This is a genomic window from Bradyrhizobium iriomotense, from assembly GCF_030160715.1.
Lineage (GTDB): Bacteria > Pseudomonadota > Alphaproteobacteria > Rhizobiales > Xanthobacteraceae > Bradyrhizobium > Bradyrhizobium iriomotense.
Genome location: NZ_BSOW01000039.1, coordinates 1 through 55,792 on the forward strand (window position 1 = coordinate 1; position 55,792 = coordinate 55,792).

58 protein-coding genes and 3 pseudogenes (1 of these 61 cut by a window edge) are annotated in these 55,792 nt (G+C 60.2%); 31 read left to right on the forward strand and 30 right to left on the reverse strand.

From position 1 onward, the window contains the following. Positions 1–235: 235 nt before the first annotated feature. Positions 236–1,153, reverse strand: coding sequence for a hypothetical protein (locus QQL28_RS38095; protein ID WP_284273947.1), 918 nt, complete (start codon positions 1,151–1,153; stop codon positions 236–238). Between the two features lie 593 nt (positions 1,154–1,746). On the opposite strand from QQL28_RS38095, the pseudogene QQL28_RS38100 reads away from it, so the two are divergent. Beyond that, positions 1,747–2,068: pseudogene (locus tag QQL28_RS38100) on the forward strand (hypothetical protein); the annotation flags it as partial. A 364-nt stretch (positions 2,069–2,432) separates the two neighbouring features. On the opposite strand, the gene QQL28_RS38105 reads toward QQL28_RS38100, so the two are convergent. From QQL28_RS38105 to QQL28_RS38115, 3 genes are all read right to left on the reverse strand, one after another. Further along, on the reverse strand, positions 2,433–3,065 hold the full coding sequence (locus QQL28_RS38105; RefSeq protein ID WP_284273948.1) for a helix-turn-helix transcriptional regulator: 633 nt from the start codon (positions 3,063–3,065) through the stop codon (positions 2,433–2,435). A gap of 814 nt (positions 3,066–3,879) precedes the next feature. Further along, entirely contained in the window at positions 3,880–5,130 is a 1,251-nt protein-coding gene (locus tag QQL28_RS38110; protein ID WP_284273949.1) for a phospholipase effector Tle1 domain-containing protein, read from the reverse strand. Positions 5,131–5,142: 12 nt separating this feature from the next. Then, positions 5,143–6,624, reverse strand: coding sequence for a hypothetical protein (locus tag QQL28_RS38115; RefSeq protein WP_284273950.1), 1,482 nt, complete (start codon positions 6,622–6,624; stop codon positions 5,143–5,145). 737 nt (positions 6,625–7,361) lie between these two features. Between QQL28_RS38115 and QQL28_RS38120 the strand changes: the two are divergent. Continuing rightward, positions 7,362–7,648: pseudogene (locus QQL28_RS38120) on the forward strand (DUF3892 domain-containing protein). 23 nt (positions 7,649–7,671) lie between these two features. Here QQL28_RS38120 and QQL28_RS38125 read toward each other — a convergent pair. After that, positions 7,672–7,929 carry a hypothetical protein gene (locus QQL28_RS38125; protein ID WP_284273951.1) on the reverse strand — a complete coding sequence of 86 codons (258 nt, stop codon included), beginning with the start codon at positions 7,927–7,929 and terminating at the stop codon, positions 7,672–7,674. An 8-nt stretch (positions 7,930–7,937) separates the two neighbouring features. After that, on the reverse strand, positions 7,938–8,210 hold the full coding sequence (locus tag QQL28_RS38130) for a DUF3800 domain-containing protein (protein ID WP_284273952.1): 273 nt from the start codon (positions 8,208–8,210) through the stop codon (positions 7,938–7,940). Positions 8,211–8,289: 79 nt separating this feature from the next. On the opposite strand from QQL28_RS38130, the gene QQL28_RS38135 reads away from it, so the two are divergent. The 6 genes from QQL28_RS38135 (at position 8,290) to QQL28_RS38160 (ending at position 11,858) form a co-directional block, all read left to right on the forward strand. Beyond that, positions 8,290–8,979: an AbiU2 domain-containing protein gene (locus tag QQL28_RS38135; RefSeq protein ID WP_284273953.1), complete on the forward strand. Its 690-nt coding sequence runs from the start codon at positions 8,290–8,292 to the stop codon at positions 8,977–8,979. 21 nt (positions 8,980–9,000) lie between these two features. Next, entirely contained in the window at positions 9,001–9,225 is a 225-nt protein-coding gene (locus QQL28_RS38140) for a DUF4411 family protein (protein WP_284273954.1), read from the forward strand. 25 nt (positions 9,226–9,250) lie between these two features. Continuing rightward, positions 9,251–10,324, forward strand: a complete 1,074-nt coding sequence (locus tag QQL28_RS38145; protein WP_284273955.1) for a ComEC/Rec2 family competence protein — start codon at positions 9,251–9,253, stop codon at positions 10,322–10,324. Continuing rightward, positions 10,305–10,649: a hypothetical protein gene (locus QQL28_RS38150; protein ID WP_284273956.1), complete on the forward strand. Its 345-nt coding sequence runs from the start codon at positions 10,305–10,307 to the stop codon at positions 10,647–10,649. The genes QQL28_RS38145 and QQL28_RS38150 overlap by 20 nt, the downstream gene beginning before the upstream one ends. A 183-nt stretch (positions 10,650–10,832) precedes the next feature. Then, positions 10,833–11,081 (forward strand): hypothetical protein, encoded by a 249-nt coding sequence (locus tag QQL28_RS38155; RefSeq protein ID WP_284273957.1) that lies wholly within the window; start codon positions 10,833–10,835, stop codon positions 11,079–11,081. Positions 11,082–11,378: 297 nt separating this feature from the next. Beyond that, positions 11,379–11,858, forward strand: coding sequence for a toll/interleukin-1 receptor domain-containing protein (locus tag QQL28_RS38160; RefSeq protein WP_284273958.1), 480 nt, complete (start codon positions 11,379–11,381; stop codon positions 11,856–11,858). Positions 11,859–12,357: 499 nt separating this feature from the next. Here QQL28_RS38160 and QQL28_RS38165 read toward each other — a convergent pair whose 3' ends face one another. Next, a complete protein-coding gene (locus QQL28_RS38165) occupies positions 12,358–12,495 on the reverse strand; it encodes a recombinase family protein (RefSeq protein WP_284273959.1) in 138 nt (45 codons plus the stop codon). Between the two features lie 277 nt (positions 12,496–12,772). Between QQL28_RS38165 and QQL28_RS38170 the strand changes: the two genes are divergently transcribed. Beyond that, positions 12,773–13,072 (forward strand): hypothetical protein, encoded by a 300-nt coding sequence (locus tag QQL28_RS38170; RefSeq protein ID WP_284273961.1) that lies wholly within the window; start codon positions 12,773–12,775, stop codon positions 13,070–13,072. Positions 13,073–13,263: 191 nt separating this feature from the next. On the opposite strand, the gene QQL28_RS38175 is transcribed toward QQL28_RS38170, so the two are convergent. After that, positions 13,264–13,476 carry a hypothetical protein gene (locus tag QQL28_RS38175; RefSeq protein ID WP_284273962.1) on the reverse strand — a complete coding sequence of 71 codons (213 nt, stop codon included), beginning with the start codon at positions 13,474–13,476 and terminating at the stop codon, positions 13,264–13,266. 537 nt (positions 13,477–14,013) lie between these two features. On the opposite strand from QQL28_RS38175, the gene QQL28_RS38180 reads away from it, so the two are divergent. Further along, positions 14,014–14,619, forward strand: a complete 606-nt coding sequence (locus tag QQL28_RS38180; protein WP_284273963.1) for a hypothetical protein — start codon at positions 14,014–14,016, stop codon at positions 14,617–14,619. Positions 14,620–14,798: 179 nt separating this feature from the next. Here QQL28_RS38180 and QQL28_RS38185 read toward each other — a convergent pair whose 3' ends face one another. The 3 genes from QQL28_RS38185 to QQL28_RS38195 all read right to left on the reverse strand — a co-directional run bounded on the left by QQL28_RS38185 (position 14,799) and on the right by QQL28_RS38195 (position 16,406). Beyond that, complete coding sequence (locus QQL28_RS38185) at positions 14,799–15,671, reverse strand: hypothetical protein (RefSeq protein WP_284273964.1); 873 nt, start codon at positions 15,669–15,671, stop codon at positions 14,799–14,801. Positions 15,672–15,786: 115 nt separating this feature from the next. Next, the gene (locus QQL28_RS38190; RefSeq protein WP_284273965.1) at positions 15,787–16,056 is read right to left on the reverse strand and encodes a hypothetical protein; all 270 of its coding nucleotides are present in this window, start codon (positions 16,054–16,056) and stop codon (positions 15,787–15,789) included. An 11-nt stretch (positions 16,057–16,067) separates the two neighbouring features. Continuing rightward, a complete protein-coding gene (locus QQL28_RS38195; RefSeq protein WP_284273966.1) occupies positions 16,068–16,406 on the reverse strand; it encodes a DUF3768 domain-containing protein in 339 nt (112 codons plus the stop codon). Between the two features lie 400 nt (positions 16,407–16,806). On the opposite strand from QQL28_RS38195, the gene QQL28_RS38200 reads away from it, so the two are divergent. Then, positions 16,807–18,027: a pentapeptide repeat-containing protein gene (locus tag QQL28_RS38200; protein WP_284273967.1), complete on the forward strand. Its 1,221-nt coding sequence runs from the start codon at positions 16,807–16,809 to the stop codon at positions 18,025–18,027. Positions 18,028–18,033: 6 nt separating this feature from the next. On the opposite strand, the gene QQL28_RS38205 is transcribed toward QQL28_RS38200, so the two are convergent. The 5 genes from QQL28_RS38205 to QQL28_RS38225 are packed head-to-tail and all read right to left on the reverse strand — an operon-like array spanning position 18,034 to position 21,601. Continuing rightward, a complete protein-coding gene (locus tag QQL28_RS38205; protein ID WP_284273968.1) occupies positions 18,034–19,413 on the reverse strand; it encodes a metallophosphoesterase family protein in 1,380 nt (459 codons plus the stop codon). Further along, complete coding sequence (locus QQL28_RS38210; RefSeq protein WP_284273969.1) at positions 19,406–19,705, reverse strand: hypothetical protein; 300 nt, start codon at positions 19,703–19,705, stop codon at positions 19,406–19,408. Before QQL28_RS38210 ends, QQL28_RS38205 begins: the two co-directional genes overlap by 8 nt. Before the next feature lie 16 nt (positions 19,706–19,721). Next, positions 19,722–20,717, reverse strand: a complete 996-nt coding sequence (locus QQL28_RS38215; protein WP_284273970.1) for a caspase family protein — start codon at positions 20,715–20,717, stop codon at positions 19,722–19,724. Positions 20,718–20,777: 60 nt separating this feature from the next. Beyond that, on the reverse strand, positions 20,778–21,092 hold the full coding sequence (locus QQL28_RS38220) for a hypothetical protein (RefSeq protein WP_284273971.1): 315 nt from the start codon (positions 21,090–21,092) through the stop codon (positions 20,778–20,780). 26 nt (positions 21,093–21,118) lie between these two features. Further along, positions 21,119–21,601: a toll/interleukin-1 receptor domain-containing protein gene (locus QQL28_RS38225; protein ID WP_284273972.1), complete on the reverse strand. Its 483-nt coding sequence runs from the start codon at positions 21,599–21,601 to the stop codon at positions 21,119–21,121. A 239-nt stretch (positions 21,602–21,840) separates the two neighbouring features. On the opposite strand from QQL28_RS38225, the gene QQL28_RS38230 reads away from it, so the two are divergent. The 4 genes from QQL28_RS38230 to QQL28_RS38245 all read left to right on the forward strand — a co-directional run bounded on the left by QQL28_RS38230 (position 21,841) and on the right by QQL28_RS38245 (position 24,498). Then, positions 21,841–22,995, forward strand: a complete 1,155-nt coding sequence (locus QQL28_RS38230) for a Fic family protein (RefSeq protein WP_284273973.1) — start codon at positions 21,841–21,843, stop codon at positions 22,993–22,995. Between the two features lie 152 nt (positions 22,996–23,147). Beyond that, positions 23,148–23,534, forward strand: coding sequence for a TIR domain-containing protein (locus tag QQL28_RS38235; RefSeq protein ID WP_284273974.1), 387 nt, complete (start codon positions 23,148–23,150; stop codon positions 23,532–23,534). Then, the gene (locus QQL28_RS38240) at positions 23,531–23,992 is read left to right on the forward strand and encodes a caspase family protein (RefSeq protein WP_284273975.1); all 462 of its coding nucleotides are present in this window, start codon (positions 23,531–23,533) and stop codon (positions 23,990–23,992) included. Before QQL28_RS38235 ends, QQL28_RS38240 begins: the two co-directional genes overlap by 4 nt. Then, the gene (locus tag QQL28_RS38245) at positions 23,962–24,498 is read left to right on the forward strand and encodes a hypothetical protein (protein ID WP_284273976.1); all 537 of its coding nucleotides are present in this window, start codon (positions 23,962–23,964) and stop codon (positions 24,496–24,498) included. The genes QQL28_RS38240 and QQL28_RS38245 overlap by 31 nt, the downstream gene beginning before the upstream one ends. Positions 24,499–24,702: 204 nt before the next feature. On the opposite strand, the gene QQL28_RS38250 is transcribed toward QQL28_RS38245, so the two are convergent. From QQL28_RS38250 to QQL28_RS38275, 6 genes are all read right to left on the reverse strand, one after another. Beyond that, positions 24,703–25,368, reverse strand: a complete 666-nt coding sequence (locus QQL28_RS38250; RefSeq protein WP_284273977.1) for a hypothetical protein — start codon at positions 25,366–25,368, stop codon at positions 24,703–24,705. A gap of 249 nt (positions 25,369–25,617) precedes the next feature. Beyond that, complete coding sequence (locus tag QQL28_RS38255) at positions 25,618–26,295, reverse strand: hypothetical protein (protein WP_284273978.1); 678 nt, start codon at positions 26,293–26,295, stop codon at positions 25,618–25,620. 55 nt (positions 26,296–26,350) lie between these two features. Further along, positions 26,351–26,575 (reverse strand): WGR domain-containing protein, encoded by a 225-nt coding sequence (locus QQL28_RS38260; RefSeq protein WP_284273979.1) that lies wholly within the window; start codon positions 26,573–26,575, stop codon positions 26,351–26,353. Continuing rightward, a complete protein-coding gene (locus QQL28_RS38265) occupies positions 26,572–27,225 on the reverse strand; it encodes a recombinase family protein (protein ID WP_431309710.1) in 654 nt (217 codons plus the stop codon). The genes QQL28_RS38260 and QQL28_RS38265 overlap by 4 nt, the downstream gene beginning before the upstream one ends. A 124-nt stretch (positions 27,226–27,349) precedes the next feature. Then, the gene (locus QQL28_RS38270; protein WP_284273981.1) at positions 27,350–28,192 is read right to left on the reverse strand and encodes a hypothetical protein; all 843 of its coding nucleotides are present in this window, start codon (positions 28,190–28,192) and stop codon (positions 27,350–27,352) included. A gap of 123 nt (positions 28,193–28,315) precedes the next feature. Beyond that, positions 28,316–29,689 carry an IS30 family transposase gene (locus QQL28_RS38275; protein WP_284273982.1) on the reverse strand — a complete coding sequence of 458 codons (1,374 nt, stop codon included), beginning with the start codon at positions 29,687–29,689 and terminating at the stop codon, positions 28,316–28,318. Positions 29,690–30,393: 704 nt separating this feature from the next. Here QQL28_RS38275 and QQL28_RS38280 point away from each other — a divergent pair. From QQL28_RS38280 to QQL28_RS38290, 4 genes and pseudogenes are all read left to right on the forward strand, one after another. Beyond that, a complete protein-coding gene (locus QQL28_RS38280; RefSeq protein ID WP_284273983.1) occupies positions 30,394–32,832 on the forward strand; it encodes a DUF4238 domain-containing protein in 2,439 nt (812 codons plus the stop codon). An 11-nt stretch (positions 32,833–32,843) separates the two neighbouring features. After that, entirely contained in the window at positions 32,844–33,014 is a 171-nt protein-coding gene (locus tag QQL28_RS38285; RefSeq protein ID WP_284273984.1) for a hypothetical protein, read from the forward strand. Positions 33,015–33,092: 78 nt separating this feature from the next. Further along, positions 33,093–33,352: pseudogene (locus QQL28_RS46350) on the forward strand (hypothetical protein); the annotation flags it as partial. A gap of 332 nt (positions 33,353–33,684) precedes the next feature. Beyond that, on the forward strand, positions 33,685–34,053 hold the full coding sequence (locus tag QQL28_RS38290; protein ID WP_284273985.1) for a hypothetical protein: 369 nt from the start codon (positions 33,685–33,687) through the stop codon (positions 34,051–34,053). Here the strand turns inward: QQL28_RS38290 and QQL28_RS38295 are convergent. The 5 genes from QQL28_RS38295 to QQL28_RS38315 all read right to left on the reverse strand — a co-directional run bounded on the left by QQL28_RS38295 (position 33,998) and on the right by QQL28_RS38315 (position 39,953). Next, the gene (locus QQL28_RS38295) at positions 33,998–35,329 is read right to left on the reverse strand and encodes a tyrosine-type recombinase/integrase (RefSeq protein ID WP_284273986.1); all 1,332 of its coding nucleotides are present in this window, start codon (positions 35,327–35,329) and stop codon (positions 33,998–34,000) included. The genes QQL28_RS38290 and QQL28_RS38295 overlap by 56 nt on opposite strands. Before the next feature lie 1,244 nt (positions 35,330–36,573). Further along, positions 36,574–37,056, reverse strand: coding sequence for a transcription elongation factor GreA (greA, locus tag QQL28_RS38300; protein ID WP_284273987.1), 483 nt, complete (start codon positions 37,054–37,056; stop codon positions 36,574–36,576). Positions 37,057–37,122: 66 nt separating this feature from the next. After that, positions 37,123–37,476 carry a hypothetical protein gene (locus QQL28_RS38305; protein WP_284273988.1) on the reverse strand — a complete coding sequence of 118 codons (354 nt, stop codon included), beginning with the start codon at positions 37,474–37,476 and terminating at the stop codon, positions 37,123–37,125. A gap of 203 nt (positions 37,477–37,679) precedes the next feature. Then, entirely contained in the window at positions 37,680–38,198 is a 519-nt protein-coding gene (locus QQL28_RS38310; RefSeq protein ID WP_284274052.1) for a hypothetical protein, read from the reverse strand. Positions 38,199–38,405: 207 nt separating this feature from the next. After that, positions 38,406–39,953, reverse strand: coding sequence for an acetolactate synthase large subunit (locus tag QQL28_RS38315; protein WP_284273989.1), 1,548 nt, complete (start codon positions 39,951–39,953; stop codon positions 38,406–38,408). A 264-nt stretch (positions 39,954–40,217) separates the two neighbouring features. Here QQL28_RS38315 and QQL28_RS38320 point away from each other — a divergent pair, with 264 nt between their 5' ends. The 6 genes from QQL28_RS38320 to QQL28_RS38345 all read left to right on the forward strand — a co-directional run bounded on the left by QQL28_RS38320 (position 40,218) and on the right by QQL28_RS38345 (position 45,342). Then, positions 40,218–40,793 carry a L,D-transpeptidase gene (locus tag QQL28_RS38320; RefSeq protein WP_284273990.1) on the forward strand — a complete coding sequence of 192 codons (576 nt, stop codon included), beginning with the start codon at positions 40,218–40,220 and terminating at the stop codon, positions 40,791–40,793. A gap of 83 nt (positions 40,794–40,876) precedes the next feature. Beyond that, entirely contained in the window at positions 40,877–41,698 is an 822-nt protein-coding gene (locus tag QQL28_RS38325; protein ID WP_431309711.1) for a DUF2927 domain-containing protein, read from the forward strand. 53 nt (positions 41,699–41,751) lie between these two features. Continuing rightward, a complete protein-coding gene (locus QQL28_RS38330) occupies positions 41,752–42,123 on the forward strand; it encodes a cupin domain-containing protein (RefSeq protein ID WP_284273992.1) in 372 nt (123 codons plus the stop codon). Between the two features lie 164 nt (positions 42,124–42,287). Then, positions 42,288–44,468 carry an alkaline phosphatase family protein gene (locus tag QQL28_RS38335; RefSeq protein WP_284273994.1) on the forward strand — a complete coding sequence of 727 codons (2,181 nt, stop codon included), beginning with the start codon at positions 42,288–42,290 and terminating at the stop codon, positions 44,466–44,468. A gap of 201 nt (positions 44,469–44,669) precedes the next feature. After that, positions 44,670–44,960 (forward strand): hypothetical protein, encoded by a 291-nt coding sequence (locus QQL28_RS38340; RefSeq protein WP_284273996.1) that lies wholly within the window; start codon positions 44,670–44,672, stop codon positions 44,958–44,960. A 121-nt stretch (positions 44,961–45,081) separates the two neighbouring features. Further along, positions 45,082–45,342: a DUF3551 domain-containing protein gene (locus QQL28_RS38345; RefSeq protein WP_284273998.1), complete on the forward strand. Its 261-nt coding sequence runs from the start codon at positions 45,082–45,084 to the stop codon at positions 45,340–45,342. A 284-nt stretch (positions 45,343–45,626) separates the two neighbouring features. On the opposite strand, the gene QQL28_RS38350 is transcribed toward QQL28_RS38345, so the two are convergent. Together QQL28_RS38350 and QQL28_RS38355 are read right to left on the reverse strand one after the other, a co-directional pair. Further along, entirely contained in the window at positions 45,627–46,745 is a 1,119-nt protein-coding gene (locus tag QQL28_RS38350; RefSeq protein ID WP_284274057.1) for a M48 family metallopeptidase, read from the reverse strand. A gap of 12 nt (positions 46,746–46,757) precedes the next feature. Then, positions 46,758–47,870 (reverse strand): DUF898 family protein, encoded by a 1,113-nt coding sequence (locus tag QQL28_RS38355; protein ID WP_284274058.1) that lies wholly within the window; start codon positions 47,868–47,870, stop codon positions 46,758–46,760. A gap of 301 nt (positions 47,871–48,171) precedes the next feature. On the opposite strand from QQL28_RS38355, the gene QQL28_RS38360 reads away from it, so the two are divergent. Both QQL28_RS38360 and QQL28_RS38365 read left to right on the forward strand, forming a co-directional pair. Then, complete coding sequence (locus tag QQL28_RS38360) at positions 48,172–49,437, forward strand: cytochrome P450 (RefSeq protein ID WP_284274000.1); 1,266 nt, start codon at positions 48,172–48,174, stop codon at positions 49,435–49,437. Between the two features lie 25 nt (positions 49,438–49,462). Then, positions 49,463–50,737 carry a cytochrome P450 gene (locus QQL28_RS38365; protein ID WP_284274002.1) on the forward strand — a complete coding sequence of 425 codons (1,275 nt, stop codon included), beginning with the start codon at positions 49,463–49,465 and terminating at the stop codon, positions 50,735–50,737. A gap of 290 nt (positions 50,738–51,027) precedes the next feature. Here QQL28_RS38365 and QQL28_RS38370 read toward each other — a convergent pair whose 3' ends face one another. Next, on the reverse strand, positions 51,028–51,948 hold the full coding sequence (locus QQL28_RS38370) for a LysR substrate-binding domain-containing protein (protein WP_284274004.1): 921 nt from the start codon (positions 51,946–51,948) through the stop codon (positions 51,028–51,030). 125 nt (positions 51,949–52,073) lie between these two features. Between QQL28_RS38370 and QQL28_RS38375 the strand changes: the two genes are divergently transcribed. The 4 genes from QQL28_RS38375 to mdlC form a co-directional block, all read left to right on the forward strand. Further along, positions 52,074–53,243 carry an acyl-CoA dehydrogenase family protein gene (locus QQL28_RS38375; protein WP_284274005.1) on the forward strand — a complete coding sequence of 390 codons (1,170 nt, stop codon included), beginning with the start codon at positions 52,074–52,076 and terminating at the stop codon, positions 53,241–53,243. 9 nt (positions 53,244–53,252) lie between these two features. Further along, complete coding sequence (locus tag QQL28_RS38380; RefSeq protein ID WP_284274006.1) at positions 53,253–54,356, forward strand: CaiB/BaiF CoA transferase family protein; 1,104 nt, start codon at positions 53,253–53,255, stop codon at positions 54,354–54,356. Positions 54,357–54,371: 15 nt separating this feature from the next. Further along, positions 54,372–55,217 carry an HTD2 family dehydratase gene (locus QQL28_RS38385; protein ID WP_284274007.1) on the forward strand — a complete coding sequence of 282 codons (846 nt, stop codon included), beginning with the start codon at positions 54,372–54,374 and terminating at the stop codon, positions 55,215–55,217. Between the two features lie 140 nt (positions 55,218–55,357). Further along, positions 55,358–55,792 carry the beginning of a benzoylformate decarboxylase gene (mdlC, locus tag QQL28_RS38390; protein ID WP_284274008.1) on the forward strand. 1,188 nt of this gene lie beyond the right edge of the window, so the window shows 435 of its 1,623 coding nt (coding positions 1–435); it begins with the start codon at positions 55,358–55,360; its stop codon lies beyond the right edge, outside the window.

Genomic DNA, 55,792 nt, shown 5'->3' on the forward strand with positions numbered 1-55,792 from the left:
GGCTCTCCTTCGTCCACATCGGCGCCCCTTCAAATCGGACCGCCACCCTTGAATCACAAATGATTCCGATGATTCAAGATGTTCCCGGACAGACACTCAGAGTCTCCAGTTTTCGGGAGTGCTTCAGCTTCAGAATCACAAATTGGGCACGTAACCATCGATTCCTCTCAATCATACCAATCCTTCCGATCGCGCGGCAGCAATCGCCCGCGTCATTGTCCTTCCAAACGTTGTTCTACCGGATTTCAACTAAATCGAGAGAGCCGGGCCGGTGCCGCTCGAATACGAGGATGTCGCGCCCTGCTATTGAAACAATTTTTGCGCCCACACGACTGTCCATATTTCTGACAGCCTTTGGGACACCCGCTCCATCAGCGAGTATTCGCCACTTCCTCCGATATTCTGATGCAATCCATGGGAGGCCGGTTACATCGCAAATCATAACCGGACCATGGATAGGCCATTCACTTCGCAGCAAAGGAACTGGCTTCGATGAAATAACTTGGCTTCGTAGTGCTTGCATGACCAGCGGCGCGCGTTTCAGATCAACATTAATGTGCCGCTCCCGACCGCTTGTCGGGTGCCTAAGGACAAATTGATCGTCGATTTCTTCCCACCTTATTCCAGAGGTCCAATACTTGCCACCGTGACAAACATCGCTTTTACCCCTCAATTCCTGGGCAGGTATCCACTCTCCGATGACATCCTTCTGCTTCAAGAGCAATTCGTACTGGAAGGCTTGACCAAGTGCCATTGAGTACCAGCCACAATGATAAGCTGTTTTGATTATGGCCTCAGCGTGGGCGAACGTGAGTCGAACGTCTCGCGCAGGCACGGTAGGAAGCTCAAACGTATTCAATATACGCATCAGGCGGTAACACTCGGCCTCCTCTCGCTGTAAAATGCCGTGAAAAACTATCGCGCGGAGTTGCGAGATGAATGGCCTACCGGATGTCTCGCCTCCTTCAGACCAGCGCTTGTACCAGTAGTTCAACATGCGCCGCGTTATTCCGCTCACAAGCTGGTTGCCTCGATCCCGTTTGATCCGGGACAGATATCGTCCGCTATCGAGGCGCACTCGATAGCTGAGCGTATGATATTTTGACGTTGGGTCGCTTAAGTAATCTTCGATCAGGGTGGCGATAGTCAGCATTGTCATCGTCCCTACACTCAATTGAAGAAGCGCTGCGCCATACCCGCGCTCGCCAAACGACACAGAACGCACAACACCGCCAGTATCGTGATTACCCCTACAATTCCGATTACTCCTTCGGCACTGATAGAAGCTCCGAGTATCTTCACTTTCAATCTAGGGGATCGACGCACGGCATGGTCCTCCAGTTTAGACTCCTGGACCAGCGGCGAACCGTCACTGTTTGATTTGACCGGCTTGTCAAAAATTAGCAACAAGATATGGGAACGAAGCAATTGTTCGAACAATATCAGATAGTTGTCGCCTCCCTATTCACACTTGCACTTTAGGGAAGAAAGTGCGGATGATCGGTGATGCCTGCTTCATGGTTGTATCCCATTGAAAGGGTGCACGAATCTTGGCGCAATTTTTTCGATTGACCTTCCGTGGTGGTCGGCAGGCTTGACTGACACAACGCGCTCATCAGCATATTTGGCGACGCCGACCTCCTCAGTGACTTATTCACATCCGCGATAAGCGGTAGCTTGCGGTCCCCTGCGCACCCCACTGATTGATAATTTGCGCCCCAGTCGCCGGCACGCTTTCCTACTGGCATGACCACCAAGTCCCGCGAATATCTTTTCGGCATGACCATACGCATGTCCGCCGAACGCGCCAAAGGAAGCGCGCAAAGTAGCTGACCGCTTGGCTTGCGAGGCGTGGAACAACCGGATGCTCGGTTACAAGGGACCGGCACAACCATCGCCGACGATCGATGATGCCATCAACGGCGGCTACCCCTACCTTGAGGTTCGCTGCCTGGGCTGCGACACGAATCAAACGGTCGCATTAGAGATCATCCGCAGGCCGAAGACGACGCCGGTGCATGAGTTGGAAAGGTACTTGCGTTGCAAAGATTGCACGCAAGTGCGCGGCTAAGGGACCATCTCCAGATAGCCGACAGTCACTTCTGGCCAGTTGAAAGCTAGGGCGAGCGACAGAATGAGGCCTGCCGTGCTGAATAGTACGATGAGCATCAGCGACTCGGTGTCGAAATTCGGCCTGACGGAACGGGGACCAGCCCGCGCACGCTTAAACATCACGTCATTCGTGTCACTCGTCGTCCTTCGGGGTGAAAGCTGCTCCCTATCAATTCGGCTCGTTCATGGCGCCCCAAGACGGTCGGGCGAAACGTCCCCTGCAAAGAAAATGATAAACCGGCGGCATCGAACCGAACACGGACATAATTGGTAGGTCAGAATCTGTGTGCTTTGCATTGTGTCCTGCGTCTGAAGTACATTTATCGTAGCCGAGATAACAGCGAGACCAACTCGCCCTGGCGCCTGGTCGCGGTGCGAAGGAATACAGCCTTGAGATGGTTTCTGGCTGTTCCTGAAGAGATGTTCATCTCGCGTGCGATTTCATCCAGCGATTTTCCCTTTGCCAACAGCGATGCGAGTTGCGCTTGGACGGGCGTCAAGCCGAAGACTTCCATGAGAGATGCCTGTGAAATGACAGGCATTTCATCTAGGTCCGTCAGCAGAAGGACAACGCTCACTTCACAAGGCAGACTGCTGGATCCAGAACTTCGCAGGATAGCTTCCATCACGATCGGTCGACGACTGGCACGATTGACTGCGAGATGTGAAACTGAGGGCCCTTGCTGCTCCGAGACCAGCCGGGCGCGATCCAGCAGCGCTTCGAGCTTCATTCGCGATTGACAGTCTGCCACATAGATCCGCCGGCCATGCACGGAGAACTCACTGTCAAAGACCTTTGAGGCCTTACCGCTCACAGCCAAGACTGAGCCGTCTCGATCGAGCAAAATGGCTGGGTGGCTTATCAAGTCGAGCGCAATGAGGACGCACGAGTACTCCTTAGGAGTCATCGCCGACTGGTAGATAGGGACGCTTCCCTGGCGAGCATCGAGCATTTGAGTCCCAACAAATCAGTTGGCGCGCGCCTCCTCCAAGCTTCACATGGCTGAAAGCGACACCAATGTCGGCATATTGCGTCAACTCTTAGTGAAACGCAGTGCTAGGGACAGTCCCATTTGGGATGTTCGCGGAACACTCTCTCATCTAGTTGGATGTCAAAGGCAGGACGGATCGTACGATCATGACGCGAGTCGGCCACGGTCGCAGGAAGCAAGCGCGTTTGTCCGGGCCGCACAACGCCAACCATCCTCAATTTGTCGATCGCCTATCACGCAGCTCGGCATCTCCCAGATCAAACGCGGTCAGCGTCCAAAGTCACGCCGCGGGCCATCGATAAGACGCCGGCCAACGGTGGGTCACCAAGAAACTTCGGGCATCTCCATCATGCGAACGAGCTCGGCCGGCCTGCATTGCCTCACACGGATCAAGCGACCACGTGGAAGCAAGATCGCACCTCACATGGGAACAGCGGCACGGTCGATCCCATGCGCCCCTTGCCGGATCCCTTTGGCGAGCGGTTGTCGCGCTTAAGCCAATTCATGGGTGCAGAGGCCAAACGGCCCCCTCTCAGGTCTCTGCCCGCAAAAGATTCGGCCCGCAGCTTTCGTCCCCCTCCGTCTCGGGCAAGATTATCGCCCCTCAAAGTCGAAGTTCCCTGATTTCGGGGCATCCAACTCAGAAATTCTGCGCCAGATGGGAACGACGCGCAGACTTTCACGAAACCACGAATCAACTCTTAGTCGGCAAAGGCGCGAGATGAGCCCTAAGCTTCCTAACAAGCGCGCTGGACAATACAGCTTATAAGTCCAATCAGGTCGAAACAGCACCACTTGGCGGGGCGCTGAGCTTATCCGCGGAGTCGGATTCGATCGCGTCGTCGCCTCCTCTGGTTGAGGCTTCGAAGTATTTTTTTGCTTTGAGATGGTTTTGCAGCGCGACAGGTCGGTAGGGCCCGAAGCTCGTGAAATTGCGTACCGACTTCATTGCCAGCCGCTCGTAGACCGTGGAGTGAAGTTGCGCCGTATCGGGCACCTCCCGAACCGCCTTCGCCCATCTAAGCGCAGTCCCGCCCATTCCCACCATACATTCGTCGTGCATCATGCCATCGGCCGATGGATATAATCTTAGCAAGTTCTTGTCGACGATGACTCGACCTGCCCCCGGAATCTTCTCGGTGATGAACTCCACCATCCAGGCCAACGTAATGTCCGACAGGCGCGACTCGTTCTCAGGATAGCTTCCGCCAATATCGGCATGATTTCCGGCGAACCAGATCTGATCGAATTGCTCCGGCTCGCCGTGTCTATCCGGCCACTTTACGGTACCGCTTCCTCCCCAGGGTACCCGCTTGAAGTCCTTTCGGCCTTCATCGATCGATTGCAGATGCCGCGCGTATTGGATGTCTGATGGGAAATGCCGATCATAAGCCCAGTCGGGAAAGAAGCGTTGCCAGCCGATCGCGGCGACGGCGTCCCAAATCCCGATGAAATAGGTGGAGGCCCCTGCCGAGCGCCCGACCTGTGAACGGTAGGCATCGCGAAACTGGGCTGCTCTCTTTTCCGCCTTCGCGCCGTCCCTGGGCATCCCACGCCAGTAGATGGAGGATACCGCGTCCTTGGCGACTCTCCTCAACGAACTCGGATCGAGACTGATCGGCTGGCCATTCCGCTCCTTCGTCGGAATACCGCATAGCTCGAGCACGTGAGCGAGACACCTGGCGGTGTAGGCGCCGCGGCTGAAACCGAATAGGTAGATACGGTCTTCCGGCTCCCAGACGCCGACGATTGCGACGTAACAATCGATTATCTTCTTCGTAATGCCGAATCCGAACATCTGCTGAGCCGTCTCTTTTACCCCGCCCCAGCTGTTGTTGTTATGTCCGGGTATCGGCGTCCCAATACCGGGAATGTAGAGCGCCAACTGCTTGTTCGGGTCGATGATCGTTTCAGGCCCGGTGCGCGTTGCCCGATAGAGTTTGTAGACGTTCGTGCGACTCTCGTCCGGCAGGAGACCGCCTTCGTTACCCGTGCCATCCGCGAACACCAGGATGTTCTTAGCCATTTCGGTCTTCCTTTATCCCGTGACGAGAGGTTCGAGCGATGCATCTGCGACGATGATGCCGGTCGCATCGGTGAAGATGGCGGCGACGTCCCTAGCCTTCTGACGGTATGCATCGTAGGTGCTTTGGCCGACGAGCGGGATCGCCTCTGCCAGGCTCGCCACCCGCCCCTGCTTGGCAGCCACCGCGGCAGCCTTGAGTTTCTGCTCATCGGAACGGAGACCGGAAATAGCGGTATTGAGGTCGGAAATGTTGGTTGGCGTCACCAGCTTGCCGCCGATGTAGACGAGTTGGCTAAGTCCAACGATACCCAGGATCGTATCCGGAACAACGAACGTCGAGAGCTGATTCACGCCTGCCGCGATCAAGCCTCCGATCACGACCAGCCCAAAAATGAAGCTCTGGTAGCGATATACGTCGAAGACACCGTCCGTGGAGAAGAAGTCACGCCAGGTCGCGTTTGACGGGTCGACGATCGTCTTGGCCATCGGAAGCCAATTGCGTCGCAGTAGCCATGCGCGGTTTTCCGCCGACAGCGTGTTCCGTTGGCTATCAGTGCCCTTGGCTATAGTGGCGCCGATGCCGCTGATGCCCAGGAGCGTCAGGATCGATCCGGAGAGATCGACCAACGTTCCTGTCTGAAGCAAAAGCAGCGAGATCAGAGCAGCAACTGCAAGGGAGAAGGCCAGCGTCTGGAACGTCGACAGGCTTCCTTTTCCGTCCGCCCCCGCCGAGACTTGCGCGGGGTTCATCGCGCGCAGGAAGGATCCCAACGTGTGATCGTTCTTGCGGAGCGCAAAGGCTATCCAGAGGTAGAGAACCAGCACTTCGACAAGGACGGCGCCGATGCTGAACCAATACGGACTGAGGCGGACGCTTACGGACGAGACGCGCCAAGGAGACTGACCAACCGGGCTGTTGCAGGTGTAAAGATAAAGATCGACTCTACTCCAAAACCAAGCCAGATCGTCTCCCATGTTCAATGTGACGATGGTCTGGTCGGGCTCGAGCAGATGTTTCTTGACCAGCGCGTCCGATTCCGTTGCGCGGTGCGTGACTACGTCTTGCCGCTTGAAAAGGTAGGTTTCGTCTCCGTAGTCGATACCAGCGAAATAACGTACGCCATCGACGAACGGCGCGCGCACACCGACGTCAACGCGCTGGTTTGTGGGCAAGAAGTTCGTGGCAAGCACGATTGGTGCGCCTACCGGATTGCGACCAGATCGAAGTTCGATGGCGAACTCTCCGGGCTTCACGCACTGCTTCTGAGGATCGCTCGGCGTGGTCTGAACGCTCGCAGGGGTGCCAGCGCCCGTCGACTGCGCTGGCTTTTGAATCGAAGGATCGGATCGCGGCTCGCCAGATATCGATTGCGACACCGCAGGGTTCTGCCCGTCACCTTGCGCTGGTTGTGCCTGCTGCACTCTCGCTGGAGAAGAGAGAAACACAGTTGTTAGCGCCACGGCGCAAACAGCAAGAATGCGGGATTGAGTCATTTATTTTCACCGGTGGGTAAGCCGACCCCCATCATTACCCATGGTTGTTCTTGACCCGCAAGCCAACTTCTATGTTTCGTTTCGCTTGTCCCCGAGTAAAGCAGTCGACCGAACCAGCAATCGGTCTGCCAAACTCTCGGGCTCCGTTTGCAATCTTGGTCCTCGCAAAGGCAGCTATGAATATGAATTCGACGGCTCCCAAGCTCGGTGGACGTCACGACATTGGACCGGCCGTGGCTGACTTCGGCATACCGGCATGTCACGAGCTTCGGATCAATTCTGTGTATCCCAATTCGATAATGATCGGCAGCGGCAAGAGAGACGAATTTGCCGGAAATCTGCATCATGTGTGTGATAGCGGATTAAAATCCGGACAGGCAGGGCGAAGACATTCGCGACGGAATGTAGCGTGTACCTTAGGGCGGGAGCGGCATTGAATGATCTTTCAAGCATCTGTTTGCGCCCGAGATCGAGGACCGTTCGAGAGATCTGCATTGCGAGATTGTCGTTTCGACCTCCCTAGGAAAGACTTCAATGACGAAGCAGGCCAAAGACCTCCACGCGGTCTCGATATTGCTGGCTGTCATCTGAATGGCAATTCGCCGGCAGTGTTCGACGCATTCGCAGGAGCCCCACGCTGAGTAAGCAATCGTGCTTGCTCCGACCGCAGCGACCCAGCTTTTTTGTCGTCGGGACGAACTGGTTCCTCGCCCCCAATTTGAATGGAAAGCAAGACCATGGCCAGTTACCGCATTGATTGTGTTCACAAGCCGAACCGTATGAGCCGGCATGAGCACATCACGGATGTCGGTGGGCCCAAGCCCGAAGGCGGAAGATGGAGGGAGAAGGTAGAAGACGTTGTTCGTTTTATTGAGAACAAGCAGCACAGGTTCTACACGCAAGAAGGTAATTCGACCGCTTGGGTTGCCGTACGAAAAAGCCCTCGGGACGGAAATTCATTCAGAGCCATGCAGATGGAGTCTGGAATGACAATCTGCTTGCCCTCGACGAGTGCTCGACCTAGCTCAACCTTCAAGGAACCTGGCCTTAGGGTGCCGAGGGCCGCAGGCCCCGATCAGGCGTGCGCCAAGGGCGCATCGCCTGAGCGGAAAATGGCACCCGCGGGAGCGTGAGCATAGCGACGCCGACGGCGGCACGCGGGACCGAGTGCAGCGACGAGACCTGTAGACGCTCCATGCAGAAGCCAAGGGCAATGCTGTAGGGATCGGCCGGGTCGCTGTACTTCTTGACGTGGGCGGCTTTGTCGATGACGGCGGCAATGAGCGTGAATTCGGCCTCGCCCATCAACTGGGTCACGCGGTCGATAAATGCCGCCCGTGTCTTGGCATTGAGCAGGAAGTTGAAATCGCCCGTTGCCTTGCGAATTTCATGGCCGTGCAGGACGACGCTGTCGTGGCCCCAGAATCGAATTTCAGGCGCTGAATCGCAGGGACGACTTTTTCGATGTATTTCGCCTTCTCGACCACGCAGAAAGCCAGGGCGAACACCGGGTGATCCGGGTTGATGTTGGTGAGGCCGTGATCACCGCTCTCATCGATGTAGACAATGTATTCGCTGAAATCCATGTTGCTGCATTACCACGAGTTTGGACCGGCGTCCGAAGCGCTAACATTGGACTAGGTCGGACATAATGGGAGACAAGTCGTGACGGAGCACCACACGGCAGAACGGATCAAGCAACGCAACATCGATGCAATGGGCGAAGCGTTGGGCACGCAGTATTCAGCGCTGTGGCAAGAGCTGGCTGTCCTGCACCTCTACTGGGCGGAATATAAAGAGTTGTTCGGGACCAAGCCCTCTCGCATCGACCTGATGAACCAGGCCGCCCCGGCGTTCTTCCATATGTTGCAGGAAGAACTCTGGGACAGCCGTCTGATGCATCTCGCGCGCATCACTGACTCGCCGAAGAGCCTGGGCAAGGACAACCTCACCATCCGCAACCTGCCGGGCCTCATCGACGACGCTGCCCTCAAAGCGAAGATCACGACCCTCGTAGATCAAGCGCTTGGCGCCACCAAGTTCTGCCGCGACTGGCGCAACCGGCACATTGGTCACATTGACCTGGCGCTGGCGACAGGCGCGCCGGCAACCCCACTTGCCCCGGCGAGCCGGAAGCAGGTCAACGACGCGCTGAAGGCCATCGCCGATGTCATGAACGCACTGGATGCCCATTATTTTGATTCCGAGACCGGGTACGATCGGCCGATCAGGATCAACGGGGCTCTGGCCTTCCTGTTTGTGCTGAACGACGGGATCAAGGCCCATGAAGCGCATGACAAACGGATTGAGGCGGGCGAATACCGGATAGAAGACCTGAAGCCCGACGATGTTTAAGCGCCACCACTACGCTTGGCAGTGCTGGGAGCCGACCCGTTCGTCATCGCGCTCACCAAGGTCAACGGCTACACGGTCATTACTGAGGAGACAGGCATCGGCAGCCTCGGGAAAATCCCCGGCGTCTGCGCCGCGATGAAGGTGGCCTTGTGCTGTTCCACGATGTTCACCATATCCCCCACCACCATAGGGATACTCGCCCGAGTTTTTCCCGTCTTCGAAACCGACCCGACGACCGCCCCGTAAGGGCGGCCGAACGAAGGAGTGTGCCTTGCCCTACGAGATTGATTTTCTCCGTCCTGGTGACAGCAGCGGTGACGCCATCATTGTGAAATGGGGCGAGACCAAGGAAAGCGGATTCTGGCTGAACGTTGTCGATGGCGGCTTCACCGAAACCGGGGACCAGATCATCGAGCACATAGAGAAGTATCACGCCAAAGACGCCACGATCGCCAACGTGGTCCTTTCGCACGCCGATAACGACCATGCCCCCGGCCTCATCAAGGTGCTGGAACACGAGGCGTTTACCATCTCGACCCTCTGGATGAACAAGCCCTGGGATTACGTCGATGAAGTCATCGACAAATTCCACGGCGCCTACACCCGCGAGGGGCTCATCAAGAAGATGCGCGAGATGCATCCGTACCTGGTCGAGATGGAGAAGATCGCCAACAGGCGCGGCATCGCAATCAAGGCGCCCTTGCAAGGCGCACAGATCGGCGCGTTCACGGTTCTCGCACCCAGTCGCGCGCGCTACGTCGCGCTGATCCCCGATCTCGATAAGACCCCGCCGTCGTATGCGAGCGAATCCAGAGGTATTCTCGGCTCTCTCATAAAGACCGTGTCCGACGTCGCGGAGAAGGTGCTGGAGCGCCTGGACTTCGAGACCCTCGACAACAACCCGCCGGCTACCTCGGCCTCCAACGAGACCTCGGTGGTGCAGTGGGCTTCCTTCGGCAACAAGCGCGTGTTGCTGACCGCCGATGTTGGCCCCGAAGGACTCGCTGAGGCGGCCGACTACGCCGAGCAGATCAGCCTGCTGATCCAACCGACGCTGGTGCAGATTCCCCACCACGGCAGCCGCCGCAACGTGACGCCCGCGGTGCTCAATCGCTGGCTTGGCAAATACCCCGCCGAGAATCAGGGGAACGCCGTCGCGTCGATGGGCAAGAATGCCGACATTTACCCGCGCAAGAAGGTCGCCAATGCGTTCACGCGCCGCGGCTACCACGTCTACGCGACGCACCGAGGCTGGATCAACTTCGTCCACGAGTACGACAGGCGCGCGGGTGTTCAGGATGCCCCCGTCATCCCGTTCACCCCGGATGTTGAAGACGATGATTAAAGTACTCCCGAAATTCGACAAGTACACCCTCTACGCCCGTCTCTTCCCGGCCGTTATCGCAGCCGCCCCTGCCATCGCGCTGGCCTGGGCGGTAATTGCGAGCAAGGAGGTGAGGCTGGTGCAGGCCATTGCGGGCACCGCCCTGGCCGTGCTGCTGATGGTGTTCGCCGACGTCGCCAGAAGGAGAGGCAAGGCCATAGAGCCGCGCCTGATCGAGCAGATGGGCGGCCTGCCAAGCGTCACGATGCTGCGACACCGCGACACGACGTTTGACGCAGCGACCAAAGCCAGGATGCATGCGTTCCTGTCCGAAAAGCTGGCCTAGCCGGCAGCGGCAGCAGAACAGGAGGCCGCCGCCCCTGAAACCGCGGACGACTTTTACGCGCGCGCCGGCAATTGGCTGCGTGAGAATACGCGCAGCAAGAAGAAGTTCGACATCCTGTTCAACGAAAACATCACTTATGGCAACCGGCGCAATCTGTTTGCGCTCAAGTGGCCGGCCTTGCTTATGAACGTCCTGATCGTCATCGGCAGCGCCGCCTACCTGTGGCTTCAGCAAGGCCCGCTTGATCTGCTGCCCGTTTTTGTGATCGCCTTCCTGCACGCAGCCTATCTGGCGATCTTCTCAACCCGGTCGGCCGTCGAAGAGGCATCCCGCATCTACGCGCGCCAGCTGCTGCTAAGCTCGGAATCGGGCAGAACTTCGGATGCCGCCGCCAGCGGCCGCCAAACCGCGCACTCGCAAGAAGAAGACTGAAGAGCCTGGTGCTCTCGCGACCTAGATCGTGAAACTATCAACCAATGATCGAGAATGGTGGAAAATGGCTAGATGCACAGCACCAGTAGAAGGGCATCGCTCAGCGAGCGCTGCAGCGAACTGCCCTGCATGCCGCGGCCGCTATCGCGGCTTCAGGTCGTACCCGTCCTATACCCCATCCTATTCCCCGACCTACACCCCGTCCTACTCCTCGTCGGGCGGCGGCGGGGGCGGCGCAGCAGCGGCGGCGGGTCTGGCAGCCGCGTAAGGCCGAGATGGTCGCGAGCGGGTTCGTCCGTGACGTACACGCCTGCCGAGGTGCGGGCGCTCACGCCAGTCCGCGAGAACGTCGAGAAGCAAGCCTCTCTGGACCTTCGGGACGTCTTTCTTTGCCATGCGTGGGACGATCGGCAGGGGGCCGCCAAGGAACTACACGATCTGCTCGAGTCACGCGGTGTCAGGGTCTGGTTCAGCGAGAAGGACGTTGGCCTCGGTGTGCCGTTGCTCCGCGCCATCGACAAGGGCCTGGCGAACTCGCGGATTGGGATCGTGCTGGTGACCCCTGCGCTGCTGCGCCGCCTCCCAACAGAAGGCATCGCCGACAAAGAACTTTCGGCACTCCTCGCTGGTGAGCGTCTCGTTCCCGTTGTGCACCAGACGACGTATGAAGCTCTCCGCGAAGTTAGCCCTCTGCTCGCCTCGCGAAGCGGCCTGAGCACCGCAGAAGAACCGATGGCGGATGTCGCAGCCAAGCTCGCCGAGCTGGTCGCCCTCTAGCTCTATTGCCGGGGTGGCCGGGCCACGTCGCACTTATTTCAATGGCGGAGATATCCTCGTTAGATATTGCTAGCGATAGCCCTTCTTGAGCTTCTGCGTCCAAACCGACACCAATGCCATATCGGCCGGGCCGCGCGTCTTGCACACCTGGATGCAGACGCGTCCCCCCGCTCAAGCCGCCCCCTTCGCGAAAACGACCATTCGCCGAACAGCGTTTGCTGAACATCTAGTTTGTAGAAGCGCTACATGTTGCGCTCCAGGTCGATGCGTTGCAGGCTGATCGCGGTCATGCCGACATCTCTTCTTGCAGGGCTCGCGATACGGTCGATGCGTGGCAGCCGAGCGCATCCCGATCTCGCGCAGGCCTCGCGCTTCGTTCTGCAGATCCCGCGCATGTGCGATCTGCTCCTTACTCAGCTTCGCCTCGGCCCAAACCGTCGGCCTTGCGCTTTTGCGCGCCAGGCGGTCAATGCGAGTTACAGCGGGCACATCGCCTGGGTCAAGTGCGGCGATAGCACGAGCAAGCTTGTGGCCGATCGGCCCTTACCCCGCTTATCTTTTCAGCGAAGACCTTGACGGCGCCCGCGGCCTTAAGTGCGTCAACTTGGGCGGCATGATCCTGCTCGGAAGTAGACACGCGCGCATATCATAGATCCCGATAATCCGGGACCACACGTGGATTGGTTGCTCTAGCTCGACCGGGTGCGGCTATGTCGTCTGACATCCACCCCGCTCCGCTGCTTCCCGTCGATCGTGGGCGCGAGCCCGTGAAATACCGTGGCCATTGCAGCCTTTGCCATCGCCACTATACGCGCCCTGACGCCCCGACTTCGGTGGCTTGCCCGAACTGCCCGGCTTCGATCCGTTCCGATGTCCGAGGTGCGCAGTGCCAATTGCGATCGGACTACTGAGCGATGGGCAATCCGGTAGCTAACTCATCTGGTCATCCGATCGCCATCGGAAGCAGCGTGCCGGCCTACATCATCAACGACGACGCGGAGTTGCGCTTCGAGGGCTTCACGCGCGTGGTGAGCCACTGCGAATCCTATCCGCACTGGTACCGCGTCCGGTTTGAGCGCGAGCAGGTGGACCGTGTCCGCCTCATCCTTCCGCCGTTGATCCACAACGACCCATGGCTGACGGCTGAACTGCTGCGCGAGCTTTGGCGCACGCGCGGTCTTTCCCCCTGGACTGAATTCTTCCCTGTCGACTGACTCCAAAGGAGATTGCGATGCATGACGTGCTTACCCGGCAGGGGCTCGAACATTTGTCTTAACGGCAGAGCTAGCTTCGGAACGCTTCCATCCTGCAGGAGCCATTGCGTCCTCTGCCTGGTCGCTTTGTCGGCCGTTTGGCGGACTTGACCATCTTGGCCTTGGCGCCAACGATCTCAGTGATCGCCGTTTCAGGTTCGATGAGCAACAGCTTGCTCTGCTCGCGTCCTGCGAGGTCCCGCCACTTCTGCTCGGTGAGCACGATATCCCGATTGAGCATGACGATCCGCCCCCTTGTAGTCCTTCTCGGGCTTGAACTCGGGATTGGCGGCGGGATCGAACGGCTCGACGAAGGCGACCTGTTCGACGGGTACCAGCTTCTTACCGATGGTGATGACTTTCATGGGTATCTCCTGTTTATGGGTTGAGGAGATTCCGGTGTACCGAAAGCGATCGATCCGCTGCACAGGAAGGGTTGGGAATCGAGGCGGAAGGATTGGGAAGGTTTTGCTATCCAAGCCCGAGCACCGAGCCCGCCGTCGCCTACTAAAAGTGGCTTCTTACATTCCGGCGTCAGCTCTACCGAATCAGCGTATGTACCGCCTCGCCGACGCGGCCCTGCGTACCTGATTGAGCTCTCGACGCGTACAAAAATGAGTCAGGATTAAAAATTTCAGGGATGCAGGATTGAACGTACCCGATTCAAAAGACTCGATAATTCGCGACACATCCCTCACTCACGGGCAAACTACGTCTGGCTCGGTCTTGCTTTTTGGACTCTGGCGATTCAAGAGTGACAGCGTATCCTGTGCGCAAGGAATTCGGCGGCGGAAACTAGCGCCAGGAGGGGGACGCAATTTCTTTGCGGGTCTCGTCGGCTGTGGAGGCTCCTCTCCTTCACGGGTCATCTCGGATTCTGCCGCCACCTTGCCGGAGCGGGCGTGCCAAATTCCCGAAAGCGCCGCGAAACAGGACATTCCAAAGAGGCGGGGGACGCCGCGAAGTCACCCATTGCGGCTGGCGGTTCGCTCGAGCGTTCGCTTCGCAAGTTAGCGATTTCGTCGCGCGATGCCACCGTCAACCAGCTTGCCGAATTCGCGCGTAGCATCGAAGAATCTGATGACATAGTATATGCGGAGAAGCTGGATATTCTTGTCCGCTCGACCGTGGCCTTGACCGAAGCGCTGGATAACCTCACACGCTCCGCGCCCCCTAGCCCACCCGAGCTTTTCGAGAACCGAGCTGATAAGTCAGAGAACCCGTTCGAATTTGTCCATCGCGTCTACGGCCAATATCTCGACCGAGGCCTGTCCAAAGCGGATATCAGATCCCTCGACGCGAAGCTGTATCAGGGCATCCTAAATCGCGAGAAACGGTATAGCGATCCCAGTCTCGTGCTTCCCACCAAGGCTGAGGTCAACGATCAGCAGTTGGCCCAATTCGAGACCCTGGCCGACGTCATCGCCAGCCTACCGGACGTCTTTTTGAAGAAGGTGAAGCTCTATCGAGCCATCGCCGTCCGGAAACATCATCGCCTGAAGAAGTAAGACTGCTAGGCGCGAGTAACCAATCGTTAGGAGCTCCAGGGTTAATTTGACCGTGTTCTGTTTTAGTAATACGGTCATGGAGCAAGACATGAAGGACGACGCTGATAGCGGTTACCCTCGGGAGTCCTGGTCGAGGGGGTTCAGCCAAGCGTTCATTTCGGGGATTTTGGTAGCGATCATTAGCTTTTGGCTCCTGACCCCGTCACAAAGTCCGCAAAGTCGCGACTGCCCGGCTCAGTATGCCTTTGAGCGCCGGGCGTGATCCCCGCAGGGGACGATTCCTTCCTCTGAGGTATGCTCGGAGTCAGTCTATTAACAGAGGACCGGCTTCGTCCGCTCAAGTTATGGGGCTGAACGCTGCCGAGCTGCACCGTTCTGTCCGTGATTTTGATGACCTCCGAGAGCGTTTCCTTCGAGGGAGGACGTGCGCCGAACAGTTTTTCGCCGCGGTCTTTACTCTTGTCCTTGGAACGATCTTTAAGACTGTCGTGTGCAAAATAAGCAAAGGGAAGCAATGTCTTGTCAGTAAGATCGTGCTCCGGATCGAACCAAAGAACAAAACGCCCGTCGGCAGCACGGATCATCAGCGCGCAATATCGCCAATATTCCGCAGGGTCGGTCGCCGCACAAGCAAGCGTGTACCCGTGCCTTGCCCAGATATTGCGATCGTAGGCCGCTTGCGCGGCTGCCTTGGCCTGCGCGAGAAAACCAAGATCGAGACGAGGGTCATTGAATAGTTGTGACGACGTTTCATTTGCATCGCAAAACCCAGCAATCATTAGCGCTCGCGCCATTTGACCGGGATGACCGGTCGTCATGAATTGCCTCGCGTAAGCGAGCACTTCAATTGTCTTCTTGCCTTGCGCTGCACACAGCACCTCGATGAATAGGTCCGCATCGTTCGTGGCGGATTGCGGGCGGCGCATCCGCAATTTTTGTATGCGCACGCCGTCTTCGGCTGTCCAAAGTGCGAGCCGATTGAAGGGCAGTTCCGCCGGGCCAATATTCAGGTTCACGTCCGGTGTCACATCGAATACCGGCACTGAGGTCACATCGATTCCGCAGGATGCCAAGATTGGCGGCAAGATCATCGGCCTGCCGAGAGGAACTGTCTAACGACTGAAAAGAGCGCCCACGGGCGCTCTTTTTTGATGGCCGCTATGCGGCTCACGGCCAATCGCCGCCCTCGTCGCCTTCATCGATCACGTCGGGGCATTCCTGACCATCATAAGCGGGACGAAAATTGACGCAGAGCCCGCCGAAGCCGCTTTCGTATTCGGCGTGCTCGGAGATGACCCCGTAGTGGTCGGCCAGAACTTTGGCGGCGATGGCTACGGATGTCGCTAGAGTGACAATCAGGATGCCCTGGGTGGCATCATCGAGCGTCGAGCCGCTGATGGCGTCGCAGAGGTCGTTGACGTTGAGGATCTTGGTCATGTCGGCGCCTCCTAGTATTCGTCGGCGCGCATGATCGTCATCACGCGCCGTGTGACGGTCGGATCGGCCGGGTCAGGCGAGCCCATGGTGCCGGTCTGGTCGTAGTAGTCGATTTTGAAGAAGTAGCGGTCAGCGCCGAGGTCGATCGAACCGAAGTCGTGCTCGCCGTGCGGATCGTTATCCCGCGTGAAGCTGTCGAACTTGCGCACCGATTCGAGCAACTCGGCCAGAAGATCCGGTTCGAGGCAGGCCACGCCCTGGGTGAGCAGGACGGTGCCGCCAATGACCAGGTTGCGCCGGAAGCTGTCGTTGAGGCTCCGGATTTTGTCGGCTTGGGTGTCATTGAGCATTTGAGTTTCTCCCGTTGGTTAACGGCTGCGCCATCGCGGCCGGTCGGGAGAATTCGAGGCCCGCAGTCTTCAGCGGGCAGGCACAGGGAGGCTCCGCGCGAGGGCTCCCCTTGGGATGCGCGTGGATGCCCTTGCCGGCACGCGCTGTGGGCCTATTCACCCCGACCTTACCGGCCGGGTGCGCAGACTTTCAGCGGGAACGCTGAGCTCGATCCATACTAAAGCGGAAAGCAACCAGTCGTGCGACCGATAGATAAAGGTGGCCGGTTTCAAACGGTCGTTTTCTGGCTTCCACGGATGCTGCAGGTCGATCGTCCCGCCTTGCTCAATACTTGGCGACGGCCGGACTGTCTGAGACTATCGTGACAGATCAGGTTCATCGAGCAACAGAGTGACCTCCATGGCCAATGACCAGCACCTCGCATTGCTCTACAAGGGCGTGTCCGCCTGGAACACGTGGCGCAAGGAGAATGTCAACATCCGCCCGGACCTCGCCAGAGCGGACCTGACAGGGGTTGTCCTCCCCGGGGCGAACCTCAGGGGAGTAAACTTCAATGCGACGACCCTGATCCGCGCGGAGCTTGCTGGGGCCGATCTGACCGGTGTCGACCTCGATGCGGCCGACCTCACTGGAGCGAACCTCAGCGAAGCGGATCTCTGCAAGGCGAAGCTCAGCGGGGCAGACCTTAGCGGCGCGAACCTTAGCAAGGCAAAGCTCAGCGAAGCTACCCTCCGTCTTGCGCGTCTGTGCGGGGCCAATCTGTGCGGGGCAGACCTCAGCAGGACGAGGATGGCGCTGGCGGATTTCCGTAAGGCCGACCTACGCGGCGCGAACCTCAGCTCGGCTGACCTCTTCCCGGCAAACCTGGATGGCGCAGACCTCCGCGGGGCTAACCTCAACGGAGCGGACTTGCGCGAGGCGCATCTGGTGGAGGCAAAACTCAACGGGGCATGGCTCGAAACCGCCGTGCTGGTGGATACCGACCTCTCGGGCGCAGATCTCACCGGCTGTATGATTTACGGCATATCGGCGTGGGGCCTGAAGCTAGAGGGGACCAAACAGCAGAACCTGGTGATAGCACCTGACGATGAGCCCACGATAACGGTCGACAACATCGAGGTCGCGCAGTTCATCTACCTCATGCTCAGCAATCAGAAGATCCGCGATGTGATCGACACGATTACCTCCAAGGTAGTGCTGATCCTTGGTCGCTTTACAAATGAACGAATGGACGTTCTCAACGCGCTTCGTGAGGAACTGCGCAAGCGTGATTACCTGCCGATCCTGTATGACTTTGATAAACCGAGAGCCCGCGATACGGACGAAACAATCACGCTGCTCGCGAGAATGGCGAGATTTGTGATTGCGGACGTCTCTGATGCCAAATCCGTGCTCCACGAGCTGCGAGCGATTGTGCCGGATCTCCCCTCAGTGCCCGTGCAACCAATCATTCTCGCAACACAAGAGGAGCCGGGGATGTTCGACTTTTACCAGCGCAGGCCAACATTCTTGACCATCCACCGCTATACCGATCAGAAACAGTTAATTGCCGATCTCGCCGACAAAGTAATTCGTCCCGCAGAAATAAAGGTTCAGGAGTTCCGCGGTCGCTCTTCGTGACGATCGTTATGATATCGACTCGCGGTAGATGAGTTCACGGCCTTTGCTGGTCGCCTGATAATACTCGGCTTGGCATAGCTCGGGCTGTAGGCTCAGGACCGCATAACCGTGATTGTAGACACCTCCCCGCGTGGCAAGGTGAGACTGATCGATTAAGGATGGAGCGTTATCGAGATCGGAAAGCGGCTTATAGATTTCGTCAATGACGGACACGGGTACGGCGCCGTGCCCCACACACCGGCCGCGCTTCAACCCGGTGAACGGCTCGTAAATACTGAGGGTATGCTCATGGCCCCAGAACCAGGCGGCTACCTGCTTAGTCTCGGTCATTTTCTGAAAGGCCTTCAGCAGCGAAGGATTCACAGCCGATCGCGTACCTTCGGGGTTCGCTGGACCGATCGGCGAAAATGCCGAAAACAGCTGGTGATGCGAGAGCAGAATGGTTCGGCCGTCGAACTCTCTGATGCGGTCGCAATGCCACGCCAGTTCGTCGTCTTCAAGGTAGGTGACTGCGCCGGCGACAGTGACCGGATTGTCATCGTGCAGTCCGGTATCCATCGCCAAGAACTGCCATTTCTCATCAGCTGATCGCAGGCAAAAGAAGCTCGCCGGTTGCGTCATGGGCGCAGGGTTGAGCTCCCCGATCAGGCCATAAAAGCCCACGCCCCCACAGTACATGTCGTGGTTGCCCGACAGCGAATACACGGGGAGCTGTTTGTCTTTGCGCAAGATGGCATTCACTGGGTCCAGAAAGTTGGTTTGGCACTCCGCAGGTGTCCCGGAGTAATAAATATCGCCGAGATGGACCACAACGTCCGGCTTTTCGTCGGCGATGCACTGCAAGATTTCGATCGCGGGCGGCGCCCCGGTGCCCCAATCGCCCATCAGAGCGACCCGGGCGTTAGCCTTGATCTCGATTGTCTTCGGCCCGACGGTGGCGGCGCGCATGTACGGAATCGCCTTGCGCTTGCCGTTTTCGAAATAGCCCCGGTATTCTTCCAACGTCGTGATCCATGCGGGATCGCAGGTCCCGGCCTTGAACTCGTTTTTCAACTGCTCGATGGCCTGCTCGTCGCGTGACGTTTGAGCTTTTAAGTAACGCCACCCCCATTCCGCGCAGACTTGAGCAATGCCCGCCTTGGATAGCTCTCGTGCGGCGGGCGCTGCTTGAGAACGGGGCTCAACTGCGCCGATGGAGCGATTGTACTCGCGCTGTGCGATGTCGGCTGCAATGTCCGGGAGGGTGCTCAGCATAGATCGCTGCAACCCGGCACGGCTCATTGGGTTGGCTGTTTTCGTACTATCGATTTTCTTGGCAACTTCGGTGACGGCAGATTGGTAGAGAGAAAGTAGCGGATCACGAAACGTTTTGAACGATTCAGACATCACCATCGCTTTCCTTACAGGCCTGACTTAGCCAGCGCTCAAGAATTGGTAGGTATTTCTTTACTTGGTCCCGGTCGCTGTTCTTTTCTTCGTCCGTCAAGTCCGCGTAAAAGGTATTGAACTGACGCTCCCAGCGCGAGACCAGGTCTGCCGGTAAGACAAGTGATCCGTCGGGCTGCCGGCGGCCTTTCTCATGCACGTATTTCTGCCAGTGAGCCCAACGTTGATGCTCAAGCGCGGCAAGTTCTTCCAGCAATGAAGCGAAGGATTCATGGAGTTGCGTTTTGGACATCCTCACCTCGCATGCGTTAGATCAGATTGTCCGCCACCAACCGCCGATAGTGCTCTCCCAAGACTGTCAGCTCGCATGACTTGCTCTCCATTGCCGCATGCCACATATGAGGAGCACCGACAGGGCGAACCAAGTTTACTCTCACATAGTTCTGCAGCACCTTGAAAATGGCATTCTTGGCAGGGTCAGGCGGCGGAATGCTCGGGTCTTCCCGTTGTTCCTGCGACCTTTCGGGCTCATACGACGGGTCAAGTGGGAAGTTATATCCGGGTTGCGGAAACAGCGTGGCCAGCTGCAGAAGCTCTTCGAGAGCAATCGGCGGCGCAGCTTTGCGCAAGGAGACGAACGACTTGACGTTCGTCTTGAAGACCGGCCTCTGCCCTCCCCAAGGCCCCAGCGATTGATCGATATGCGCGTATACACTGCCGGGGGTTACATCGCCCACCAGATTAGCGGCGGCACCGTTTAGGGCATCGACCAGCAGGTTTGTAAAGACACCCGGCGCTCCATTGCCTCCTTCATAAGAATATTGGTTTTCAGTTGATGCGGTCAGGAGGGTCATGCCTGGCCCGATCTCCGCGAGACTGCCTTTCCCGGGCCGATTGCCCGCAATACCGCCATGGCAACTGTCGAGGACAATGATCTTGTTCGCAGCTTTCGATTCCTTGGCGAAAGTCATCACGTCGTTGAGCGCCAAGCCGTCATCGCCATCCTGACAATCACTGGCACAAAGAAACCCACCGGTTGCATCGACATAGCCATGGCCAGCGAAGTACAGAAGGGCGATCTCGGGATCGTCCTTGAACAGCGCTTCAATGGAGTCGCGCAGCACGCGGCGAGTAACAGCATTGCTGACACCGGTGGCGGTCAGCACCTTGGGCGTGGTAAAGTTCGTTGTACCGTCAGCATTTCGACGAAGGACACTCGCCACGGCTTCCGCGTCATTGACGCAACCGCTCAGCGGCTTGAGGTCATGGAAATAGTCAAGACCGACGATCAGAGCTTTCCGCATGTCTCAATTACAGCGAGTCAATGAAATTGCTGATGTTGGCATCGCTCCAGGTGTAGGTCGTCACACCCTGGATTTCAGTGCGGTCATTGCTGTAAGCCCAAATTCCGCGAATCTTCTTGCCCTCCTCCTTCGCGCAGGCAATTTCCCATGGCCAGAGGACGTGGTGGAATTCTTGCTCACAAGAACAATGACGCCGTCGGACCGGCGAATGCGCGTCCGAACCTTGTCTTTCCAGCCGCTGTCGTAGGCCTCCTTCACCGACATGTCGATGAATTCGTAAGGGGCGCGAGAATGCAGCGATTGCCCTTTCAGGAAATCGCGCTGCGTCTCATCCTCAATCGCAAAAGCAACAAAAACAACTTTCGGCGTAGCCATACTGTCTCCTTACCAAGCGTGGTTCGCTAAGGCTGCCCGAGCGAAGCCTTCAATGAAGTATGAAACGATCGGAAGCCATGTGCGCGGGCTGTGGTTCGGTAGCCCTTTTGGACGCGGTCTTCGACCAGCAACTCCGCGCGCTTTGATTCTTTGATGTACTTGTCGAGGTCAGCCTGGGTGCGCAGGTAAGGCCACTTCACCAGGAATTCTGGCACACTGGCGTTGCCGGAAATGAACGAAGCAAGGAATCGCTCCTTCTCCGTAGCGACCCCGATCTCCCACGGCACCCACCAGGAAGCTTGAGTTTGCGCGCTGATGACCGCCAGCAGCTGCGTGCACTTGTCCATCTGGTCGCGGATGTAGTCGGCGAGGTCCGGGCCACTTTTTGCAAGCTGCGCGTCGATGACGTCGAGATAAACCGACAGGCCATTGACCGTAAGATGCCTCGCAATGGCGGCAGCCTGCTCGGCATCCTCTTTCTTGTGTGAGATAAAGACCTTTATAGGCATAATTTCCCTCCTGCCCGAGGGAACATTTACAGAACATAGACTGAGGGCGCAACTCCTGCTTGCGGGAATACGCTCAATTTTCCACAAAGTAGTGGAAGGAGTTCCCAGATTAAGGATCTTCTGCTCGCTGAAGCGGCAATAAAAGCGGCAAAATATTCCGCTACGTATTCGCTTAATCTATGTTTTTGCTGTAGTATTTGGCGGCAAAGAAAGCGGCAAAACAAATGGACGTATCAGCAATGGAACCGCTCCTGCCTGACGATCGGCAGGAACTTGAAGACTTGGCGACGGATCTAGTGGCCAAAGCCAATACCCTAGCCGGCCGCCTGCATCCCGTCATGCGTGCGTCGGTGGGCGATTTGGTGCGATCGATGAACTGTTACTACTCGAACCTGATCGAAGGCCACAACACTCTGCCCATCGATATCGACCGGGCGCTCAACGACGACCTGGCGAAGGAACCCGAGCGCCGCAATCTTCAGCTCGAGGCGCGCGCCCACATCGAAGTGCAGCGCATGATCGACCGTGGTGAAGCGCCTTCGCCGGTCGTGTCCGCGGACTTCATTATCTGGACCCACAAAAACTTCTGTGGACGCCTGCCCGAAGAATTGCTGGTCGTCGAGCACCCCACGACCAAAGACAGCATCAAACTCGTGCCTGGTGAACTTCGAAAGGAGCATGTGCGGGTGGGCCGGCACATTCCGGCCGATCCGGCAGACCTTCCGGCGTTTCTGAAGCGCTTCGCTGAAGCCTACTCTTCCCCTCACCTCTCAAGGCTGCGGAAAATCATCGGCGTCGCTGCCTCGCATCATCGGCTGGCCTGGATTCACCCCTTTCTCGATGGCAACGGCCGCGTAACGCGGCTGTACTCGCATGCGCTGCTGCGGGAGCTGGACGTCGGGTCCGAGCTTTGGGCCGTCTCACGCGGACTTGCGCGGCGCGTTGCGGATTACAAGGCTCACCTGCAGGCTGGTGACGAGCCGCGCCGCGGCGATCTCGATGGCCGAGGCAACCTTACGATGGCCGGCCTTATTGATTTCTGCAAATTCTTCCTGACCACCTGCGTCGATCAGGTCGACTTCATGGCCGGGCTTTTGGAGCCGGAAGAACTGCTGAGGCGGATGGAGATCTGGACCGAGGAGGAGATACGCGCAAAGCGCCTTCCAAAGGGCTCATGGCCTTTGCTGCGCGAAGCGGTCATGGCGGGCGAATATGCCAGAGGCGCTGCGCCCGGCCTGACCGGCTATGAAGAACGCCAGGCGCGGACAGTGCTCAACTCCCTCATTGAAAAGGGCTACCTCGCCTCGTCCACCACGCGCTCGCCGGTAAAGCTCGGATTTCCAACCGCAGTCGTCGATCGGTGGTTTCCAAGACTGTATCAGCCAGCGGCGTAAAGCCGTGAGCGCCAGCTCCCGCAGATTTCCGATCCTGGAGGGTTGGTTGCCACAAGGTTGTGTGTGTAGCGCCGTATTCCAGCAAGACCCCTCTTGCAATTTGACGTCACTGTTGGCTTTCTCCACAATCATTGCGAGAGGAGATTCTGATTATGGCGACGAAGAACAGGATATTTATTGCGTTTGCGGTCGAGGACAAATGGGCTCGCGACTATCTGGTGGGCCAAGCTAAAAACGAGAAAAGCCCATTTGAATTCGTCGACATGTCCGTGAAGGAGCCGTGGGACGAACAATGGAAGACAAAGTGCCGTACACGGATTAAAGGCTGCGACGGGACCATCGCCCTGGTCAGCAAGAATACCAAGAACGCGGCGGGGCAGCTGTGGGAGATCAAGACCTCGAAGGAAGAGGGAGTACGCGTGCGTGGCATCTATACCACCACCGATGACCGTCCTACGTCCCTGCCCGCCGAACTCACTGGAATATCGGTCGTCGGCTGGACCTGGGCAAACATCAAAGCCTTTCTGGATACCCTATGAGCAAGCGTGCGCTACTGGTCGGGATCAACCAGTATGATCATGTCTCGTCGCTCGGCGCCTGCGTTGCAGATGCTAAGGCGATGGATGAACTTATTAGCTTTCATTCCAACCGGTCTCGGAACTTCGATACCCGCCTGATGACGAGCCCGGGCACCAAGCCCGTAACCCGGGCTACCCTGAGGACCGCATGGGACGATCTCTTTGGCGGATTCAAAGGCGACGTTCTGTTCTATTTTTCGGGGCACGGCTCGACGACGTCGACGGGAGCCTACCTCGTTACGCAAGAGGGAACGCCTGGCGATCCTGGACTTGCGATGGATGACCTCGTCAATCTCGCCAACAAGTCGAGTGCCACACCGTCCTGCTTATCATCGATTGCTGCTTCAGCGGCTCGACCGGCAACCTCAACCCGTTCCAGAGCGGCGGAATGGAAAAAGCCGTTCTGCGCGAGGGAGTGACGATCCTTGCTGCTTCCCGCTCAGACGAGCTGTCAATGGAAGTTAACGGGCACGGCGTTTTTACGAACTTGGTATTGGGCGCGCTCCGCGGAGGCGCTGCGGATGTCCGCGGTCGAGTCTCTGCCGCTTCGATCTACGCATACGCAGAGGCCGCGCTTGGAGCTTGGGACCAGCGGCCACTGTACAAATCTCACGCCGCTCATCTTGAGCCCGTGAGGCTTTGTGACCCCAAGGTCGATGACAAGACGCTGCACGCGCTTGCCACTTATTTTCCGAGCGCGGATCACGAGTTTCAGCTCGATCCAACATTCGAGGAAACAAACGTCAAAGCCGCAAAGCCCGAGAATGTGGCGATCTTCAAGACTCTGAAGCAGTACCAAATAGCGGGCCTCGTAAGACCAAAAGTCGGTACGGATCTGTACTGGAGCGCCGAGCGGTCCGGTTTTGTCTTACTCACCGATCTCGGACAATTCTACCTGCGGCTCGTGCAACTGGGTCGGTTGTAGCGCGCCCGCATCTGAGGGGAATCCAGCAGTCGCATAAGCGCAAATGCGATTTCACGATTCTACGGCGCGATAACCACGCTGGAGTTTTCTTGGCCCAGCCGAAGCCGTCAAATCGTTACACCAGGCCGGACGGGTCAAGGTCGCGGAGCGCCACAAGCTTGGCCTCGACGCGGCTAGAGATGCGACCGCTCATTCAACGTCTCCTCATACGGGCCGCACATGCTGGACCGTTAGCGCCTCGTGCACCCTTCCGTCTTCCCAGCTCATCGTCAACCAGTTGGTCGAGGTCGGGTACGAAATGGCGATCCTTCCCGGCCGGTACTTCGCCCCTTGCAAGAAGGGGTGCTTGCCAACGTCTCGAGGCTCCAGCAACAACACAAAGCCCAAGCCCAAGATGCTGAGCGCCAGCGCTTCAATATCCTCTTGAGCGTTTGTGAGCGGTTGCAATTGGAAGCGCGGGTGATTCATCATTGTGTCCCCCGTGTTCATGACGCAATAGAGCCCGGCACCTTCAGGCCAATGGCACGGGTCATCGAGCATATCCATTATCGCCGGGTTACGAGAGAACGAACCGGAAAGTGGCGTCTGCCCCCTGGCCAGGTTCTTTGAGACTGCAGCGGCCTTCGCAGTTTTTAGGAGCCATCGCTCAATGTCGTGCCCTGAAACAAGGGCATGCCTCATTCCCCCGTCCCGTTCGAGATACGTTTTGAGCGACGCAAAGAAATACTGCGCCGCGTCGTCAAGCGGATGCAGCGCGCTGTTGTGCTTGGTGCATAGGCAATTAGTTCGCAGACTTTGTGGCGCGAGGATCTTCTCCTCACCCGGCGCTAGCCAGGGAAGACCGGCAATGGAGAACTTGCCGTCTCCCATCAAAACCCCGATTACTGACTCCGAGATGATGTGTTCGCCCGAGATGGGGCCGACGCACGAGCCCAAGTCTCGCATGTAACACTTGGCGACGCTCGAGGCTTTGGGAAGTGCTTTCAACCCGAGGACAGCTGGTGGCTTATGCCAGCCCGAGCCATCAAAACAACACGAGCGCGCAGCCCTGCTTGAGCCGCATGGACACGGGCCGTTTAAGACTGCTTGCCTTTTCCGCTTGGCTTCGCCCACGCTGGTTTAGGATCCCACTCGACTGTTGTATACCGCAATCCACGCCTCATGCTCAGCCTTCAGGTTCGCAACGAGAGCGTTCACCGTCGCGTCGTTTACGGCCTGCGGCTTGCCGTGACTGAAGTCATTTCGACGTCGATGGACGTCTTCCAACAAATCGGCAACTTCCGCAAAGCCATGAGCACGAAGATCCTCGAAATAATTGATCCCGTAGAAGATCTTGTACAACCCGTACAGGCGGTGTCCGATTCCGTTATAGCGCCGGAGCGCATCGTCCAAGACCCGCGGCGGAAGCTTCCGCATCGCTGAACGGTGAAGTCGTTCGATGCGCGTTTCAAAGTAGCTCCAAAAAAGGAGCAATAAGGCCGCACGTGCGGATGGTCTTTCCGCGTCAGGAAAATGAGATAACCCCTGAAACTCCGCGGCTGGCCGTTGCCACTCGCGCTGAAGCATCTGCAAATAGATGTAGTCCTCGAAGCGACCTTCCGCGCCCATAAACACCGGGTTGATAACGAATTCACGACCGTCGAGGGTCAATCTTTCGGGCGACAGATCATACGGTTCGGCATTGCAGGCCGAGCAAGGCGCATCAATCTTACGAATACCGGGGCAACTTCCACTACACACAACGTATCCTGACCAAAGCCCCGTCCAAGCGTTTCCTGCTAACCCCTCGTACCACATGAGATGCTCCCCAGAATCGGTCCTCTCAGCCTCCATTTTGCACCCGACTTTCGCTTCAGCGATACCCTCTCTTGAGCTTCTTCGTCCAGTTGGAGGCCATAGCGATGTCGGCAGCACCCCGACTCCGATAAGTTTCGATGCGAACCGTGCCAGCGCGGCCGATACGCCCCCATTCCCTGACCAGCGAGCATTCGCCGAACAGCGTCGGCTGGACATCCAGTTTGTAGAATCGCGCCATATTGCGGTGGTTGTCGATGCGGGTAAGTATGATCGCGGTCATGCGATTTCCTCCTCTTCTCGTTTGATGGTCGACTTTTGGGGAACAGCGGACGCGCGAAGATAACGGTGAACGGTTTCTCGGCTGACACCGTACTCGCGCGCAAGTGGGGCTTTCTTGCCCCTGCCCTTACCTTGGTCAGCAACCGATCGACCTGTTCGGTCGTTAAAGCACGCTTGCGAGACACCCTTGGTCTTCGCGATAGCGATGCCCTCGCGCTGGCGTTCGCGGATAAGGGCGCGCTCAAACTCCGCAAACGAGCCCATGACGTTCAGCAAGAGCTGGGAGAGCGGCGAGGCTTCGGCCGTGAACGTGAGGCTCTCCTTGAGAAATTGTACCCGAACGCCCTTGCCCGTGAGATCCCTGACCAGGCGGCGAAGATCTTCGAGGTTGCGGGCCAGCCGGTCCATGGAGTGGACCACGACCGTGTCCCCTTCCCGCACATAAGCCACCATCTGCGCCAGTTCCGGGCGATCGGTGTCCTTGCCAGAGGCGTGATCGGTGAAGGTGCGGTGAAGGGGTATGTCGACGAGCTGACGATCGGTCTTCTGGTCGAGTGTGCTCACCCGTACATAACCGACAACCTGTCCCGTCAAACTCCTGCGCTTTCTTTTCGTGGCAGGAAGTCTGAGAGGTGATGACTCACGTGTCACGAAAATCCGAATATAAACCCGTGTGACACACTATTTCGGTGCGGCATTTGGGTGCACCTCAAAGACGCGCTACGGCTACGGGTGACTATCGAGAGCTACGCACGAATCATTTGTGAAATTGCTATTAGCTCGACAGAGATTCGCTCTTCAGGTCAAAATGGGCCTCGACCATCGTGGAAAGCCGTTCGCGAAATAGCTCGTCTGATCCAATGAGAGCAGTCGTTTGATTGGCAGCTTTCCTTTCACCCAATGCGTATTGTAGCAGAGCAGCATGCAGTATCGGATCAACGGAAGCTGCGGATTTTAAGGGCCCATTCAATTTTTTCGAAATTGCCCCAAGCGCCATCCGGACATGCGATAGACCCCGTTCAACCCCAGACGATAGGGCCTTCTTCGGATCTGTGACGATGAGCGGCTTATCGATCGCTGTAGATCCTCGGGATAATATGTATGCGATCACGCGCCCGGCGGCACCATCTCCATCCTTTCCTTGTTCGGCACAGCCGCCGATTGCGCAAAGTTGTGCATGATGTTTGATGAAGTCGACTTTCCGGCAATCTCCAAGCCAGAGGTTTGATTCCAGAAGAAATTCGCCAGTGTGGGTATCATTCCAATGCCAGACGCCATCGACGTGACGTAAAGGACCTTCTTCTCGGTCCGCATCATATAGCTGCACAGGCAGATGTTTGACGTCTTGATCTGTGATGAGGAACCGGCACGCATGCGGCCTGTACCCAGTTTGAACTTCCAACCAATGGATCTTTCGACCTTTGACCAGGTCCTTGAAGTCGTATGTGAATTCTACGCTTCCGTAGCGCGAGCCCCAGTACCACTGGTTCGGCGACAGCCAGACTACTGTTGTTCTGGAGTCATTGAGTGAGCACTCATCGTAAATAAGCCTACGGTTGATCTTGCCGTCTTCCAGGATACGCAGCGCCGAATGAGTATGTGTAACGTGGTGGTGCAAGTGCCGGTCGATCTCTTACCGGGCACTGTGCAGGCATACGGTGCCCAAGGTGATGTCATCACAACCCAACCGCTGGAATACTTGGCGGATTCAAACGGTCGTCGCAACACCAAATGTTTTCACTCATGACAGCAGCTCGTCAAGCGCCTCCGCCGGCGTTTTCCAGCCGAGTGTCTTTCTCGGCCGGGCATTGAGGGCCGCTGCCACGGCGGATATCTCGTCGGCGCTGTGGATGCTCAGGTCTGTACCTTTCGGGAAGTACTGCCGCAGCAATCCGTTGGTGTTCTCGTTAGTGCCGCGCTGCCAAGGGCTCTGCGGGTCGCAGAAGTAAACCTGGATACCCGCATCGATCTTGAGGCGATCGTGCTGAGCCATTTCGGCTCCCTGATCCCAGGTCAGCGAACGACGGAGTTCTTCGGGCAAGGTGATGATGGTGCGCGTGATCGCGTCGCGCACGGCTTCGGCCCCGTGTCCCGCGAGCGCAGGCCCGTTCTTCGCGCGCGGAGCTTCGCCATGCCCCTCCAATCGGGGAAGGTGCAATAGCATCGTGAAGCGCGTCGTGCGCTCGACCAGCGTGCCGATTGCCGAGCTGCCAAGACCGAGGATAAGGTCTCCCTCCCAATGTCCCGGCACCGCTCGATCGGCCGCTTCAGCAGGGCGCTCACTGATCATGATCTCCGGCGAGACAAAGCCCTTGCCTCGCCTGCGTATACGCGCCCTGGGCATCCGCAACACACGTCCTGTTCGCAAGCAGGCCGTCAGCTCGCGGCCCAGCGCCCCACGGCCCTGAACGAAGAGGGATTGATAGATAGCTTCGTGGCTGATGCGCATCGTCTTGTCGTCCGGGAAGTCGATCGGCAAGCGTCGGGCAATCTGCTCAGGGCTCCAGGCTTTCGCCCATCGCCGATCCTTGCGCGGCCCATGCCGGCGGCCCTTCCACGGAACGGCCGGACCAGGAACGGGAGTGCCGCTCGGGGCCACGACGACACCGGCAAGTCGCTCTTCCACATAAGTGCGCAAGGTGGTGTTGAGCGCAAGCTTGGTCAGCTTGGGGCGACGGGCCGATCGATCTGCATGCCACTGGGCGGTCGTCGCCCGGTACTCCAACCCGCCGCTACGGGTGGCTGCATTGCGCCGCAGTTCACGGGAGATTGTCGAGGCAGCCCGCCCGAGGCGGCGTCCAATCTCCTGTATGGAATGGCCCTGCACCTTGAGAAGCGCGATCTCCTCGCGCTCTACCAATGAGAGGTACCGCCCAGAGAGCGGCTTGGCCGAAGATCTGAACATCGCTGGTGGCATGCCGCCCGCCTTTCGGAACCATCTGGTTCCGACAGGTTGCGACACTCCGGCTTCGAGCGCAGCCTCTTCGCTGCTCTGCCCCCTGGCGATCGCCCGCCAGAATCTATTCTGTTCATCGCGCCCTGTAGCAGACGGCCGCCCTGGCGATGGCAATGGCGCTCGTCCTGACCGTGCCGATCGCCGCTTTCGAACGTTCATCGCAACCTCCAACCTCAGAGTGTTGCGACGACCGTTTGAATCCGCCCTTGAGAGCGCAATCCCAGTGGAGAGTAGCGCGGCTGTTCCCGTTGCCCAAGCCGAGAAAATGGCGGCGGGACGCCTTCTCTGGCTTCGGTTAGTTGGGCTTAGTGCAGAAAGGCGCGACCTTTCCTCGGCTGGGCTCTTGCGAATCGCCGATCCGCAATTACTCTAGAGGTAACTTTCGCTGCCGCGCTCTGCCCGCGACACAAGGTTACCCCGTGGAGGGGAAAGGCCATTCCGTAGGCCTTCGCCAAGCGAGTACTAACAACTCGCAAACGGAGCCGAAGCTGGATAGCTGACATACGATTTCTGATGTAGGCGGATGCCCGCGCGCGGCGGTAGATGGCTGCGCAATCAGAGATCGCCCAAGGCGTAACAACGCCGGGCGATCTCTTGCGCCCGGCAAAAGAGATCCGATGTCCTCGGCCGCGCAAAGTCTTCATATCCAACTTTTTGGCCTCTCAGCGAACGCAAACGGTGAAACGGCAATTTATTCGTTGGCTGTTGTGGCACTTGCCTTCATTTTGTGCCTAAGCCTGCGCCGGCGTTGATGTGTTCGCCGCGACCGGACCCCCTTGCTATCTTTGAATTCCGATGAGCTGACGTCCGGCCCTCTTGCCTGGTATTGCGAGAGGAAATGCCCGCGTGCACAAATGACAGCAATGTCGAAGACAAGAAACAACCATTATGTGCCGCAATGGCATCAAGAGGGGTTCTTTGAACCAGGGCGCAACAAGCTCGCCTATCTGGATCTCACGCCGCCGCAGAAGGTGTTGAGCGACGGCCGCGTCATCACCGAGAGGGCCCTCTTCGAGGCGCCCACCTCCCGGGCCTTCCGGCAGATGGACCTGTATTCGACCTTCTTCGGCACGTCGGTGAACGACGAGATCGAGCGCCGTCTGTTTGGCGATATCGACGCCAAGGGCTCACTGGCCGTCAGGGCTTTCGCGACGGACGACGTCGGGGAGTGGCACCGCCATTTCCAGAAGCTCTTCGAGTACATCGACATCCAAAAGATTCGCACCCCGAAGGGATTGGCTTGGCTGAGTGCTCAATACCCCACCCTCACCCAGAACGACCTGATGTTCGAGATGCAGGGCATCCGCCTGATGCACTGCACGATCTGGACGGAGGGGGTGCGCGAAATCGTTTCCGCCGAGGACGCCAAGGTGAAATTCATCGTCAGCGACCACCCCGTGACGATCTACAACCACGCGGTGCCTCCCACGGCGCCGATGTGCGCCCACCCGCACGACCCGACCATTGCCTTGAAGGCTTCCCAGACGATCTTTCCACTAAACCGCGATTTTTGCTTGATCCTTACCAACCTTGAATACGCGCAAGATCCGGCGACGGCGTCCCTCGACAAGCGAACCTTTGCGCGCAACTACCGGAGCTCGATGGTCCGGACGGATGCGTTCATCCGCACCCGCAAGCTTTCCGACCATGAAGTGGCACGAATCAACTATGTGCTAAAGAGCCGTGCGCACCGCTATGTCGCGGCCGGCCGCAAGGAATGGCTTTTTCCCGAGAAGGTGATTTCCGAGTCCTGGGCTGACCTTCGTGAAACCCTCCTACCGCCCAAGAACCAGCTCTGGCATTTCGGCGGCGAGATGTTTGCGAAGTTCGATAGCGGTGATGTGCATTTCCAGGACGCGTTCGGCAGGACCGAGCCGGAGCGTGATTTCCTGAAGAAGCAGCCCCCGACCGGGGACCTGAAGCCGGGGGATCGGTGCGGCTGCGGGTCTGGGCAGCGTTTCAAGGTATGCTGCGCACTCAGGCCAGCGCCGTCGCGCCCCACCTGGCAAGAAGCCAGCATCCGCGAGCGGAATGTGATGCTGTACAACGGCATCGTGAATGTCCTCGCCCTCGACGCGAAAAAGGACTGGGTGACGGTCCGCCGCGAACTGACCGACGAAAAGATCGCCTTGATATATGAACTCTTCGAGGGCCTGTGGCCGCTCGAGACCGACCTGCTGCAGCTGCTCCCCAGACCCGACGGATTTGCCCGCGCCGTCTACACCGGCATGATTCATCCCAACACCATTACCCAGTTCGCCCTTGGCGCATCGCTCTACTTCGGCGAACTGATTGTCGAGCATCCGTTTGTGCACGCTGGAACGATGAAAAAGGAATTCAGCCCAGTCGCAAACCCACATTCCTATCGGCAGGAGATCCTCAAGACCCTCATCTTCTTCCTCACGGTCATCCCGCTGGTTGAACAGGGGCTGGTCAACCTGGTCCCCGATCCTTGCAACTTCGATCCTCATTTGCGGGACCAGATGTTTCGCATGGCGCATCTGCGTTCTGCCGGCGTCGTAAACACCCTCCACCAGGAGGTCCGGCTTGACGAATTGGCCAGAGAGAACCTCAAGCGAAGCCTGATGATGTTGCCTAAAGAAGCGCTCCGATCGCAGTTGCTCAGGGCATCGCCCGAACTTGACGATATTCAAATGGAGCAGGTTCTGGAGGAAGTCGAGCGGCTCAAGGAAGACGACCCGCTCGCTGTCCTCCAGCCGGACTCGCTGGCAGGCGGCAAGGAGGGCGGGCAATACGACGTGATGAAGCTCGCGCCGAACTTCGAGATGACGCTCTACCTGGCCCAGGCGACCGGCGCAGCCATAGTCACGGACAACCCCTTTCGCTGGAAGGAGATCCGGCGTGCCGCCCATCGGCGCGGATCGTCGAATGGCCGGCTCCCTTCCCTCGCGCGAAATATCGGCAGTTCGACTTTCACTATCCCGCAATATGTTGCGGACATTCAGACACTGGCATCAAAGGAAACCCTGGCCGCCTACCCAGCGCTGATACGCGATGCGTTCAAGTACCTTTCAAGGGGTACTGCTGACGCAAAGCCCAACTACGAAGGCCATCTGGCTGCCCGGTTCGCGCGCGTCCATTCGGCGGCCCAGGCCGCGGTCAAGAAAGCGGGCATAACCGCTAAGCCGGCTCGGATTTCCTGCGTATTTCCAAGAGAAGGCGTCCAGGATAACTCGGTGAACCGTCTTCTGCTCATGTCGAGTTCAGAGAGGCACCTTCCCAGCGTTCCGATGGCATTCTTCATGGATACGCCGCCAAAACGGCCCGCGGGCGCAGTGTGAGGGAGGAAACAATGGAGGAGTTTGACTTTCCGACCCACGAGGACGTGTTGGGCTTTGGCTCCGAGCACAATCCAGCGGTATGGAGCAAACACAAAGCGCATATTGCCGACCCGTCGGACCTGCTTGCTGTGCTCGAAAAGTGCCGCTCGAATAGCCAAGCTCTCCAGACAGCATGTCTTTGAGATGGCTGACACTAAACCTGAGTGGGGCGTGATCGGTGCGATCGTCTGGGGATTTCCACGGGGCTCGATGCCAGGCGGGAGCACGTGACCTGGGGCGCCGGCATTCGCAACATGCACGGTCACCGGCACTGGTACGCCCAATGGCGTTACCAGGTTCTGACCGGGCGCCCCTGCCTGCGGCCGGCGGTGCCACCTATGAGCGCCTAAGCCGCGCCGAGAGAGCGGCGGACTTCCGCGCCCGGATGCAGATTTCAAATGAGCTGGGGCACGGTCGTCTGGCGATCATGGCCAGCGATCTGGTGCTCATCCCGGTACAACCGTCGCCGTATGACGTGTAGGCCTCAGCCGACACGGTCGGTCTGATCAAGGAGGCACGCCAGTTCAAAGAGGATCTTCAAGCTGTCTTCGTCATCAATCGCAAAATCGTCAACACTCCATCGGCCGAGACGTTGTCACGGCGCTGGCGAACTTCGATCTGCCGGTGCGATACACTTCAAGCTCAGAAAGGAGGCAGAAGGTCGGAATGAAGCGAAAAGAGATCAATCGAATCGGTTCGTCCTTTTTGTACGCCACAGCCACCCAGCAGCCATACCTGCGCACTTGATTTCTTTCTTGCTAGAGCAGCCTACGATCTTATCGCCTTAGACCGATCGCGATTCGGGACCGAGGCATGAGCGGCAAGGACGAAAAGACCACGATCGAGACGTTAGGGTCGGCAAGTAGTCAGAAAATGCCGCACGCCACGAAGCGCCATCGCAAGAACCGTGGCATGCCGCCGCCCGCGACCTTCGATATCGATGTGCTACCGGGCAGCTCTAATTTGACGGCATTAGAGGCGGCCGCGGTGATCCGGCGCACACCCGGAGCGCTGGAGCTGTGGCGGCGCGATCCGAACCACCCGCTGAAATGGCGCTACGTCGATGGCCGCCCGCTCTATCGTGTCGATGCGGTGCGTGACTATCTGGCCAAGTGCGATAAGACCACTAAGACGCTTCGGTCGCAAAATGCTCACGGAGACGCCCGAGGAGCTCGGCCTTGATCGGGTCAAGCGGATTCGTCCGCTGCAGACGCACGATTTTGCCAACCCGTTTCGCGCCGACCAACTCCGCAATGTAGTCGTGAGCCGCTTCGAACGCCATCTTGCGGATGATCCACTGTTCGTCGTGATTGTAGACCTGATCAATTCCGCGTGGCTTTTGCCCAACACACAACCGCTGGATTTCGTTGTCGTAGCCAGAGCGTGACATGATGGTGCGTAAGCTGCGCCTTAAGTCATGCATGGTGAACTTGGCGACGCTCGCTTCCTTGACCAGGCGGTTGACCATCTTGGTGAAGCCGGACATCTGGCCGCCGGTCTTTGGTGACGGGAAGACATAGTCGGAGGTTGCGCGCTGGAAATGTTTCGCGGCCGTGAGCACCTCGTCAACCAGGTGAGTGCGCGGCACATCGTGGTGCAGACCCATCTTGGTCCACGCCGCATCGAAGGTGATACGGTCGTCCATGATGTGCTTCCGCCACTCGATCATGGTAGGCTCGCTGCGGCGCGGGCCACCGAGCAGGCACATGCGTGCCAGGAGACCGAAAGCCCCGAGCTTGCCGGATGCATCCCAGACCTTGATGATTTCCTCATCGGTCAGCGCGCGACCCTTCGTTCGGCGCCCGACCCTTTGCGCGCGGGTTTCCTTAGGCGCGCGATAGCCGGCGAGCACGTTGTGCTCGACATAGCCCTCCCCGACGCACCATTCGAGCAAGGTGTGCACGTGCTTGCGCAAGTCCTTCGCTGCACCGCGCTTGCCGGTCTTGGCAATCTTGTCGACCGCAGCCATGATCTGCCGTCGCGTCAGGTCCCCCACGCCGCTCTCGGCGTGATGCTTGAGCCCGCGCCGCAGCGCTGACATTGCTGGCTTCCAGTTGACGACTTGACGTTCGGTCAAGGACGTCTGGTAGGGACCATCTTCAACAATGAGGGTCGCGAGCGTGGTGCGCTGCTTCTCGGCTGTCTGTTGCCGCCTCGCGTCGCGCTTCGCGTCGTTCGGGTCCAAGCCCTTGACGACCTCGCCTGCGGCGATGGTGGCGGCCTTGCGCGCGGCCTTCTCACTATATTTGGGCCACGCGCCGAGGGTCTTGCGCTGGGTCCCCCTCACCCCCGGCTTGGTGAAGAGGTAGACCCAGGTTCGGCCGCCGGTGGCGCGCATGCGCAAGGCGAGGCCGGGCAGCTTGTCGTCGTGGAGATAATGCTGCGCCTTACCCGGCGGCAGCGTTGCGTTGCGGATCACCGCATCGGTGAGTGTCAGCTGGTTGGCCGGCTCCGTCATGATTCCTTCCCTCTCTCTGTACCCCGGTGTTCCCCGCACGAAGGGCGGTCAGCCCTCGAACAGAACCGAGCCTCAGACCTTCCCCTTGCCGTGTGCCCGCGCAGGGAGGATCCACAGACCCAAACAGAACCGGGTCTCAGACCTCCCCCGTTTTTGTGCCCCAAGGGAAAATCCACGGCGGGCACAACGGGGGCATACAAAATGTAGCAAGGTCACCTATGGGCTCTTATGGCCGCATAAGGCCGTAAACCCCATCAATTAAAGAAGTTTTTACATCTCAACTATGGCGGGATTAGGCTGGCTACGGTCTATGGATTGTGGTTCACACGGGAGAGGTCCAAGGTTCGATCCCTTGTGCGCCCACCATTTCACTTCACGAAAACAGTCGGTTATCCGAACGACGGTTTGAGACCGGTTTCCCGGGAAGCGACGGGGGAAGCGCCCAAAAACCAATTAGCCACATGCGTTGGCACTTCTAAGTCTCACGAGAGATCTTGCGCTCTTACCTCAGCCTGAAGGAGTGCGACTTCCATCCGCTCTCGGGGGGCGTTGCCACGGACTATCTCAAGCCTGCCTTCCCAATTGCGACGAGCCGTCAAAAGGAAACGGCGGCTGTCGCCAGAAGCCGACTTCAGCTCTTCCGCGAGTTCTGAAAAACGCTTTCGGTACGAACAGTTTTGATCGACGTTGTTGGTCGAGGTTCGTTCTCGATGCCTAAGTAGGTGGCCGCAGAGGCTCGACATAGGGCGGGCGACAAATGCACATCGCTCGCGCCGTCATGACCGGTGCGGCCCTGTCCTGGCGCCGCTAAGGGCTGGCCTTCGTTCCGTTGCCAAACTGCACATCAGTCGTCCCAAAAGCGTTTTCCGCAGCCACATTCGAACATGTGAGTGATGGCTCCGGTCTCAGAATCCACCACTGTTCGTACAAGCTTCATTTTCTCGCCACAGATGCGGCAGGTTCTGCTCGAGTTGTCCTCGACAACGCAAATCCTCTCAGCGCGAAATATCTCCATGCGTCCGCCCCCTGTCCTAGGTGACTGAAGTTGGAAAAGTACAAGCTATCGCAGCAGGGAAACTGGGAGAACTGGGTACGAAGTGGCGACAAATTTGCGGTTGTACACGGAGCAAATTAAGACGCACCAGTGAGTCTTGATGACACTTTATGGATGGCCGTTAGGAATGAACCCAAGGAGCGATCGTTCATACGTATCGCCCACCATTTCCAAGCCTCCGCGCGCGAACCTACGCGATCGACAGAATCTCGATCTCCTGATTGCCCGCGCCGACGACGTCTCCGACCGCCTTCCCGATCAGCGATTTCGCGACTGGAGCTACGAACGAGATCGACCCGGCCTTCGGATCGGCTTCGTCCTCTCCGACGATGCGATAGGTCTGCACGCGGCCGTCGGCCCGGCTGAATGTCACCGTGCTGCCAAAGGCGACCGTTTCGGTCGACGCCGGATTGGGGATCAGTTGGGCCGTGCGCAGCCTTTCGACGAGGTAGCGGACGTCGCGCAAGGGGACCGCTGACTGCCGGCGCTTTTCGTTGACATCTTCGATCTGCTGCGCGGCCCCATAGGCCTCCTGCGCTTGCCGAAGCTGCAACTCCAAAGCCTGCAATCCCAATTGCGTCACGAGGTTGGGATGCGGCGAAATCGGGCGATCCGGCAACAACGTCTCGGACGCGGTTTCGGCACTCTCTTCTTTGGTAAAGGCAACGCTCAATCCAAGACCTCGTCGACGTTGAGATGCGGCGCAACGTGGTCGCGTCGCGCCGCCCGCAAACATGCGTTACTTCTTATCGAACGGAACGTATTTCTGGTATTCCTTCGGCACCGAGCTGCGGTAGCGCGAGGGAACCGTGCCGGTGTCGATCGAATGATCGATCTCCTGCTGCCGCGTCATCTTCTTCTTGGCCGGCTTCTTCTCGGTGGTCTTCTTCGAATCCGTTGATGGGGTCGTCGTCGTGGCAGTCGTGGCGGCGGGGGACGTCGTTGTCGCCGGCGCGGTGGTCTGGGTCGACGGCGCTGTCGTGGTCGCGGCAGGCGGTGTGGTGGTGCTGTCGGTGCCCTGAGCCTGCGCGATCGGCGCCTGCAACATGAGCGCGAATGCGGCACTCGCGGCGAGCAAATATGACCTTTGCATCAGAACCCTCCAAAGTTCCTGATCCGAATGATGAAAGCTAATCCCGCGCGATGGGCGTGCGCAAGTCACCGGGCATGGAAAGGGAAGCGCGAAGTGTGGTCGAGGTCGCATGTGCGATGAGATTGAGTACGATCGGCGGCCTGGTTCACCTCTCCCCTAGGTGAAGTGCACCCTCGCACAGTTCAACCCAAACTCATCCTGTTCTAGTGCGATGCATCCAGGCTCGTCTCCTTCAGCCGTTCCGTGAGCCAGACGGTCTGCGTCCGGTCGAGCACGCCGCCGACATAGACTTCCGCCGTCGCGATGTTCGTCCTCGCGAGCACGAGCAGCACGCCGATCCAGTAGGCGAACCAGACATCGGGATCGGTGAGCGCCTTCAGCTTCTGCTGGTCGTGCTCGATCGCTGTGTGATTGCTGGCATTGCGGATTTCGATCGCGAGCAGATTGTTCGGAATCTCGCGCTGATGCACGACGACGTCGGGATAGATCGACTTTCCCAAATGATCGTCGGTTGAGATGATCGAGCCGCGCGGCAGGTGCAGCGTGCGCTCGCCGAGCCGGTCGTAATTGCAATCGACCGCCCAGCCGGAAAACTGCTTCTCCAGATAGACTGCGAAACGGTGGGTGACCGCGCGCTCGCCGACATCCTTCTCGAACAGGAATTGTTCGCGGGCGTAGAATTCCCGGAGCGCCGCGATCACCTTGTTCAGCTCGGTCTGCATCGTGCCCCTCGACGCTCTCATCTTGTATCACCCGACCCTCATGGTGAGGAGCGCGGAACGCGCGTCTCCGGACGATGCTTCGCATCGCCGGGCAAACCATGAAGGCCCGACTCTCTCCCGCGGCCATCCTTCGAGACGCCCGCTGCTCGCGGGCTCCTCAGGATGAGGAGGAGAGTACGTGTGACGTGGAAGCAACCGGAGCTTACCTCACATCACGACTTCGATCAGCCGCGGCCCCGGCTCGGCGACGGCCTCCGCCAGCGCCTTGTTGAACTCGTCGGCGTTGGTGACGGCGCGGCCCGGCACGCCCATGCCCTTGGCCAGCGCCACGAAATCGAGGGTCGGGCGATCGAGCCTGAGCATGTCGGTCGCGCGCTGGCCGGGCTCGCCGGCGCCGACGCCGTCGAACTCGCCGCGCAGGATCTGGTAGATGCGGTTGGCGAACACGATGGTGACGATGTTGAGGCCTTCGCGCGCCTGCGTCCACAGCGACTGGATCGTGTACATCGCGCTGCCGTCGCCGACCATGCACATGACCTTGCGGTCAGGACAGGCGATCGCAGCACCGATCGAGAGCGGCGTCGAGAAGCCGATCGAGCCGCCCATGTTCTGGATCCAGTCGTGCGGTGCCGCCGCCGCGGTCGGCGGGAAGAAGCCGCGCCCCGTGGTGAGGGATTCATCGATCAGGATCGCATTCTCGGGGATCGCATAGGCAATCGCCTGCGCGATGGTGGTGAAATTGAGCGCGCCGGTCGGCTGGACCAGCTCCTGGAGTTTTTGCGGCTTGACGTCGTGCGCGGTGGCATGCAGCGCGCCGGCGAGCGCTTCGAGCGCCGCGACCGAGTTCTCGCCCCAGTCGGTCATGCGATGAACCTCGCAGCCCTCCGGCTTCAAAAGGCTCGGCTTGTTCGGATAAGCGAAGAACGCGACGGGATCGTTGGCCTCGACCAGGATGATGTGACGGAAATCCTTCAGCAGCGGCAGCGCCTGGTCGATCACATAGGGAATCCGGTCGATCGAGAAGCGGCCGCGGCCGCGCGCCATGCGCGGGCGGAAGGTCGGGCCCATCACCTGGCATCCGGTCTTCCCGGCGATGCGCTGCGCCAGCGCGAGGCCCTGCTCGCTCAGCGCGCTGCCGACCATCAGCAGCAGCGTGCGGCTGCCGTCATTGCGCAGGATCTTGGCAGCGGTCTCGACCGCCTGCGGCGAATAGGACGGGCGCTGCTTCTCCGCCGGCACCTCGGCGATGCCGTCGGCCTCGTTCCAGGCGGTGTCGGCGGGCAGGATCAGGGTCGCGATCTGCGCCGGCGAGCTTTTGGCGGCGGCGATTGCCGCGGCGCCATCGGCGGCGACCGACTTGGCGTCCGGCGAGGTCCGCACCCAGGACGACATCGGCCGCGCCAGGCCCTCGATGTCCGAGGTGAGCGGCGCGTTGTAGCCGATGTGATAGCCGGCGTGCTGGCCGACGATATTGACGATTCCGGAATGCGCCTTCTTGGCATTGTGCAAGTTGGCAAGACCGTTGGCGAGGCCGGGGCCGAGGTGCAGCAGCGTCGAGGCGGGCGTGCCCTTCATGCGGTAATAGCCGTCGGCCGCTCCCGTCACCACCCCCTCGAACAAGCCGAGCACGCAGCGCATGCCGGGAACACGGTCGAGCGCCGCGACAAAGTGCATTTCGGACGTCCCGGGATTGGTGAAGCAGATGTCGACCCCGCCCTTGACCAGCGTCCGTACCAGACTTTCCGCACCGTTCATCGTTCTCTCCCGCGACCTCTTTGTTTCGGATCCCCTATCGATCAACCATTGTTCGCGGTTTTCGTCAAAGCAATAGCAGACATTGCTGCCCTGCCGGACAGGGCGACGAGGCTTCTTGGCTAATACGGTTTTGCGATCAGGCCGGCTTTCCCGCATTTGGCAATCGTTAAGGATTGCGCCTGCTCACGCTGCCGTGGCTTGCGAAATGCCGGCAAATATGGCCTGTGGTCGTCCATTGAATCGATTTTTTTGCTGGGGGAAGGAATGAACCGGTTTTTTGCCGCACCGATCGCCGCCATCGCGATCCTGACCATCGGCGCGAGCGGCGCGTCTGCGGCGGGGATGTTCGACTTCACCGGCACCAGCGGAAGCGGCTATCTCGGCGGCGGGGCGAGCCCGATCCCCCGCAGCACCGTGATGTATCCCACCAACTACGCCCCCGGCACCATCGTGATAAACACCGGTGAGCGGCGGCTTTACCTGGTGCTGGGAGGCGGCCAGGCGCTGCGCTACGGCATCGGGGTTGGCCGCGACGGTTTTCGCTGGGGCGGCGTGCATCGCATCAGCGCCAAGAAGGAGTGGCCGGACTGGACGCCGCCTTCGCAGATGCTGGCCCGCCGGCCGGACCTGCCGCGCCACATGCGTGGCGGTATCGAGAACCCGCTCGGTGCCCGCGCGATGTATTTGGGCTCGACGCTCTATCGCATCCACGGCTCCAACGAGCCGGAAACGATCGGACAGGCGGTCTCCTCCGGCTGCTTCCGCATGACCAATGATGACGTGACCGACCTCTATGGCCGCGTCTCGGTCGGCACCACGGTCGTCGTTCTGAACAACTAGCGCATGCGCGGCCGAGGGAACCCGAGAGGCTCCCTCGAAGGTGGTCTTGTGCGCGAGGACGGATTGCGGCAGCGTCGACTGACATGATCGCATCGCGCCAGCTTCCGCCTTTTTGTCGCACCGCCCTGCTGGCGCTTGCCATGCTCGGCTGCGCCGCCGAATTCGGCGCGAATGCAGGCGCGGGCGGCGAGCTGCCGGCGATCGCCTCGCGCCAGCGCAGCGAGAAGAAGAGCTTTACCGACGGCGAGATCGTCGACGGCTTCCTCAAGACCGCGTTCGGCGCCGAATATCACCTCGCCGGCCGCGTCGACCGGATCCGCAAATTCGACACACCGGTGCGCGTCTTCGCCGAGAGCGACGGCCGCGCCGACCGCAAGGCGCAGCTCGCCAAGGTCGTCGCCGACATTGCGAGGCGCGTGCAGCATCTCGACATCGCCATGACCGACGATGCGGAAGCCGCCAATGTCCGCGTCAAGCTGGTGCGCGACCGTGACCTCTATCGCACCATCTCGACGTTCTATGGTGCGGAGAAGGCGCGCGAGATCCGTTCCTCGCTCGATCCGCAATGTCTCTCCGGCTTCCGCAAGAACGAGAAGTTCGAGATCGAGCATTCCGACGTCATCCTGACGGTCGACAATGGCGACTTCGTCTTCCTCGACTGCGCCTATGAGGAGCTCTTGCAGTCGCTCGGGCCGATCAACGACACCGCGAGCGTGCCCTGGACCATGTTCAACGACAATGTGTCGATGGGGTTTTTCGACGTCTATGATCAGTACATCCTCAATCTGCTCTACGATCCGCGCATCAAGGCAGGCATGACGTTGCCGGAGGTCCGCAACGTTCTGCCCGAGGTGCTCGCCGACGTGCGGACCTGGGTGAAGCAGGTGAACAATCTGGCGGAGTGAGTGATCTTGCTGGCCGAGGTGCAACGCCTCGATGCTGACAGGAAGGATGTCGGATGAGTGAGAGCAGCGGCGGTCAGGCAAGCGCGCAACAAGCCGGCTTTGTTGGTGTCACGCGCAAGGTTCTCGAACGCCTTGCATTGCCGGGTGATCAGCGGGAGCTCGTCGTGGTCGAGGTGACCTATCCGCCCGGCGGCGTCGCGCCGCTTCACCGGCATCCGGTCGGCGGCGTGATCTTCATCGTCGAAGGCGTTGCCGAGTCGGCCTATGGCGACGATGAGCCGCGACAATATCGAGCCGGCGAGACCTTGCAGGATCGCTCCGACAGCCCCCACACCCTGTTTCGCAATTGCGACCCGGAGCGCCCGCTCCGCTTTCTGACGATCTACGCTCTTGAACCCGGGCGCTCCTACACGACGGATCCCTGAGATCGAGCCGGGCAGAGCCACAAGCCGCCCTCCTCACGCGCTGTCACTGAATTTTGCGCGTGTCGCGCGAGCGTCACATGTGCGTCAGCCAATCACGATAATCGGTGCGTCCCTCCCGAGAAAACTCGCGCAAGTTGCGCTAGACATGAAGATGGGGCGTCCGCATGAAACCGAAAAGCTTTCTTTTCTCGACATCCGCGATGTTGCTCGCGGCGGCGTTGGCCGGCGTCGCGACGACTGCGCGCGCCGATGAGCATGATCGTGACCGCGACGGGAACCGTCACGGCCGCAACTCGCCGCGCGTGGTGTTGATCTCGCTCGACGGCGCCAAGCCCGACTTCATCCAGAAATTCATCGAGGAGGGCGTGCTGCCTCGCGACGGCGGACTGGCGCGGCTCAGCCGTCACGGTGCGGTGGCCGTACAAAATGTGACGGCCTCGCCGTCGCTCACCGCGGTGTCGCACATCGCGATCGCGACCGGATCGACGGCCGTACACAACGACATCCCGTCGAACACTTTCGAGGCCGTCGTCGCGCCGATCTCGTCGAGCTTGAGCGGCTTCGCGGCACCGATCGGCGGCTATCAGGAGAGCCCGCTGGGGCCCTCGCCGCAGCCGACAGCGTTGCCGCTGTGGGTGCAGCTGCGCCAACAGGGCAAGAAGGTGGCCACCGCGACATGGCCGGGCGGCGACGGCGCCGACATCTCGATCAACAACACGGTGGTGCAGCCGGCCCAGCCGATCCGCGTCACCAATTACACCGTGCCATTCGGAGCGTTCGGCGGCATCGGCGCCCAGGGCTTTTCGCTGTCCAAGACGGATTTCGCGCCCGATCCGACCGTCGCCACGGCGCTTCAGGCGGCCGGCCAATTCTCGTTCAGCCCGGTGCTGGCGACATCAGCGCCAATCGAAACGTTCTCGTGCGCCTCGGCGGCGCCCGCGACCTGCACCGGCGCTGCAACGCTCGACGTCAAATATGCGATCCGGGTGGCGGCCATCGACACCAGCAATGACGGCAAGGTCAACTACGACACGCTGGTGTTCTTCGACGCGACACGCGGCATCACATCGGGACCGTTCCACGCGCCGTCGACTGGACCCGCCTACGCCAAGTTCGGCGGCGAGAACGCGCCTTTCTTCTTCGAAGGCAGCGGGGCCAAGGTCGGCGCCGCCTACTTCGTCTCGCAGCTGGCGCCCGATCTCTCGGTCGTGCGCTTCGCGCGCTACGGCGCCAACTATATCCCGCGCAACACGCCGGTGCTGGCCGACGTCGATGACATCAACAACAACATCGGCTTCTGGCGCCCTCAGGCCGACTTCCGCATTCCGGAACGGCTGAGCCCGGGCTTCACGAACTTCCCTGACGTCGAGATCGAAGCCATGTTCGAGGACATGGTGAAGACCTTCGTGCGCTACCAGGCCGATATCGGCGAGCGTGCGATCCTGAACCATCCCGACGCTGACCTCGTGATGGTCTACATCGAGCAGCCCGACGGCTCCGAACATCAGTTCCTGCTGATCGACCCCCGCCAGGGCACCAACCCGAAGGACCCGAACTCGATCGGCGCCAACCAGGATCCCTCCAAGGTCGCGCGCTACGCCTCGTATATCCGCTTCGCCTACCAGACAGCCGACAAGGCGGTGCAGAGAATCGCCGAGGCGGCGGGCCGCGACAGCAACGTCATCGTGGTGTCGGACCACGGTTTTGCGCCCTTCCACACCTCGGTCAGCATGCTCAACATCCTGCGCAATGCCGGCATCGACACCAGCAAGGTGGGAATCCGCACCTCGGGCCCTGCGGCCAACATCTATGTCAATCTCCAGCAGCGCGAGTCGGGCGGCACCGTTGATCCTGCGACCTACAACGCGCTGGTCGCACAGATCACGGATGCCGTGAAGAACGCGGTCGATCCCAACCCGCGGTTCAACTACTCGCTCAACGACGGACGCATCTTCACGGTGGTCGAGAGCCGGCCGCTGCAATGCGAGGCCGCTCCCGGACAATGCATCAGCAAGACCATCGGCCAGGATTTCGGCGACGTGTTCGCGCTGATGGCCCCGGGCTACAACTTCGACGGCATCCAGAGCCCCGGCGTCGCCCGCCTCGGCGATGCGCCGTTCAACGCGGCGACGACCACGCTGTCGATGCCGAATTTCTACGGGGCCCATGGCCACGATCCCAAGCTGCCGGTGATGAGCGCGACCTTCATTGCCGCAGGCCCCCAGATCCGCAACGAGCCGATCCGGCGCATGCACAATATCGACGTGGCGCCGACCATCATGCAGATCCTCGGCGTGAGGCCTCAAGGCGTCGACGGCGAGGTGCTGCACGAGATCCTGCGCTGACAAGCCGGCCATCCCTCAGAACAATTCCTATGGGCGCCGACCAGCGCCCATAGGAGCGTTGCGAAGCTGGCACTTGTGCAGCGAAGCGAATCCCATCGCCTCTCCCGCCGTTTCCCGCGCGCCGACCTTTGATTCAAATCAAGAGTGGCTAGCGCGATCCGATTCTATTCTCTGAGAATGATCGGTCTCGGGAGGTCGGCCATGCGGTTCTCCGTCCTGGCAATAGCGACACTCGGCCTGACGCCGTTTTCGGCTCTGGCAGCCGATTGCCGGGTCATGGGCCAGCCGTCCGGTTTCGGCGTCGACATGACGGCCTTCTTCGCCGTTAAATCCGGCGAAACGTGCAAATTCCCGATCAGAATACCAGGCATGATGACGAGCTCCGGCATTTCGCAGAAACCGGAGCGCGGTACGGTGAGACAGATCAACGTAACGACCTTCACCTACACAGCTCCACGTGGCTACAAAGGCAGCGATCATTTTGCCATCTAAGGTGCGGGAGAGGGTCCGTACGGCTCAGGGAGGTCGGTCATCACGGTGAACGCAACGATCGAGTAGGCAGGCCGTAGGATGGGCCCCACCCTGCGAGCCGCAAATTGGAGGACCTCATATCATGCGGATGCTTCATTTGCTGATCCTGGCGGGCGCGACGATGCTGGCCGTCGCACCAGCCACAGCGCAACGTTACGACCCGCGTTACCCGGTGTGCCTGCAGTCGTGGTATGAGGCCGGCCTCACCGACATCAACTGCAGCTATGTTTCGATAGAGCAGTGCCGGGCGACGGTCTCGGGACTTTACGCCATGTGCCTGGAGAACCCGTATTGGCAAGGAGTGCCGTGGCGTAATTCGCGGCGGCAAGGCCACTTCTATTAGGCCGGTAGGATACGAGGAGTAGCGCAAAGCGAAGCTGTCCTTGCGCGCTACTGGGCTCCGCGCGCATCAAGGCTGCTGTGCTCGCCGACACCGCATTGACATGGGCTTTCAACCGCGCAGCTCTGAGCGGCATTCAGATTCCGCTACAGATTTGGCGCTCGGAGCTCGGCTGCAACGGCGTCGAGGCGAAGCTTAATAGGTCCTGGCTTGCGCCAGACGACTCGTGAAGGCGAACGGGCGATCGCTTGCGGCATGTGCCGGATACTCATTTGCGAGGCCGACGGCTAGATCTTCCCGCTGCCGCAAATGCCCTTCAGCGCCACCCACTCCTCAGCCGTCAATAGCGGCGGGCCGCTCGCCGGGCGGTCCTCGTTCGTCATGCGGGCGAGGCGGTCTTCGGTCAGCGGATGGCTGGCGAGGATCGTAAAGCCGCTGCCGCCTTCCTTGCCGGTAATGCGGAACATCAATTCGGCCGCGGGTTTTGGCGAGCGGCCGAGCGCGTGCATCACGTCGATCGCAAATGTGTCGGCGGCCGTCTCGGCCTCGCGGGAATAGGAGGCTTCGACCACGCTGCGCGAGGCGAAGATCACGGCGCTCGAGCCGGTGACGTCGCCGAACAACAGCCCGATCAGGAACGAGGTGCCGCCGTTGTAGATGATACCGCGCATGTTGTCGCGGTGCCTGAGATGACCGAGCTCGTGCGCGAGCACGCCGGCGATCTCGTCGACATTCTCGGCCTTGTTGAGCAGCCCGTTGAGCAGATAGACCTTGCCGCCGGGCAGCGCAAAGGCGTTCGGCACTCCGGTCGGCAGCACCGCCGATTTCACGGTGTCGTCGAGGCCGGCTGCGTCGCGCAGGCGCTTCATGAGTTTTGTAAATGCCGCCTGCCCCGCCGGATTGTCGCACACGCGGCCACCGAAAATGGCCTTGACCTGCACCTCCGCAGCATCGCCGATCCGCCGCTCCAGCGGCTCCGGCACCAGCGGTGCGAGCCGGTCGGCCGCGAGCGGCACGCCGAACAGCACGACGGCGACGATGGAGACCGCGGCCGCGAGCGACCAGCCGACGATCTTTGCGACGCCGCGCCCGTTGGTCTGGTGCTCGTCGAGCCGCAGGCAGCGCGCCGCAATTTCCGAGCCGAGCTCTGGGTCGCGGATCTCGAGCCGCGCCAGCGGCGGCGCGGAGAGGCAGGCGAGGCGCAGAATCCCGGCCGGACTGTCGGAACGACGGATATCGGGGTAGGCCCAGCGTGCGATCCGTCGTCCTTCCTGCACCTCGCCCGCTTCGCTGATCCCGAGCTGGTCGCTCAAGGCGAGCGTCACCTTCCTGCGCCGGTTCGACACGCCGTCGAAGAAAACCGCGGAACGGTCGGGCTCGACCGTGCCGGTGGCTTGTCCTGGGATTTCACTCACGGCTTAAAAGCCTGCAACATCGAGCCCATCGGCAAAACCCTCACCCAACGCGCTCGCGAGCTCGCCGGTGGCACGGACGTCAGCCGCCGCCGCGATATCGTGCACCTGCGTCGTTTCCAGAACCTTCACCCAGAGATCGCGCTGGAGATACATGCGCATCAAAATATTGACCGCGAGCGCCAAAGCGAGATAGCCGATCACGGTCAGCACGAGAAGGGGAATGCTCTGCATCAGTCCGCCGGCGCCGACCTGCACATGGGTGATCTGGACGACAAGGCCGGTGCATGCGGCGAGATAGAGCCCGAACAGGACCGACAGCAGCAGCCACCAGCCGATCACCTTCCAGTACAGGCCGTAGAAGGCGTCATGCGGCAAGGTCGATTCCAGGCGCACGCCGCCGATGCGGATGCCGTCGAGCCACCAGCGCCATTCACGCGCCTTGAACTCCGCGTAGAGGAACGGTGCGAGCGGAAAGATGACAATCGCGATCGGAGTAAACAGCCACAACCACCAGCCGCGCTTGAAGAACTCCCAGCCCTTCCCTTCGAAATCGCCGCGTAAATCGCCATAGTAGGAATGCCGCATCTTGTAGCGTTCGAGCGAAGCCTCGCGCCACGGCAAGGCAAGGCCGAGCGTCAGGAGCACGAGCAGGCCCCAGAGCATGGCGCGGAGCGAATAGGCCCAGCCCGATCCGTCCATCCAGAAGCGCACGCCGCGCCACACCGTGCGCGTCAGGCGATAGCGCCGCGCGCGGAATATCGCGAACTGGCCGAAGGCGTAGAAGGCGATGAACAGCGGCGTCGAGGCAAAGCCCTGCCAGCGTTCGGCCTCGATACCGACGAGGAAATAGGCGAGATAGATCGGCACCAGGATCGCGAGCGCAAACAGGAAGCCGATCAGCAGCTCCTTGCCGCGCCCGGTATATTCGGCGGCATCGCCGTCGACCGAGGTGTTCGACCAGAGATGCCGGCGGATGTCGGTGACGAGCCAGAAGCGATAGAAGCCGAAGGTGACGAGCTCGAGCGCGGCCCCTCTGGTGATCATCCGGCGAAACTCGCTGCGGCCTCCCACGAAATCGATCCCTGCCGGCGGCAAGGGCGGCGGCAAGACAGTCATCTGATTCACGGCGATCAATCCTGGCTATGCGGACCCGACACGATCAAATTATAGGGCAGAGGTTAGTCGGCCCCCAAGATGGGGCGGTTCGATTTCGCGGCGGTTTCGATCGGTTTCTCCGATACTTCCCGAATCCTTAACGTGCGCCAGATCACGCTCGCGCGGACAGTCTGCACGCTCACAAATCCGGATGCGGCAAAACTCGCCCTTGCCCCGACGCACGCAACGGGTTGTAATTGCAGGGACAAATACCGCGGCGCAGAATTTGAAAAAGACGCGCGGCCGCAAGGGAGAGCCGATCATGCATGGGACCATCGAGAGCACAGTCACGCGCGAGGGCTTGCATGAGCGCGCCGCATCGCTGCCGCTGGAGCAGTTCGATCCCGGCCATCCCGAACTGTTCAGGACCGATGCGTTGTGGCCCTATTTCGACCGCCTGCGCCGCGAAGACCCCGTACACTATTGCAAGGACTCGATGTTCGGACCGTACTGGTCGGTGACCCGGTACAACGACATCATGGAGATCGAGACCAACCATGCGGTGTTCTCCTCCGCCTCTTCGCTCGGCGGCATCACCATCCGCGACATCGATCCCGACCTGCGCCGCGAGAGCTTCATTGCCATGGACCCGCCGCGTCATGCCGCCCAGCGCAAGACCGTGGCGCCGATGTTCACGCCGACGCATCTGGACGAGCTCGCGCTCAACATCCGCAAGCGCTCGGCCGAGTGCCTGGACAATCTGCCGAAAGGTGAGGAATTCGACTGGGTCGATCGCGTCTCGATCGAGCTCACCACGCAGATGCTCGCGGTGCTGTTCGACTTCCCCTGGGAAGACCGCCGCAAGCTGACGCGCTGGTCGGACGTCGCGACCACCATTCCCGGCTCCGGCGGTCTCGTCGCCACCGAGGACGAGCGGCAGGCCGAGCTCCTGGAATGCGCGACCTACTTTTCGCGGCTGTGGAAGGAGCGCACCGCGCAGCCGCCAAAGAGCGATCTGCTCTCGATGCTGGCGCACGGCGCGGCGACGCGCGACATGGACGCCAAGAATTTTCTGGGCAATTTGATCCTGCTGATCGTCGGCGGCAACGACACCACCCGCAACACCATGTCCGGCTCGATCTACGCGCTCAGCCAGCATCCGGAGCAGTACCGGAAGCTCAGGGAAAATCCCGCGCTGCTCGACAGTTTCGTCCCCGAAGTCATCCGCTGGCAGACGCCGCTTGCCCATATGCGCCGCACGGCGCTTGCCGATTTCGAGTTCCACGGCAAGCAAATCAAGAAGGGTGACAAAGTCGTGATGTGGTACGTCTCGGGCAACCGCGACGAGGAGGCGATCGAAAAGCCCTACGAATTCATCATTGACCGCGCCCGGCCGCGTACGCATCTCTCCTTCGGCTTCGGCATCCACCGCTGCGTGGGCCTCAGGCTTGCAGAGCTGCAATTGAAGATCATCTGGGAAGAGATTTTGAAGCGCTTCGATCATATCGACGTGGTCGGCGAACCCAAGCGGGTGTATTCGAGTTTCGTGAAGGGTTACGAGACGCTACCGGTCAGGATTGCGGCGTGATTCGCGAAAACTGGAGCAACCAACCATGAACATCCAAACTCCGGTCAGGACCGACAAGGCCGAACGCATGCGCCGCGCGCATGAGGAGGCCTATGCGACGCCGCTGAAGGACTACCATCCGGGCGCGCCGCGGCTGTTCCAGGACGATACACTGTGGCCGTGGTTCGAACGGCTACGCAAGGAAGAGCCGGTGCATTACTGCACCAACGCGCCGATCGAGCCGTACTGGTCAGTCGTCAAATACAACGACATCATGCATGTCGACACCAACCACGGCATCTTCTCCTCCGACTCGACGCTCGGCGGCATCTCGATCCGCGACGTGCCGGCCGGTTACGACTGGCCGAGCTTCATCGCGATGGACCAGCCCACGCACTCGGCGCAGCGCAAGACGGTCTCACCGATGTTCACGCCGACGCATCTGGACGAGCTGGCCAAGCTGATCCGCCAGCGCTCGCAGACCGTGCTGGACAACCTGCCGCGCAACGAGACCTTCAATTTCGTCGAGCGCGTCTCGATCGAGCTGACGACGCAGATGCTGGCGACGCTGTTCGACTTCCCCTGGGAGGAGCGGCGCAAGCTGACGCGCTGGTCGGACGTCTCCACCGCGCTGCCCAAGAGCGGCATCGTCGCATCCGCCGAGGAGCGGCGGAAGGAGATGGACGAGTGCTACGCCTACATGTCGAAGCTGTGGAACGAGCGCGTCAATTCCGCGCCACGCAACGACCTGCTGTCGCTGATGGCCCATAACGACGCCACGCGCTTCATGGACCCCGACAATCTCATGGGCAACATCATCCTGCTCATCGTCGGCGGCAACGACACCACGCGCAACACCATGACCGGCTCGGTGTTGGCGCTGAACGAGAACCCCGAGCAGTACGACAAGCTCCGCGCCAATCCGGCGCTGATCGATTCCATGGTGCCCGAGGTGATCCGCTGGCAGACCCCGCTCGCGCATATGCGGCGCACCGCGCTCCAGGACACCGAAATCGGCGGCAAGCACATCAAGAAGGGCGACCGCGTCGTGATGTGGTACGTCTCCGGCAACCGCGACGAGGAGATGTTCGAGAAACCGAACGACTTCATCATCGACCGGCCGCGGCCGCGCACGCATCTGTCCTTCGGCTTCGGCATCCACCGCTGTGTCGGCATGCGGCTTGCGGAGCTTCAGCTCCGGATCGTCTGGGAGGAGATGCTGAAGCGCTTCGACCGCATCGAGGTGGTCGGCGAGCCCCGGCGCATCTATTCGAGCTTCATCAAGGGCTACGAGACGCTGCCGGTGCGGATTCCGGGGTAGGCACACTCGCCATTCGCCGCACTTGGGCAGGCCGCGTCCCCAACTCCACTGTCATGCCCTGCGAAGGCGGGGCATCCAGCACGCCGCGGCTCCTCGGTTCTAGCCGCACCGCCTCTGGAATACTGGATCGCCCGCCTTCGCGGGCGACGACAGCGGAGGATGGGGCGGCAAGCGCGTCGCCCTAACGCTCGACAGGCGCGACGCTGCCCCAGCTATAAAATTTCGGCATGACAGGTCGCGCCAGATGCGAAGGCAAGCCGCCGCGTAGCTGTTCTAGGAAATAAGCGCATCTAACTCAGTTTGATGTCCCAGACGCCGTCCTTGCGGCAGGCTGTCACTTCCTCGCGCAAGAGCGCGGTGACGGCCACGGTTGCCGTCGACGGCGGACGGTCGATCGGAGAGGCAACAATGAGCTCGCGCGTCATCGGCTTGGAGACGACAGCGGTTTCCAGCCGCCCGTCCGCGACCTCGCCGTGCACCGACGAGGGCGGCAGCAGGGCGAAGCCGAGGCCCTCCTCGACGAGGCTCGTGAGCACGCGAAACGAATCCGCCTCGAGCTGGACGTCGAGCTTGATCTTGCGCTGCGCGGCCGCATGCTCGATCAGCGCCCGGAGCCCGTGCGAATGACTGGGCAGCACCAGCCGCTGCCGCAGCAGCCAGCCGATCTCGACGCTCTTTTTTCGCGCGAGCCCGCAGCCGCGCGGGCCGACCGCGACGATGTTGTCGCGCCCCAGGCTCTGCACGGTGAGGTGCAGATCGGCCGAGCGGCCGTAGAGGATCGCAAGATCCATCTCGCCGCGATGCAGCCATTCGACGAGATGGCCGCTGTAGCTCTCGACGATGCGCAGCGTGATGCCCGGATAGGTCTCGACGCAGCGGCGGGCGAAGCGCGCCGACAGCACGCAGCTCACGGTCGGGACCAGGCCCAGCACGACGTGGCCCGAGAGCGGACCCTGTGCCGACTGGATATCGTCGCGGATCTGGTCGATCTGGCGGACGATGCCCGAGGTGCGTGCGAGCAGCAGGCGGCCGGCTTCGGTCAGCACCATGCCGCGGCCGTTGCGGGTGAACAGCTCGGTGCGCAACTCGTGCTCCAGAAGCTTGATCTGGCGGCTCAGTGCCGGCTGCGCGACCCGCAGCGTATCGCTCGCCTTGGAGAGGCTGCCGAGCTCGGCCACGCAACTGAAGGTCCTGAGCTGACGGAAATCCATGCTTGCCAATCTTTGAACGCTACTCCATACGCTATAGCAAATGAGCATAGGGGGTTGGCGTTGTCCAGACGACGCCGGAGGATCGTCCTGCGTTATCCTCTCGAACGAACCCAATGGGAAACGCCATGACCCAGCAAGAACAACATACCGACGAACACGCCGATATCCGCGAAGCCGTCGCAAAACTCTGCGCGCAGTTTCCCGGCGAATACTGGCGCAAGCTCGATCGCGAGATGGCCTATCCAAAAGCCTTCGTCGATGCGCTCACCGAGGCCGGCTACCTCTCGGTGCTGATCCCCGAGGAATATGGCGGCGCAGGACTGAAGCTGTCGGCGGCGGCGGCGATCCTCGAGGAGATCCAGCGCGCCGGCTGCAACGGCGGCGGCTGCCATGCCCAGATGTACACCATGGGCACGGTGCTCCGGCACGGCAGCGACGCACAGAAGGCGAAGTATCTGCCGAAGGTTGCGACCGGCGAATTGCGCCTGCAAGCCTTCGGCGTCACCGAGCCGACCAGCGGCACGGACACGTCTTCGCTCAAGACGTTCGCGCGCCGCGAGGGCGATCATTACGTCGTCAACGGCCAGAAGATCTGGACCAGCCGCGCCGAGCATTCCGACCTGATGATCCTGCTCGCGCGCACCACGCCGAAGGAGAAGGCCAAAAAGCGCACCGACGGGCTCTCGGTGTTCATCGTCGACATGCGTGAGGCCAGGGGCAAGGGCCTCGAGATCCGCCCGATCCGCACCATGATGAACCACGCCACCACCGAAGTGTTCTTTACGGACATGAAGGTGCCCGCGGAGAATCTGATCGGCGAGGAAGGCAAGGGTTTCCGCTACATCCTCTCCGGCATGAATGCCGAGCGCATCCTGATCGCGGCGGAATGCGTCGGCGATGCGAAGTGGTTCATCGCCAAGGCCTCCACTTACGCCAAGGAACGCGCCGTGTTCGGCCGTCCGATCGGCCAGAATCAAGGCATCCAGTTCCCGATTGCAAAAGCCTATGCCTCGATGCGCGCGGCCGAATTGATGGTGAAGGAGGCGACGCGCAAATACGAGGCCGGGCTCGACTGCGGCGCGGAGGCCAACATGGCAAAGATGCTGGCGGCGGATGCGTCCTGGGAAGCGGCGAACGCCTGCATCCAGACCCATGGTGGCTTCGGCTTCGCCGAGGAATACGACGTCGAGCGAAAATTCCGCGAGACGCGGCTCTACCAGGTCGCACCGATCTCCACCAACCTCGTGCTGTCCTTCATCGCCGAGCATGTGCTCGGCATGCCCCGCTCTTACTGAGGTCGCACCATGGGAGCACTTGACGGGATCAGGGTGATCGCGGTCGAGCAGGCCGTCGCGGCGCCGTTCTGCTCGTCGCGCCTGGCGGACGCCGGCGCCGAGGTGATCAAGATCGAGCGGCCCGAAGGCGATTTCGCCCGCGGCTATGACGCGGCGGCCAAGGGCCAGAGCAGCTATTTCGTCTGGCTCAACCGCGGCAAGCAATCTGTCGTGGTTGATCTTGCGACCAAAGAAGGCCGCACTGAGCTTGAAAAGCTGATCGCAGGCGCGGACGTGCTCATTCAAAACCTCAAGCCGGGCTCGATGGACAAGCTCGGCTTTTCGCGCGAGCGATTGCTGCGCGACTATGCGAAGCTGATCTCCTGCACCATCACGGGCTACGGCGACGAGGGCCCCTACGCGCATCGCAAGGCCTATGATCTCCTGATCCAGGCCGAGAGCGGCCTTGCCTCGATCACCGGTAATCCCGACGGCGCCTCGCGCGTCGGCATGTCCATCGTCGACGTCGCGACCGGCGCGACCGCGCATGCGGCGATCCTGGAAGCGCTGATCGCGCGCGGGCGCACGGGCAAGGGTGCCGACATCCGCATCTCCATGTTCGACGTGATGGCGGACTGGTGCACCGTCCCGCTGCTCAACGCGGAAGCCGGCAATCCGCCCAAACGCATGGGCCTGCGCCATCCCTCAATCGCGCCGTACGGCGTGTTCGCCTCCAAGGACGGCAAGGACATCCTGATCTCGATCCAGAGCGAGCGCGAATGGAAGACGCTATGCGCGGAAGTGCTGGACCAACCGAACCTGCCGGCCGATCCGCGCGTCGCCAACATGGTCGAGCGCGTGCGCAACCGCGACTTCACCGACAGGACGGTTGCAGACAGCTTCGCGAAGATGACGCGCGATGAGCTGCTGAAGCGGCTGTCGGATGCCGACATCGCCTTCGCCGAGGTCAACACCATGGCTGATCTGGCGACCCATCCGCATTTGAGGCGCATCGAGGTCGATACGCCGAACGGCCGCGTCAGCTATCCCGCACCGGCGCCGATCCTCGTCGGCGAGACCCGCAACTACGGCGCTGTGCCCGCCATCGGCGAGCGCCCCGGCCAGAAGAAGTAACAAGAGCGAGGGGACATGACCGAGAAGCTCGACATCGATCATTTGCGGCAATGGATTGGCCGCACCCAGGAAGCGACCGACAACGTGACCGCGCAACTCGTCAAGGGCCTGCGCGCGACGCTGTTCCAGGAGGTCGGCGAGCCCAGGAAGGGCGACGCGGCGCCGTTCACGGTGCATTGGTGTCTGGCACAGCCGGTGTTTCCGATGTCGATGCTCGGCGCCGACGGCCACCCGACCCGTGGCGGCTTCCTGCCACCGGTGCCGCTGCCGCGGCGGATGTGGGCGGGCGGCGAGATCGAGTTTGTCGAGCCCTTGCGCGTCGGCGATGAATCGACCCGCACCTCGCGCATTGCCGACGTCACGGTGAAGACCGGCTCGACCGGCACGCTGTGCTTCGTCGCGGTCGAGCACACCATCACTTCGCCGCGCGGCGTCGCCATTCGCGAGCGGCAGGACATCGTCTATCGCGAGATGACGAGCAGCCAGACCGCGACGACGAAGGCTCCGCCTCCCAAGGCGCAGCATCGCGAAACGCACGTCTCCGATCCCGTGCTGCTGTTCCGTTACTCCGCGCTGACATTCAACGGGCACCGCATCCACTACGACCGCGACTACGTCACCAAGGTCGAGGGCTATCCGGGCCTGATCTTCCACGGCCCGTTGCAGGCGGCGCTTCTCGTCGAGATGGCGGCGAAGCTGCGGGGCGGCAGGGCGCCGAGGAAGTTTTCGTATCGGGGCCTCCAGCCACTGTTCGAGGGGACGGAGTTCTCCGTAAACGCGAACGAGACCGACGCCGGCCTGGAACTGTGGACGGCGAATGCGGAAGGGCAGCCGACGATGAAGGGTGCGGCGGCGTGGTGATAGTCTCTCCTCGTCATTGCGAGCGAAGCGAAGCAATCCAGAATCTTTCCGCGGTAACAACCTGGATTGCTTCGTCGCTCCGTTCCTCGCAATGACGAGAATGGGGCCGGTAGCGCCAACAAAAGACAGGGAACGGAACAGTGGCAAAGAACGGAAAAATCGGTAGCAAATCCGTCTCCGTCAAGCAGGCGACACTGGACCTGCTGCGTGGCTTCGGCATCAAGCGCGTGTTCGGCAATCCCGGCTCGACCGAGCTGCCGTTCCTCAGCGACTGGCCCGACGACATCGACTATGTCCTGGCGCTTCAGGAAGCTTCCGCCGTCGGCATGGCGGACGGATATGCGCAGGCCACGCGCAACGCCGGTTTCGTCAATCTGCATTCGGCGGCCGGCGTCGGCAACGCGCTCGGCAATATCTACACCGCGCATCGCAACCAGACGCCGCTCGTCATCACCGCGGGCCAGCAGGCGCGCTCGATCCTGCCGTTGCAGGCGTTCCTCTACGCCGAGCGTGCGTCCGAATTCCCGCGGCCCTACGTGAAATACAGCGTCGAGCCGGCGCGCGCGGAGGATGTG

Coding starts and splice junctions, on each gene's coding strand:
- QQL28_RS38095 (WP_284273947.1), bottom strand. CDS start 1,153: ATGCTGACTATCGCCACCCTGATCGAAGATTACTTAAGCGACCCAACG.
- QQL28_RS38105 (WP_284273948.1), bottom strand. CDS start 3,065: ATGCTCGATGCTCGCCAGGGAAGCGTCCCTATCTACCAGTCGGCGATG.
- QQL28_RS38110 (WP_284273949.1), bottom strand. CDS start 5,130: ATGGCTAAGAACATCCTGGTGTTCGCGGATGGCACGGGTAACGAAGGC.
- QQL28_RS38115 (WP_284273950.1), bottom strand. CDS start 6,624: ATGACTCAATCCCGCATTCTTGCTGTTTGCGCCGTGGCGCTAACAACT.
- QQL28_RS38125 (WP_284273951.1), bottom strand. CDS start 7,929: ATGGGCGAGGCCGAATTCACGCTCATTGCCGCCGTCATCGACAAAGCC.
- QQL28_RS38130 (WP_284273952.1), bottom strand. CDS start 8,210: ATGGATTTCAGCGAATACATTGTCTACATCGATGAGAGCGGTGATCAC.
- QQL28_RS38150 (WP_284273956.1), top strand. CDS start 10,305: ATGTTGAAGACGATGATTAAAGTACTCCCGAAATTCGACAAGTACACC.
- QQL28_RS38155 (WP_284273957.1), top strand. CDS start 10,833: ATGAACGTCCTGATCGTCATCGGCAGCGCCGCCTACCTGTGGCTTCAG.
- QQL28_RS38170 (WP_284273961.1), top strand. CDS start 12,773: ATGGGCAATCCGGTAGCTAACTCATCTGGTCATCCGATCGCCATCGGA.
- QQL28_RS38175 (WP_284273962.1), bottom strand. CDS start 13,476: ATGAAAGTCATCACCATCGGTAAGAAGCTGGTACCCGTCGAACAGGTC.
- QQL28_RS38190 (WP_284273965.1), bottom strand. CDS start 16,056: ATGACCAAGATCCTCAACGTCAACGACCTCTGCGACGCCATCAGCGGC.
- QQL28_RS38195 (WP_284273966.1), bottom strand. CDS start 16,406: ATGCTCAATGACACCCAAGCCGACAAAATCCGGAGCCTCAACGACAGC.
- QQL28_RS38200 (WP_284273967.1), top strand. CDS start 16,807: ATGGCCAATGACCAGCACCTCGCATTGCTCTACAAGGGCGTGTCCGCC.
- QQL28_RS38205 (WP_284273968.1), bottom strand. CDS start 19,413: ATGTCTGAATCGTTCAAAACGTTTCGTGATCCGCTACTTTCTCTCTAC.
- QQL28_RS38210 (WP_284273969.1), bottom strand. CDS start 19,705: ATGTCCAAAACGCAACTCCATGAATCCTTCGCTTCATTGCTGGAAGAA.
- QQL28_RS38215 (WP_284273970.1), bottom strand. CDS start 20,717: ATGCGGAAAGCTCTGATCGTCGGTCTTGACTATTTCCATGACCTCAAG.
- QQL28_RS38220 (WP_284273971.1), bottom strand. CDS start 21,092: ATGGCTACGCCGAAAGTTGTTTTTGTTGCTTTTGCGATTGAGGATGAG.
- QQL28_RS38225 (WP_284273972.1), bottom strand. CDS start 21,601: ATGCCTATAAAGGTCTTTATCTCACACAAGAAAGAGGATGCCGAGCAG.
- QQL28_RS38230 (WP_284273973.1), top strand. CDS start 21,841: ATGGAACCGCTCCTGCCTGACGATCGGCAGGAACTTGAAGACTTGGCG.
- QQL28_RS38235 (WP_284273974.1), top strand. CDS start 23,148: ATGGCGACGAAGAACAGGATATTTATTGCGTTTGCGGTCGAGGACAAA.
- QQL28_RS38240 (WP_284273975.1), top strand. CDS start 23,531: ATGAGCAAGCGTGCGCTACTGGTCGGGATCAACCAGTATGATCATGTC.
- QQL28_RS38245 (WP_284273976.1), top strand. CDS start 23,962: ATGGAAAAAGCCGTTCTGCGCGAGGGAGTGACGATCCTTGCTGCTTCC.
- QQL28_RS38250 (WP_284273977.1), bottom strand. CDS start 25,368: ATGGGAGACGGCAAGTTCTCCATTGCCGGTCTTCCCTGGCTAGCGCCG.
- QQL28_RS38255 (WP_284273978.1), bottom strand. CDS start 26,295: ATGTGGTACGAGGGGTTAGCAGGAAACGCTTGGACGGGGCTTTGGTCA.
- QQL28_RS38260 (WP_284273979.1), bottom strand. CDS start 26,575: ATGACCGCGATCATACTTACCCGCATCGACAACCACCGCAATATGGCG.
- QQL28_RS38275 (WP_284273982.1), bottom strand. CDS start 29,689: ATGAACGTTCGAAAGCGGCGATCGGCACGGTCAGGACGAGCGCCATTG.
- QQL28_RS38280 (WP_284273983.1), top strand. CDS start 30,394: ATGTCGAAGACAAGAAACAACCATTATGTGCCGCAATGGCATCAAGAG.
- QQL28_RS38285 (WP_284273984.1), top strand. CDS start 32,844: ATGGAGGAGTTTGACTTTCCGACCCACGAGGACGTGTTGGGCTTTGGC.
- QQL28_RS38290 (WP_284273985.1), top strand. CDS start 33,685: ATGAGCGGCAAGGACGAAAAGACCACGATCGAGACGTTAGGGTCGGCA.
- QQL28_RS38295 (WP_284273986.1), bottom strand. CDS start 35,329: ATGACGGAGCCGGCCAACCAGCTGACACTCACCGATGCGGTGATCCGC.
- QQL28_RS38305 (WP_284273988.1), bottom strand. CDS start 37,476: ATGCAAAGGTCATATTTGCTCGCCGCGAGTGCCGCATTCGCGCTCATG.
- QQL28_RS38310 (WP_284274052.1), bottom strand. CDS start 38,198: ATGCAGACCGAGCTGAACAAGGTGATCGCGGCGCTCCGGGAATTCTAC.
- QQL28_RS38315 (WP_284273989.1), bottom strand. CDS start 39,953: ATGAACGGTGCGGAAAGTCTGGTACGGACGCTGGTCAAGGGCGGGGTC.
- QQL28_RS38320 (WP_284273990.1), top strand. CDS start 40,218: ATGAACCGGTTTTTTGCCGCACCGATCGCCGCCATCGCGATCCTGACC.
- QQL28_RS38325 (WP_431309711.1), top strand. CDS start 40,877: ATGATCGCATCGCGCCAGCTTCCGCCTTTTTGTCGCACCGCCCTGCTG.
- QQL28_RS38330 (WP_284273992.1), top strand. CDS start 41,752: ATGAGTGAGAGCAGCGGCGGTCAGGCAAGCGCGCAACAAGCCGGCTTT.
- QQL28_RS38335 (WP_284273994.1), top strand. CDS start 42,288: ATGAAACCGAAAAGCTTTCTTTTCTCGACATCCGCGATGTTGCTCGCG.
- QQL28_RS38340 (WP_284273996.1), top strand. CDS start 44,670: ATGCGGTTCTCCGTCCTGGCAATAGCGACACTCGGCCTGACGCCGTTT.
- QQL28_RS38345 (WP_284273998.1), top strand. CDS start 45,082: ATGCGGATGCTTCATTTGCTGATCCTGGCGGGCGCGACGATGCTGGCC.
- QQL28_RS38355 (WP_284274058.1), bottom strand. CDS start 47,870: ATGACTGTCTTGCCGCCGCCCTTGCCGCCGGCAGGGATCGATTTCGTG.
- QQL28_RS38360 (WP_284274000.1), top strand. CDS start 48,172: ATGCATGGGACCATCGAGAGCACAGTCACGCGCGAGGGCTTGCATGAG.
- QQL28_RS38365 (WP_284274002.1), top strand. CDS start 49,463: ATGAACATCCAAACTCCGGTCAGGACCGACAAGGCCGAACGCATGCGC.
- QQL28_RS38370 (WP_284274004.1), bottom strand. CDS start 51,948: ATGGATTTCCGTCAGCTCAGGACCTTCAGTTGCGTGGCCGAGCTCGGC.
- QQL28_RS38375 (WP_284274005.1), top strand. CDS start 52,074: ATGACCCAGCAAGAACAACATACCGACGAACACGCCGATATCCGCGAA.
- QQL28_RS38380 (WP_284274006.1), top strand. CDS start 53,253: ATGGGAGCACTTGACGGGATCAGGGTGATCGCGGTCGAGCAGGCCGTC.
- QQL28_RS38385 (WP_284274007.1), top strand. CDS start 54,372: ATGACCGAGAAGCTCGACATCGATCATTTGCGGCAATGGATTGGCCGC.